General features: G+C 69.1%; 57 protein-coding genes and 1 tRNA gene (2 of these 58 cut by a window edge). 35 read left to right on the top strand and 23 right to left on the bottom strand.

Features of this window, described 5'->3' with window-relative positions; translation table 11 throughout:
• The 5 genes in view from RSP45_RS08250 to RSP45_RS08230 are tightly spaced (at most 2 nt apart) and all read right to left on the bottom strand, a layout consistent with a single transcriptional unit that may run on beyond the window.
• Positions 1-787: the 5' end (the start) of an acyl-CoA carboxylase subunit beta gene (locus tag RSP45_RS08250; RefSeq protein WP_415391532.1), read on the bottom strand. The gene continues 821 nt to the left of window position 1, outside the view; only the first 787 of its 1608 coding nucleotides appear in the window; its start codon is at positions 785-787; its stop codon lies beyond the left edge, outside the window.
• The gene (locus tag RSP45_RS08245; RefSeq protein WP_415391531.1) at positions 780-1283 is read right to left on the bottom strand and encodes an acetyl-CoA carboxylase biotin carboxyl carrier protein subunit; all 504 of its coding nucleotides are present in this window, start codon (positions 1281-1283) and stop codon (positions 780-782) included. Before RSP45_RS08245 ends, RSP45_RS08250 begins: the two co-directional genes overlap by 8 nt.
• A 1-nt stretch (position 1284) precedes the next feature.
• Positions 1285-2778: an acetyl/propionyl/methylcrotonyl-CoA carboxylase subunit alpha gene (locus RSP45_RS08240; protein WP_415391530.1), complete on the bottom strand. Its 1494-nt coding sequence runs from the start codon at positions 2776-2778 to the stop codon at positions 1285-1287.
• Positions 2768-4594: an acyclic terpene utilization AtuA family protein gene (locus RSP45_RS08235; RefSeq protein ID WP_415393964.1), complete on the bottom strand. Its 1827-nt coding sequence runs from the start codon at positions 4592-4594 to the stop codon at positions 2768-2770. Before RSP45_RS08235 ends, RSP45_RS08240 begins: the two co-directional genes overlap by 11 nt.
• Before the next feature lie 2 nt (positions 4595-4596).
• On the bottom strand, positions 4597-5379 hold the full coding sequence (locus tag RSP45_RS08230) for an enoyl-CoA hydratase-related protein (protein ID WP_415393963.1): 783 nt from the start codon (positions 5377-5379) through the stop codon (positions 4597-4599).
• A gap of 169 nt (positions 5380-5548) precedes the next feature.
• Between RSP45_RS08230 and RSP45_RS08225 the strand changes: the two genes are divergently transcribed.
• The gene (locus tag RSP45_RS08225) at positions 5549-6745 is read left to right on the top strand and encodes an acyl-CoA dehydrogenase family protein (RefSeq protein WP_415393962.1); all 1197 of its coding nucleotides are present in this window, start codon (positions 5549-5551) and stop codon (positions 6743-6745) included.
• A gap of 4 nt (positions 6746-6749) precedes the next feature.
• Positions 6750-7604, top strand: coding sequence for an SDR family NAD(P)-dependent oxidoreductase (locus tag RSP45_RS08220; protein WP_415393961.1), 855 nt, complete (start codon positions 6750-6752; stop codon positions 7602-7604).
• 158 nt (positions 7605-7762) lie between these two features.
• Here the strand turns inward: RSP45_RS08220 and RSP45_RS08215 are convergent, their stop codons facing one another.
• Positions 7763-8785, bottom strand: a complete 1023-nt coding sequence (locus RSP45_RS08215; protein ID WP_415393960.1) for an Ldh family oxidoreductase — start codon at positions 8783-8785, stop codon at positions 7763-7765.
• A 95-nt stretch (positions 8786-8880) separates the two neighbouring features.
• Here RSP45_RS08215 and RSP45_RS08210 point away from each other — a divergent pair, with 95 nt between their 5' ends.
• From RSP45_RS08210 to RSP45_RS08160, 11 genes are all read left to right on the top strand, one after another.
• Positions 8881-10404: an aldehyde dehydrogenase (NADP(+)) gene (locus RSP45_RS08210; protein WP_415393959.1), complete on the top strand. Its 1524-nt coding sequence runs from the start codon at positions 8881-8883 to the stop codon at positions 10402-10404.
• Positions 10405-10694: 290 nt separating this feature from the next.
• Positions 10695-11504, top strand: coding sequence for a transporter substrate-binding domain-containing protein (locus tag RSP45_RS08205; protein WP_415393958.1), 810 nt, complete (start codon positions 10695-10697; stop codon positions 11502-11504).
• Between the two features lie 69 nt (positions 11505-11573).
• Positions 11574-12239 (top strand): amino acid ABC transporter permease, encoded by a 666-nt coding sequence (locus RSP45_RS08200; protein ID WP_073061735.1) that lies wholly within the window; start codon positions 11574-11576, stop codon positions 12237-12239.
• Between the two features lie 12 nt (positions 12240-12251).
• On the top strand, positions 12252-12905 hold the full coding sequence (locus tag RSP45_RS08195) for an amino acid ABC transporter permease (protein ID WP_073061732.1): 654 nt from the start codon (positions 12252-12254) through the stop codon (positions 12903-12905).
• Positions 12898-13620 (top strand): amino acid ABC transporter ATP-binding protein, encoded by a 723-nt coding sequence (locus RSP45_RS08190; protein ID WP_324331651.1) that lies wholly within the window; start codon positions 12898-12900, stop codon positions 13618-13620. The genes RSP45_RS08195 and RSP45_RS08190 overlap by 8 nt, the downstream gene beginning before the upstream one ends.
• A 1-nt stretch (position 13621) precedes the next feature.
• On the top strand, positions 13622-14851 hold the full coding sequence (locus tag RSP45_RS08185) for an NAD(P)/FAD-dependent oxidoreductase (RefSeq protein ID WP_415393957.1): 1230 nt from the start codon (positions 13622-13624) through the stop codon (positions 14849-14851).
• A 2-nt stretch (positions 14852-14853) separates the two neighbouring features.
• Positions 14854-15855: a 4-hydroxyproline epimerase gene (locus RSP45_RS08180; RefSeq protein WP_415393956.1), complete on the top strand. Its 1002-nt coding sequence runs from the start codon at positions 14854-14856 to the stop codon at positions 15853-15855.
• Positions 15852-17582 carry an aconitase X gene (locus tag RSP45_RS08175; protein ID WP_415393955.1) on the top strand — a complete coding sequence of 577 codons (1731 nt, stop codon included), beginning with the start codon at positions 15852-15854 and terminating at the stop codon, positions 17580-17582. The genes RSP45_RS08180 and RSP45_RS08175 overlap by 4 nt, the downstream gene beginning before the upstream one ends.
• A gap of 4 nt (positions 17583-17586) precedes the next feature.
• Positions 17587-18615 carry a trans-3-hydroxy-L-proline dehydratase gene (locus RSP45_RS08170; RefSeq protein ID WP_415393954.1) on the top strand — a complete coding sequence of 343 codons (1029 nt, stop codon included), beginning with the start codon at positions 17587-17589 and terminating at the stop codon, positions 18613-18615.
• A gap of 8 nt (positions 18616-18623) precedes the next feature.
• Positions 18624-19325, top strand: a complete 702-nt coding sequence (locus RSP45_RS08165; protein ID WP_415393953.1) for a GntR family transcriptional regulator — start codon at positions 18624-18626, stop codon at positions 19323-19325.
• 116 nt (positions 19326-19441) lie between these two features.
• Positions 19442-20380, top strand: a complete 939-nt coding sequence (locus tag RSP45_RS08160; RefSeq protein WP_415393952.1) for a dihydrodipicolinate synthase family protein — start codon at positions 19442-19444, stop codon at positions 20378-20380.
• A 176-nt stretch (positions 20381-20556) separates the two neighbouring features.
• Here RSP45_RS08160 and dapD read toward each other — a convergent pair whose 3' ends face one another.
• Positions 20557-21381 carry a 2,3,4,5-tetrahydropyridine-2,6-dicarboxylate N-succinyltransferase gene (gene dapD, locus RSP45_RS08155; RefSeq protein ID WP_415393951.1) on the bottom strand — a complete coding sequence of 275 codons (825 nt, stop codon included), beginning with the start codon at positions 21379-21381 and terminating at the stop codon, positions 20557-20559.
• A gap of 98 nt (positions 21382-21479) precedes the next feature.
• On the opposite strand from dapD, the gene RSP45_RS08150 reads away from it, so the two are divergent.
• Positions 21480-22307 (top strand): LOG family protein, encoded by an 828-nt coding sequence (locus RSP45_RS08150; protein ID WP_415393950.1) that lies wholly within the window; start codon positions 21480-21482, stop codon positions 22305-22307.
• 7 nt (positions 22308-22314) lie between these two features.
• Here the strand turns inward: RSP45_RS08150 and rlmH are convergent, their stop codons facing one another.
• The gene (rlmH, locus tag RSP45_RS08145; protein ID WP_415393949.1) at positions 22315-22791 is read right to left on the bottom strand and encodes a 23S rRNA (pseudouridine(1915)-N(3))-methyltransferase RlmH; all 477 of its coding nucleotides are present in this window, start codon (positions 22789-22791) and stop codon (positions 22315-22317) included.
• A 10-nt stretch (positions 22792-22801) separates the two neighbouring features.
• Entirely contained in the window at positions 22802-23236 is a 435-nt protein-coding gene (gene rsfS, locus RSP45_RS08140; RefSeq protein ID WP_415394023.1) for a ribosome silencing factor, read from the bottom strand.
• Between the two features lie 387 nt (positions 23237-23623).
• Here rsfS and leuC point away from each other — a divergent pair, with 387 nt between their 5' ends.
• The 4 genes from leuC to RSP45_RS08120 all read left to right on the top strand — a co-directional run bounded on the left by leuC (position 23624) and on the right by RSP45_RS08120 (position 27407).
• Positions 23624-25069 (top strand): 3-isopropylmalate dehydratase large subunit, encoded by a 1446-nt coding sequence (leuC, locus tag RSP45_RS08135; RefSeq protein WP_415393948.1) that lies wholly within the window; start codon positions 23624-23626, stop codon positions 25067-25069.
• A gap of 61 nt (positions 25070-25130) precedes the next feature.
• Positions 25131-25655, top strand: a complete 525-nt coding sequence (locus RSP45_RS08130) for an HdeD family acid-resistance protein (RefSeq protein ID WP_303731506.1) — start codon at positions 25131-25133, stop codon at positions 25653-25655.
• Positions 25656-25749: 94 nt separating this feature from the next.
• Positions 25750-26355 (top strand): 3-isopropylmalate dehydratase small subunit, encoded by a 606-nt coding sequence (gene leuD / locus RSP45_RS08125; protein ID WP_415393947.1) that lies wholly within the window; start codon positions 25750-25752, stop codon positions 26353-26355.
• Positions 26356-26357: 2 nt separating this feature from the next.
• The gene (locus RSP45_RS08120) at positions 26358-27407 is read left to right on the top strand and encodes an endonuclease/exonuclease/phosphatase family protein (RefSeq protein WP_415393946.1); all 1050 of its coding nucleotides are present in this window, start codon (positions 26358-26360) and stop codon (positions 27405-27407) included.
• Between the two features lie 69 nt (positions 27408-27476).
• Here the strand turns inward: RSP45_RS08120 and RSP45_RS08115 are convergent, their stop codons facing one another.
• The gene (locus RSP45_RS08115; protein WP_415393945.1) at positions 27477-27884 is read right to left on the bottom strand and encodes a hypothetical protein; all 408 of its coding nucleotides are present in this window, start codon (positions 27882-27884) and stop codon (positions 27477-27479) included.
• A gap of 157 nt (positions 27885-28041) precedes the next feature.
• Here RSP45_RS08115 and leuB point away from each other — a divergent pair, with 157 nt between their 5' ends.
• From leuB to RSP45_RS08085, 6 genes are all read left to right on the top strand, one after another.
• Positions 28042-29145: a 3-isopropylmalate dehydrogenase gene (leuB, locus tag RSP45_RS08110; RefSeq protein ID WP_415393944.1), complete on the top strand. Its 1104-nt coding sequence runs from the start codon at positions 28042-28044 to the stop codon at positions 29143-29145.
• Positions 29146-29251: 106 nt separating this feature from the next.
• Positions 29252-29328: transfer RNA gene (locus tag RSP45_RS08105), tRNA-Pro, on the top strand.
• A 114-nt stretch (positions 29329-29442) separates the two neighbouring features.
• Positions 29443-29718: a hypothetical protein gene (locus tag RSP45_RS08100; protein ID WP_415393943.1), complete on the top strand. Its 276-nt coding sequence runs from the start codon at positions 29443-29445 to the stop codon at positions 29716-29718.
• A 67-nt stretch (positions 29719-29785) separates the two neighbouring features.
• Positions 29786-30673 carry a pyridoxal kinase gene (pdxY, locus tag RSP45_RS08095; protein ID WP_415393942.1) on the top strand — a complete coding sequence of 296 codons (888 nt, stop codon included), beginning with the start codon at positions 29786-29788 and terminating at the stop codon, positions 30671-30673.
• Positions 30674-30755: 82 nt separating this feature from the next.
• Complete coding sequence (locus RSP45_RS08090; RefSeq protein ID WP_415393941.1) at positions 30756-30989, top strand: hexameric tyrosine-coordinated heme protein; 234 nt, start codon at positions 30756-30758, stop codon at positions 30987-30989.
• A complete protein-coding gene (locus RSP45_RS08085) occupies positions 30986-31243 on the top strand; it encodes a DUF6522 family protein (protein ID WP_415393940.1) in 258 nt (85 codons plus the stop codon). Before RSP45_RS08090 ends, RSP45_RS08085 begins: the two co-directional genes overlap by 4 nt.
• A gap of 14 nt (positions 31244-31257) precedes the next feature.
• Here RSP45_RS08085 and RSP45_RS08080 read toward each other — a convergent pair whose 3' ends face one another.
• Entirely contained in the window at positions 31258-33084 is a 1827-nt protein-coding gene (locus RSP45_RS08080; RefSeq protein ID WP_415393939.1) for a hypothetical protein, read from the bottom strand.
• Between the two features lie 252 nt (positions 33085-33336).
• On the opposite strand from RSP45_RS08080, the gene RSP45_RS08075 reads away from it, so the two are divergent.
• Positions 33337-34404 (top strand): YeeE/YedE family protein, encoded by a 1068-nt coding sequence (locus RSP45_RS08075; protein WP_415393938.1) that lies wholly within the window; start codon positions 33337-33339, stop codon positions 34402-34404.
• A 91-nt stretch (positions 34405-34495) separates the two neighbouring features.
• Here RSP45_RS08075 and RSP45_RS08070 read toward each other — a convergent pair whose 3' ends face one another.
• The 10 genes from RSP45_RS08070 to RSP45_RS08025 form a co-directional block, all read right to left on the bottom strand.
• Positions 34496-35410 carry an MBL fold metallo-hydrolase gene (locus tag RSP45_RS08070; protein ID WP_415393937.1) on the bottom strand — a complete coding sequence of 305 codons (915 nt, stop codon included), beginning with the start codon at positions 35408-35410 and terminating at the stop codon, positions 34496-34498.
• 16 nt (positions 35411-35426) lie between these two features.
• Positions 35427-36722, bottom strand: coding sequence for an FCSD flavin-binding domain-containing protein (locus RSP45_RS08065; protein ID WP_415393936.1), 1296 nt, complete (start codon positions 36720-36722; stop codon positions 35427-35429).
• Between the two features lie 2 nt (positions 36723-36724).
• Positions 36725-37420, bottom strand: a complete 696-nt coding sequence (locus RSP45_RS08060) for a c-type cytochrome (protein ID WP_415393935.1) — start codon at positions 37418-37420, stop codon at positions 36725-36727.
• A complete protein-coding gene (soxC, locus tag RSP45_RS08055) occupies positions 37404-38684 on the bottom strand; it encodes a sulfite dehydrogenase (RefSeq protein ID WP_415393934.1) in 1281 nt (426 codons plus the stop codon). Before soxC ends, RSP45_RS08060 begins: the two co-directional genes overlap by 17 nt.
• Before the next feature lie 17 nt (positions 38685-38701).
• The gene (soxB, locus tag RSP45_RS08050; protein ID WP_415393933.1) at positions 38702-40390 is read right to left on the bottom strand and encodes a thiosulfohydrolase SoxB; all 1689 of its coding nucleotides are present in this window, start codon (positions 40388-40390) and stop codon (positions 38702-38704) included.
• A 120-nt stretch (positions 40391-40510) separates the two neighbouring features.
• Positions 40511-41377 carry a sulfur oxidation c-type cytochrome SoxA gene (gene soxA, locus RSP45_RS08045; protein ID WP_415393932.1) on the bottom strand — a complete coding sequence of 289 codons (867 nt, stop codon included), beginning with the start codon at positions 41375-41377 and terminating at the stop codon, positions 40511-40513.
• 30 nt (positions 41378-41407) lie between these two features.
• Positions 41408-41737 (bottom strand): thiosulfate oxidation carrier complex protein SoxZ, encoded by a 330-nt coding sequence (soxZ, locus tag RSP45_RS08040; RefSeq protein WP_073061559.1) that lies wholly within the window; start codon positions 41735-41737, stop codon positions 41408-41410.
• Positions 41738-41753: 16 nt separating this feature from the next.
• The gene (gene soxY, locus RSP45_RS08035; protein WP_415393931.1) at positions 41754-42173 is read right to left on the bottom strand and encodes a thiosulfate oxidation carrier protein SoxY; all 420 of its coding nucleotides are present in this window, start codon (positions 42171-42173) and stop codon (positions 41754-41756) included.
• A 23-nt stretch (positions 42174-42196) separates the two neighbouring features.
• Entirely contained in the window at positions 42197-42673 is a 477-nt protein-coding gene (gene soxX, locus RSP45_RS08030; RefSeq protein WP_415393930.1) for a sulfur oxidation c-type cytochrome SoxX, read from the bottom strand.
• Between the two features lie 254 nt (positions 42674-42927).
• Positions 42928-43665, bottom strand: a complete 738-nt coding sequence (locus RSP45_RS08025) for a cytochrome c biogenesis CcdA family protein (protein WP_415393929.1) — start codon at positions 43663-43665, stop codon at positions 42928-42930.
• A 117-nt stretch (positions 43666-43782) separates the two neighbouring features.
• Between RSP45_RS08025 and RSP45_RS08020 the strand changes: the two genes are divergently transcribed.
• The 9 genes from RSP45_RS08020 (at position 43783) to RSP45_RS07980 (ending at position 52357) form a co-directional block, all read left to right on the top strand.
• Positions 43783-44193: a thioredoxin family protein gene (locus RSP45_RS08020; RefSeq protein WP_415393928.1), complete on the top strand. Its 411-nt coding sequence runs from the start codon at positions 43783-43785 to the stop codon at positions 44191-44193.
• Between the two features lie 59 nt (positions 44194-44252).
• Complete coding sequence (locus RSP45_RS08015) at positions 44253-44618, top strand: ArsR/SmtB family transcription factor (RefSeq protein WP_415393927.1); 366 nt, start codon at positions 44253-44255, stop codon at positions 44616-44618.
• On the top strand, positions 44615-45673 hold the full coding sequence (locus RSP45_RS08010) for a YeeE/YedE family protein (RefSeq protein WP_415393926.1): 1059 nt from the start codon (positions 44615-44617) through the stop codon (positions 45671-45673). Before RSP45_RS08015 ends, RSP45_RS08010 begins: the two co-directional genes overlap by 4 nt.
• Positions 45674-45922: 249 nt before the next feature.
• The gene (locus RSP45_RS08005) at positions 45923-47164 is read left to right on the top strand and encodes a quaternary amine ABC transporter ATP-binding protein (RefSeq protein ID WP_415393925.1); all 1242 of its coding nucleotides are present in this window, start codon (positions 45923-45925) and stop codon (positions 47162-47164) included.
• Entirely contained in the window at positions 47148-48080 is a 933-nt protein-coding gene (locus tag RSP45_RS08000; protein WP_303731454.1) for an ABC transporter permease, read from the top strand. Before RSP45_RS08005 ends, RSP45_RS08000 begins: the two co-directional genes overlap by 17 nt.
• Before the next feature lie 81 nt (positions 48081-48161).
• Positions 48162-49184, top strand: a complete 1023-nt coding sequence (gene proX, locus RSP45_RS07995) for a glycine betaine/L-proline ABC transporter substrate-binding protein ProX (protein ID WP_415393924.1) — start codon at positions 48162-48164, stop codon at positions 49182-49184.
• Positions 49185-49431: 247 nt separating this feature from the next.
• The gene (gene proX / locus RSP45_RS07990) at positions 49432-50460 is read left to right on the top strand and encodes a glycine betaine/L-proline ABC transporter substrate-binding protein ProX (protein WP_415393923.1); all 1029 of its coding nucleotides are present in this window, start codon (positions 49432-49434) and stop codon (positions 50458-50460) included.
• Between the two features lie 197 nt (positions 50461-50657).
• Positions 50658-51221: a phosphonate metabolism protein/1,5-bisphosphokinase (PRPP-forming) PhnN gene (locus tag RSP45_RS07985; RefSeq protein WP_415393922.1), complete on the top strand. Its 564-nt coding sequence runs from the start codon at positions 50658-50660 to the stop codon at positions 51219-51221.
• Positions 51218-52357, top strand: a complete 1140-nt coding sequence (locus RSP45_RS07980; protein ID WP_415393921.1) for an alpha-D-ribose 1-methylphosphonate 5-triphosphate diphosphatase — start codon at positions 51218-51220, stop codon at positions 52355-52357. Before RSP45_RS07985 ends, RSP45_RS07980 begins: the two co-directional genes overlap by 4 nt.
• Positions 52358-52622: 265 nt before the next feature.
• Here the strand turns inward: RSP45_RS07980 and RSP45_RS07975 are convergent, their stop codons facing one another.
• Both RSP45_RS07975 and RSP45_RS07970 read right to left on the bottom strand, forming a co-directional pair.
• Positions 52623-54131 (bottom strand): catalase, encoded by a 1509-nt coding sequence (locus RSP45_RS07975; protein WP_415393920.1) that lies wholly within the window; start codon positions 54129-54131, stop codon positions 52623-52625.
• A gap of 36 nt (positions 54132-54167) precedes the next feature.
• Complete coding sequence (locus RSP45_RS07970; RefSeq protein WP_415393919.1) at positions 54168-54746, bottom strand: TetR/AcrR family transcriptional regulator; 579 nt, start codon at positions 54744-54746, stop codon at positions 54168-54170.
• Between the two features lie 223 nt (positions 54747-54969).
• Here RSP45_RS07970 and RSP45_RS07965 point away from each other — a divergent pair, with 223 nt between their 5' ends.
• Positions 54970-55257, top strand: partial view of a FadR/GntR family transcriptional regulator gene (locus RSP45_RS07965; RefSeq protein WP_415393918.1) — the beginning only. 414 nt of this gene lie beyond the right edge of the window; 288 of the gene's 702 nt are visible here — the first part of the coding sequence; its start codon is at positions 54970-54972; its stop codon lies off the right edge, out of view.

Raw genomic sequence — 55257 nt, 5'->3', positions numbered from 1 at the left:
CGATTTCGCGGCCGATGCGGATGGCGTCCAGCTCGTCATTGGCGGGATAGTCGCAGGTGCCGGAGACCGAGGTGTGCATCTCGGCCCCGCCCAGATCCTCGACGCTGACCTCTTCCCCTGTCGCTGCCTTGACCAGCGGCGGGCCGCCCAGGAACACCGCGCCTGTGCCGCGCACGATCACGGAATAGTCGGACAGCGCCGGGATATAGGCGCCGCCCGCCGTGCAATGGCCGAACACCAGCGCCAGCTGCTTGACGCCCAGTTTCGACAGCAGCGATTGGTTGCGGAAGATACGACCGGCCATGTGCCTGTCGGGAAACAGCTCGGACTGCAGCTGCAGGTTGCCGCCGGCGGAATCGCACAGGTGGATCATCGGCAGGCGGTTTTCCAGCGCGATATCCATGGCGCGGACGATCTTCTTCACCGTCAGCGGATACCAGGCGCCGCCCTTGACGCTGGGGTCGTCGGCGCGGATCAGCACCTCGCGCCCCGACACCACCCCGATGCCGACGATCGAGCTGGCCGAGGGGCTTTCCCCGCCATAGGCGCGGTTCGCCGCCAGCGAGGACAGTTCCAGAAACGGGGTACCGGGGTCCAGCAGCCGCTCGATCCGCTGCCGGGGCAGCATCTTCCCCTGCCGTTCCAGCCGGTCGAGATCGCGCTGCGGGCGGGCATGGCGCGCCTGTTCCTGGCGCTCGCGGAACGCCTGCACCAGCGCGCGGTTATGGGCAGCGTTGTGGCGGAACTCGGGGCCCGAGGTGTTCAGGCGGGACTGGATCTTACGCATCGCTTTCGTCCTCGGGGGTCAGCCGGGCAAGGATCTGGTCCTTGCCGAAGGTTTCGTCCTGCGCCACGGCGATTTCCGCCACGGTGCCGTCGCGCGGCGCGCTCAGCACGGTTTGCAGCTTCATGCTTTCGATGGTCAGCAGCGGATCGCCGCGGGCGACGCGCTGGCCGGGGGCGGCGTGGATCTCGATTACCGCGCCGGGCATGGGGGCGCGCAGCTCGGACAGGCCGCCATCGGCGCCCGCCCCGCCGCCGTCGTCGGCCAGTTGCACGATGTGGGTGCGGCCGTCGCAGCGCACATCCTGCACGCCGTCGCCCGCCGCGCGCAGGGCGGTGATGCGGCGGCCGTCGACGGTCAGCGCCAGTTCGCCGTCGCCCTCGGGACCGGGGTCCTGCACGATATGGTCGCGCCCGTCGATTCGCAGCAGCAGATGCGGGCGGCGGCGGATGATCTGGATTTCGTGGCGCGTGCCGTTCAGCAGCAGGGCAAAGGACATCTCAGTTCCTCCATGGGCCGATGGCGGCGTGCAGCTCCGGCACGTCGAACACCGCCTGCCGGAACTCGCGGAACCCCAGCGCGGCGGCGACCAGCACCGGGGCCAGCGCGTCATCCGTCATGGGGGCCGGGGCCAGCGCCTGCGCGTGCTGCGCGACAAAGCCGGTGTGCAGATCGCCTGCGCGGAAGGCCGGGCTGTCGATCACCCGCGCCAGATAGTCGATGTTCGTCGTCACCCCCACCAGGGTCAGCCCGCGCAGCGCCTCCAGAGTGCGCTCGATCGCCTGTTCGCGGCTGGCGCCGTGCACCACCAGCTTGGCCAGCATCGGGTCGAAGTCGCTGGTCACCGCCTCGGCCTCGGTCAGGCCGGATTCAAAGCGCAGCCACGGCGCCTGCGGCACCCGCAACAGGCGGATGCGGCCGGTTTCGGGCATGAAGTCGCGTTCCGGGTCCTCGGCGCAGATGCGGCATTCGATGGCGTGGCCGTCGCGGCGCAGCTGGTCCTGCCGGATCGGCAGGCCGCGGCCGGCGGCGATGTTGACCTGCGCCGCGACCAGATCCAGCCCGGAAATCATTTCCGTGACCGGGTGTTCCACCTGTAGCCGCGTGTTCATTTCCAGGAAATAGAACCGCCCGTCGGGGGCAAGGATGAACTCGACCGTGCCGGCGTTGCGATAGCTGGCGGCTTGGGCCAGCCGCACCGCGGCGGCGCAGATCTCGGCCGCCAGTTCCGGGGGCAGCCCGGCCGAGGGCGCCTCTTCCACGATCTTCTGGAAGCGGCGCTGGATCGAGCATTCGCGTTCATGCAGGTGGATGGCGCCGTTTTCGCCGTCGCCGAGGATCTGCACCTCGATATGGCGCGGGCGCTCGACGTAAAGCTCGGCGTAGATGCGGCCGTCGTTGAAATAGCGCTGCGCCTCGCTGGCGGCCAGCCGGGCGGCGGGGATCAGCCCCTCGGCGTCGCGCACGATGCTCATCCCCTTGCCGCCGCCGCCGGCCGAGGCCTTGATCAGCAGCGGAAACCCGATCTGCGCGGCCTGGGCGGCGAACTCGTCCAGGTCGTCGGTCGGCATCACCGAGGGCGCGACCGGCACCCCATGCGCCTGCGCGAAATTGCGCGAGGAGATCTTGTCGCCCATCAGCGCGATGCTGTCGGCCGAGGGGCCGATGAAGATCAGCCCCGCATCCACGACCGCGCGGGCGAAATCGGCGTTTTCCGACAGGAAGCCGTAGCCGGGGTGGATGGCGTCGGCGCCGGTGGTCGTTGCTGCGGCAATGATCTGGGCGGCGTCCAGATGGGCGGCGACGGGGGTGTCGCCGAACAGCTCGACCGCCTGGTCGGCCATGCGGACATGCAGCGCGCCGGCCTCGGCCGCGTGGTGGACGGCGACCGAGCCCAGCCCCATCGCCCGCAGGCTGCGGATGACGCGGCAGGCGATCTCGCCCCGGTTGGCGATCAGCACCTTGCGGATGGGGAAGTCGGGATCAACGATCATGGGGTCTGCCTTCGGTCGCGAAATCTTCCAGCCTGCCGCCGGGCGCGGTCCAGTCGGCGGGAACCGGCACCGGCAGGTCCAGCAGGATCTGCGCCAGCGCCTTGCCCTGCGCGTCATGGCGCAGCGAGGCGGTGCCGCCGCCCGCCAGCGCCCGGTCCAGCACGAAGTTGAAGCCGTCGAGCCCCGGCCAGTCGTAGCGCCGCACCTCGCCCTGCACGAAATGCGCAAGCCATTGGCGCACGGCGTCGGGCGTCACCGCCGCGGCGATCCACGGCAGGAACGCGGGGTCGCGGGACAGCACCCCGATATTGGCGCGGTCGCCCTTGTCGCCGCTGCGGGCGCGGGCCAGCGCGATCAGCGGCACGGTGCGCAGCGGGCCGTCATGCATCGGCGCCGGGGGGCGGGCTTCGGGGCGGGCAGGGGGCCGCGCACCGGGTTCGGCATGGGGCAGATCGTGGCTGCGCCCCTCGAAGGACACGCGCATCGGCACCAGCGCCTTGGGGACCAGGCAGGAAAACAGCCGCACCACCGGCTGCGGCGCCGGGCGGCCGCCGGCGAACCCGGTCAGCCCCTGCGCCATGGCGGTGGCGGCGTGGTAGAGCTCGCGGCCGAAGATTTCCAGCGCGGCGCGGTCGCGGTGGCTGGCGGCAAGCTTCAGCACCACCTCGCGCGTGGACTGCGCGCGGGCCTGCGCGCCGTAATTGCTTTCCGCGCCCAAGAGCTCGATCAGCGTGTCGGTAAAGGGGGCGAGCCCGTCCCGCGCCAGCAGCCGCGCGACGCGGGCCAGGATCGCCTGACCGGTGGCCTGCGCCTTGGCGGCGGCCTCGCGCCCGGCGACCATCATCGTGGCGGCGATGCGCCAGCCGTCGGCCCAGGTGGCGCTGACCTTGAGGCTGCCGGTCGGCGCATGGCCGCGCGCGCCGGTCACGCGCACAAGGTCGGGGCCAAGCTGTTCCAGCCGCACCTGCGACCAGTCGCAGGTCACGTCGGGCAGCAGATAGGCGGCGGGGTCGCCGACCTCGTAGCACAGCTGCTCGGAGACCGTTGCGGTTGAAATCAGCCCGCCGGTGCCCTCGGGCTTGGTGATCTCGAAACTGCCGTCGGGGTGGCAGATGGCGATGGGAAAGCCCATGTCGTCCCAGCCGGCGACGGTTTCGCGCCAATCGGTGAAGATGCCGCCGGTCACCTGCGTGCCGCATTCCAGCAGATGCCCGGCCAGGCTGCCGGCAGACAGCAGGTCGTGGTCGCCCTCGAACCAGCCGAATTCGTGGATCAGCGGTCCCAGCACCAGCGCGGAATCGACCACGCGCCCGGTCAGCACCACATCCGCCCCCATCCCCAGCGCCCGGGCGATGCCGAAAGCGCCCAGATAGGCGTTGATGCTGAGCAGGCGTTCCGGCATCGGCGCGCCGGTGAACATCTCGGCGGTGCCGCTGGCGCGCAGATCATCCGCGATCGGGGACAGGTCGTCGCCCTCGACCACCGCCACCCGCAGGGACAGCCCCTGTTCGGCAAACAGCGCCTGCAGCGCGTCGCGGCAGGCGTCGAGGTTCACCCCGCCCGCGTTCACCACCACCCGGATGCGCCGCTGTGCGATCTCGGGGGCCAGCGGGCGCATCACCTGGGTGATGAAATCGCTGGCAAAGCCCGCGTCGGGGGCGCGCGCCTTCATCCGCGACAGGATCGCCATGGTGACCTCGGCCAGATAGTCCATCACCAGGTAATCGACGTTACCCTGCCGGACGATCTGGGCCGCGCCCTCGGGGCTGTCGCCCCAGAAGGCGCCGCCACAGCCGATGCGGATCGCCTCGCGCATGTTCAGCGCCCCGTCCAGTTCGGCGGGCGCTTTTCGGCGAATGCGGCAAAGCCTTCGCGGGCGTCCTCGGTCCGGGCCATGTTGGCCAGCATGAAGGGGGCGTATTCCAGCGCCGCGTCCAGCGACATCTCGCGGATCTTGGCCAGCCCCTGCTTGCCCAGCCGGATGCCGGTGGGGGTCTTGTCGGTGATGCGCCCCAGCAGCCAGCCCAGTTTCGTGTCCAAATCCGCCGCGGGCACGGCATGGTTGACGATGCCATGCGCCTTTGCCTCGGCCGCGGTGATCGGCTCGCCGGTCAGGCACATCTCCATCAGCACGCGGTTGGGGGTGTTGCGCAGCAGGAAGGGCAGGATCATCATCGGGAACAGCCCGACCTTGACCTCGGTCACGCCCAAGAGCGCATCCTCGCGCGCCACCACCAGATCGCAGGCGCAGACGAGGCCGAAGCCCCCGGCCAGCGCGTGCCCGTTCACCCGCGCGATCAGGGGCAGGCGGCAGTCGTTCATCCGGCGCAGCAGTGCGGCGACGTAGTGGCGGGGGTCGGCCGCGTCGATGCTGAACGGCGCGCCGTCCGCCGCCGGCTGCAGGTCGCCGCCCGCGCAAAAGGCGCGGTCGCCGGCGCCGGTCAGCACCACGGCGCGGATGCTGCCGTCCGATTCGGCGCGGTCCAGCGCCGCCATGATCGCCGCCGCCACATCGGCATTCAGCGCATTGCGCCGCGATTCGCGCGCGATGGTAATCGTCAGCGTCGCGTCGTCGCGGGTGATCGTGACCGGATCGGACATGGCGCTGATCCTCCTTCAGCCTGTGTTCCGTAATTAATGAGGCTGCTTCATCGACTGTGTCAATCATGATCTTTGGGTGAATCAAAACTCTTGACCCGTTCAGCGGAAGTAGTGATGAATATTGTTCATCAACAGGCGCGACGCGCCCCCGGCCAAGGAGCTGTGCCCGATGACCTCCAACCACCCGGACCTGTTCGAGCTGGACCCCGACCGTGCCGCGGTCCTCGACCACGCCGACCGTTTCGCGCGCGGCGAGCTTTACCCGCTGTCCGAGCGGATGGATGCCGAGGAATGGTGGCCCGAGAACGGGATGCGCCTGGTGGGCGAGGCCGGTTTCCTGGGCGCCACCATCCCCGAGGAATACGGCGGCGCCGGCATGGACCTGCTGTCGGCCGGGCTGGTGATGCAGGCGTTTTCGCGCTGGAACCACGCCATGGCGCTGGCGGTGGTGGCGCATGACAACCTGTGCGCCAACAATATCTGGCGCAACGGCAACGACGCGCAGCGCCGCAAATACCTGCCCGACCTGTGCTCGGGCAAAAAGATCGGGGCGCTGGGGCTGACCGAGCCGGGGGCGGGGTCCGACGCGCTGGGGTCGATGCGCACCACCGCGCGGCGCGAGGGCGATCACTACGTGCTGAACGGGTCCAAGATCTTCATCACCAACGGGCCGGTGGCCGATGTGGTGCTGGTCTATGCCAAGACCGCGCCCGACCAGGGCACCCGCGGCATTTCCGCCTTCATCGTGGAAACCGACACCCCCGGCTTCAAGGTGGCGCAGAAGCTGGTCAAGATGGGCTATCGCGGCAGCCAGACGGCCGAGCTGGTGTTCGACGACTGCCTTGTGCCGGCCGAAAACCTGGTGGGCGCGGAAAACCGCGGCGTCGGCATCGTGATGAGCGGGCTTGACCTGGAACGCGCCATGGTGGCGCCGCTGTGCCTGGGCATCGCGGAACGGGCGCTCGATCTGTCGCTGGACTATGCCAAGACCCGCCGCCAGTTCGGCAAGCCCATCGGCAGCTTCCAGATGGTGCAGTCGATGCTGGCCGACATGTATGTCCAGACCGAGGCGATGCGCACACTGGTCTGGCGGGTGCTGGCCGCGGCCTCGCATGTCGAGGCGGGCGAGGGCGGGCGCGGCGACATCCACCGGCTGACCGCGGCCTCGGTGATGTTCGCGGCCAATACGGTGAACAAGGTGCTGGACCTTGCGGTGCAGATCCACGGCGGCTCGGGCTATATCTGGGAATCGGAAATCAACCGGCTGTATCGTTCCACCAAGCTGCTGGAAATCGGCGCCGGCACCACCGAGGTGCGCAAGCTGATCATCGCCGGCGACCTGCTCAAGGACATGCCCTGTGACTGATGCCGTGACTGACGAAGCGACCACCTTTGGTCTGACCGACGCCCAGCTGGCCACGCAGCCTACGGTGTTCGCGCCGGATGCGCTGGCGGGGCAGGTGGCGGTGGTCTCGGGCGGCGCGGGCGGGATCGGGCGGGCGGTGGCCTGGCTTTACGCGCGCATGGGGGCCGAGGTCATCGTCACCGGCCGCAAGCAGGACAAGATCGACGCGCTGGTCGCGGCGCTGCGCGACGCCGGTCATCGTGCCAGCGGCGACGTGCTGAACGTGCGCGACCGCGAATCGGTCGATGCGTTCTGGAACCGGGTCTGGGCCGGGCGCCCGGTGGATATTCTGGTCAACAGCGCCGGCGGCCAGTTCCCGCAGGCGGCGATCGACATCAGCCCCGGCGGCTGGAACGCGGTGATCGACACCAACCTGAACGGCAGCTGGCACATGATGCAGGCGGCGGCGCAGAAATGGCGCGACGCCGGCCGCCCGGGCAACATCATCAACATCGTGGTGGTGACCACGGGCGGGCTGCACGGTATCGCCCATTCCATCGCCGCGCGGTCCGGGGTGATCGGGCTGACCCGCGCGGTGGCGGTGGAATGGGCGCAATACGGGCTGCGGGTGAACTGCATAGCCCCCGGCGCGGTCGAAACCGACGGCTGGAACGTCTACACCCCCGAGGTCCGCGCCACCTATGCCCGCTCGAACCCGATGATGCGGGTCGGCACCGCCTGGGACATCGCCGAGGCCTGCGCCTATCTGGGCGGCCCCTCGGGCAACTTCGTCACCGGCGAGGTGCTGACCGTGGACGGCGGCGGCCAGCACTGGGGCGAGACCTGGACCACCGGCAAGCCGGATTACTTCAAGGGCTGAAGCCTGTACCGCCCGGATCGGCTCCATCCCCTTCGGGCGGTTGATAAATATCCCGGGGCTTGTGAGCGCCCGGAAAACAGTCCGGTGGACTGTTTTCAGCGAACAAGGCCGCGGCAGCGGCCCGGGGGCAGAGCCCCGGTCCCACAGTGCAATGGGGCTCAGCCCGCCAGCCCCACCCGCTCGCGCATCCGCGCCAGCATCTGCATCTGCTCGGGGCTGAGTTCGATGCCCTCGGCCTCGGCCTGCGCGCGGGCGGCAAAGCGGCGCTGCGAGGGCAGGCGGGCGCCCTGGCCGACGATGGCCTCCAGCAGCGTCTCGGCCCGGGCGAAGGGATCGGCGCGGCCGGCGGCGAAACGCTCGGGGCAGAAGGCCAGCAGCAGCTCGCCATGTTTCGGCGCCAGGGTGGTGGTGCCCAGATAGTCCAGTGCCTCGGCACTGGTCATGTCGCCGATCATCGCCCCCGCCAGCAGCTCGATCATCGTCGAGATGGCCGAGCCCTTGTGCCCGCCAAAGGGCAGCATCGCGCCGTCCAGCGCTGCCTGCGGGTCGGTGGTAGGGTTGCCGTCGCGGTCCACGGCGCAGCCCTCGGGCAGGGGTTTTCCCGCGATGCGGTGCAGTTCCACGTCGCCCCGCGCCATGAACGAAGTCGCGAAATCGAACACATAGGGCCGCCCGCCGGGGCGCGGCCAGCCGAAGGCAAGCGGGTTGGTGCCCAGCAGCGGCTTGGATCCGCCCGCGGGCGCCACCGTGGCATAGCTGGGGCACATGGCGATGCCCGCCAGCCCCATCGCGGTGATCTGCTCGACCTCGGGCCACAGCGCCGAGAAATGCGTGCAGTCGTTGATGACCAGCGCCGCCAGCCCCAGCTGGCGCGCGCGTTCGGCCAGCGCCGGCAGCCCGACCGCCAGCCCGGCCACCGAATAGGCGCCGTTCGCGCGCACCCGGATGACGGCGCTGCCGTCGTCGTCCAGCTCCGGCGTGGCGGTCACGTCGACCTTGCCGGCCTCGATGGTGCGCAGGCAGCCCTCGATCCGGTAGATCCCGTGCGAGGCGCAGCCGTCGCGCTCGCCCGCGACGATCACCTCGGCCACGGTGCGCGCCTGCAGATCGGACGCGCCCGCGGCCCGAAAGATCCGCTCGACCTCGGCGGTCAGCTGGTCGATGGTCATGGTGCCGGTCATCTTGTTCCCCAGGTTGGCTGCATCTGTCGTTGTACCGAATGCATACATTATGTATGCAATGCCGACAACGCGCATGACCAGGAGACCCCGCCCGAATGTCCCCGAACCCGCATTTCACCCCGCATGGAAAACACCTGATCGCCGGCGAATGGATCGGCGCCGAGCCGCGCTTCCGTTCGGACCCGGCGCATGGGCCGGCGCATGAGTTCAGCAGCGGCAACCCCGATCTGGTGGATCGCGCCTGCCAGGCGGCCGAGGCGGCGTTCTGGGACTATGGCTATTCCTCGCGCGAGGACCGCGCCCGCTTCCTTGACGCCATCGCCGAGGAAATCGAGGCCCGCGCCGACGCGATCACCGAAATCGCCACGCAGGAATCCGGCCTGCCCGAGGCGCGGCTGCAGGGCGAGCGCGGCCGCACCACCGGCCAGCTGCGGCTGTTCGCCGAGCATATCCGCAAGGGCGATTACCTGGACCGCCGCCACGACCCGGCGCTGCCCGACCGCCAGCCGCTGCCGCGCCCCGACATCCGCCTGATGCAGCGCCCGATCGGGCCGGTGGCGGTGTTCGGGGCCTCGAACTTTCCGCTGGCGTTCTCGGTCGCGGGCGGCGACACCGCGGCGGCGCTGGCCGCGGGCTGCCCGGTGGTGGTCAAGGGCCACCCCGCCCACCCCGGCACCAGCGAGATCGTGGCCGAGGCGGTGGACGCCGCCCGCCAGCGGCTGGGGTTGCACCCGGGCGTGTTCAGCATGGTCCACGATGGCGGGCTCGAAGTCGGGCGGGCGCTGGTCCAGCACCCGCTGATCCGTGCCGTGGGCTTCACCGGCAGCCTCGCCGGGGGCCGGGCGCTGTTCGACCTGTGTGCGCAGCGCCCCGACCCGATCCCGTTCTTCGGCGAGCTGGGCAGCGTGAACCCGATGTTCCTGCTGCCGCAGGCAGTGGCCGCGCGCGGCGACGAGATCGCCCGCGGCTGGGCCGGCAGCCTGACCATGGGCGCGGGGCAGTTCTGCACCAACCCCGGCATCGCCGTGGTGCTGCAGGATCAGGCCGACGCCATCCTTGCCCCGATGCGCGAGGCGCTGGCCCAGGTCGGCGCGCAGGTGATGCTGACCCAGGGCATCGCCGCCGCCTATCGCCGCGGCCGCGAACGCATCGCCGCCAGCCAGGGCGTGCGCGAGGCGCTGACCTCGATGTGCGACCAGCGCAACGCCACCCCGAACCTGTTCGTGGTCTCGGGCGAGGACTGGCTGGGCAATCACGACCTGGGCGAAGAGGTGTTCGGCCCGCTGGGCCTGCTGGTCACCGCCCGGGACGAGGACGAGATGCTGCGCATCGCCCGCAGCCTGAACGGGCAGCTGACCGCGACGCTGCACATGGACGCAGGCGACGCCGGGCTGGCGCGGCAGCTGCTGCCGGTGCTGGAGCGCAAGGCCGGGCGGGTGCTGGCCAACGGGTTCCCGACCGGGGTCGAGGTCTGCGACGCCATGGTCCACGGCGGCCCCTATCCGGCCTCGACCAACTTCGGCGCAACCTCGGTCGGCACCATGTCGATCCGCCGCTTCCTGCGCCCGGTCAGCTACCAGAACCTGCCCGAGGCGATCCTGCCCGAAGACCTGGCCTGAGCCACGCTGCGCCCGTTTCTGCGGCCGCGACCCTGCGTCGCGGCCGCATGGGTATTTGGACCAGAAAGAAACCCCCGCGCCGGTTCGGGGCGAAGGGGCTTCTTTCTGGCGGAAATACCCATGCGACGCTGCCGCAGCCGCGGCGCTGCCCATGGGGGCGCTGGCAGCGACCCTGCGACGGTTTTGCATACAGCGTGTATTTATCATTGATTTGTGGCGGGCGAGGGGCAATAAAAACCCATGGATTCGGCCGATGGAGAACCGGATCTGGTAAGGGAGTGGAGAACGACATGAAATTCGCCTCGATCATTGCGGCCGCGGTCGCCACCGTCTCGATGGCCGCGCCGGCGCTGGCCGACAAGCTCGACGACATCATCGCCTCGGGCAAGCTGCGCTGCGCGGTGGTGCTGGACTTCCCGCCGATGGGGTCGCGCGACGCCAACAACCAGCCGATCGGCTTCGACGTGGACTACTGCAATGACCTGGCCGCGGCGCTGGGGGTCCAGGCCGAGATCGTCGAGACCACCTTCCCCGAGCGCATCCCCGCGCTGGTGTCGGGGCAGGTGGACATCGGCGTCGCCTCGACCTCGGACACGCTCGAGCGGGCCAAGACCGTCGGCTTCTCGATCCCCTATTACGCCTTTGAAAACGCCGTGGTCGCCAACGACAAGGTCGAGATGGCCGACTGGGAAGGCATGAAGGGCAAGACCGTGGGCGCCACTGCCGGCACCTATGAGGCGATCTGGCTGGAAGGCCAGGTCAAGGAATGGGGCGAGGGCCAGTTCCGTCCCTACCAGAACCAGGCCGACGTGTTCCTGGCGCTGAGCCAGGGGCAGCTGGACGCCACCGTCTCGACCGTCGAGGTGGCCGAGGCCAACGTGAAATCCGGCAACTTCCCCGGCATCCGCATCGTGGACAAGGCGCCGATGGTGCCCGACTACGTGGCGCTGATCGCGCTGCGCAGCGAACACGGGCTGATTGACTATCTGAACCTGTTCATCAACCAGCAGGTCCGCACCGGCCGCTATGCCGAGCTTTACGCCAAGTGGGTGGGCGAGGGCGAACCGGCCGACCTGACCATCAAGGGCGTCTATCGCTGACGCGCCCCGCCTGATCCGGCGGCGCGGCTGGGGTCGCGCCGCCGAACCCTCATCCAAGGCAAGGCGGTCATGTTCAACTATACCTTCCAGTGGAAGCAGGCGCTGGCCCGGCTTCCGCAGATGCTCGACGGCGCGGTGGTCACCATGCAGGTGGCGCTGCTGTCGATGGCGATCGGGATCGCGCTGGCGGTGGTGCTGACGCTGTTCCGGCTGTCGGGCAGCCGCATCCTGTCGGGGATCGCCACAAGCTGGGTGGAAATCGCCCGCAACACCCCGGCGCTGTTCCAGATCTACATGGCGCATTTCGGCGTCGCGAGCTTCGGCATCCATTTCAGCCCCTGGACCTCGCTGCTGCTGGGGATCACCTTCAACAACGCGGGCTATCTGGCGGAAAACTTCCGCGGCGCGCTGAAGGCCATCCCGGACACGCAGGCGCGGGCCGGGCGCTCGCTGGGGCTGTCCGAGCTGCAGGCGTTCCGCTTTATCGTGATGCCGCAGATGCTGCGGATTTCCTTTCTGCCGATGACCAACCAGATGGTCTGGGCGATCCTGATGACCTCGCTGGGGGTCACGGTCGGCATGAACACCGATCTTTACGGGGTCACGCAGGACCTGAACGCGCTGACCTTCCGCACCTTCGAGCTGTTCGCCGTCGCCGCCGTGATCTTTTACCTGATCACCAAGGTCATCCAGCTTGGCGCGCGGCTGCTCGCGCGCCGCATGTTCCGTTACTGAGAGGGGGCAGGGATGTTCGATACCGCATTGTCGGCCAACGACCTGATCTTTCTCGCCAAGGGGGCGGGGATGACGATCTTCGTCACCCTGATCGCCGTGTTCTTCGGGACGGTGCTGGGGATCGTCTTTGGCATCTTCCGCTATCAGGTCGGGCCGGTGATCGCCGCGCCGCTGACCTTCGTGCTGGACGTGTTCCGCTCGATCCCGCTGCTGATCCAGCTGGTGCTGGCCAACGCCTTTCTGGGGATGGTGCTGCGGCTGGGGCTGTCGGGGCTGACCGTCGCCTGCATCGTGCTGACGCTGTATACCTCGGCCTATTGCGCGGAAATCGTGCGGGGCGCCATCGAATCGGTGCCGCAGCCGGTGCGCCGCGCCGCGCGCTCGCTGGGGCTGAGCTGGCGGCAGGACATGACCAACATCGTGCTGCCGCTGGCGATCCGGGTGGGGCTGCCGTCCTGGATCGGCCTGTCGCTGGGGGTGATGAAGGATTCGGCGCTGGTCTATGTCGTGCAGGTGACCGAGCTGCTGAAATCCACGCAGATCCTGATCACAAGGCTGCAGGAACCGCTGCTGCTGCTGATGATCTGCGGCGCCTTCTATTTCCTTATCAGCTTCCCCGTCGCGCGGCTGGGCGGATACCTTGAAAAACGGTGGACCCATGATTGAGATCCAGAATGTCCGCAAATCCTTCGGCGCGCTCGAGGTGCTCAAGGGGATCGACCTGACCGTGCAGAACGGCGAGGTGCTGACCATCATCGGCGGCTCGGGGTCGGGCAAATCCACGCTGCTGACCTGCATCAACGGGCTGGAGCCGATAGATTCCGGCCGCATCCTGGTGGACGGGACCGAGGTTCACGCCCGCAGCACCGACCTGAACAAGCTGCGCCAGAAGATCGGCATCGTGTTTCAGCAATGGAACGCGTTTCCGCATCTGACGGTGCTGGAAAACGTCATGCTCGCCCCCCGCAAGGTCAAGGGGATGAGCAAGCCCGAGGCCGAGGCGATGGCCGTCAAGCAGCTGGAACACGTGGGCTTGGGCGACAAGCTGTCGGTCTATCCCTCGCGGCTGTCAGGCGGCCAGCAGCAGCGCATGGCGATCGCCCGGGCGCTGGCGATGTCGCCCAAATACATGCTGTTCGACGAGGTAACCTCGGCGCTGGACCCGATGCTGGTGGGCGAGGTGCTGGACACGCTGCGGCTGCTCGCCTCGGAAGGGATGACGATGATCTGCGTCACGCACGAGATGAAGTTCGCGCGCGAGGTGTCGGACCGGGTGGCGTTCTTCCATCAGGGGGTGATGGCGGAAATCGCCCCGCCGGCCGAGCTGTTCGGCGCCCCGAAAAGCCCGGACCTGCAGAAGTTCCTGGCGGCGACGGCATAAGATGGCGCAGCCGGATGTGATCGTCGTCGGTGCCGGCGTCGTGGGGCTGTCCGCAGCGCTGGCCATGCAGATGCGGGGGCTGGACGTGGTGGTGCTGGACCGCGAGGGGCCGGCGGCGGGCGCATCGGCCGGCAATGCCGGGGCGTTCGCGTTCACCGACATCCTGCCGCTGGCCTCGCCCGGAATCCTGCGGAAAGCGCCGCGCTGGCTCCTGGACCCGCTGGGGCCGCTGACCGTAAAGCCGGCCTATGCGCTGAAGATCGCGCCGTGGATGTTCCGCTTCTGGCGGGCCTGTTCGCCGGCGCGGGTCGAGGGCTCGACCGTGGCGCAGACGGCGCTGATGGACCTGTCCAAGGCCGAGCTGGAGCCGTTCCTTGCGGCCACCGGCACAATGCCCATGCTGCGCCGCGACGGCAACTTGCAGGTGTATGAATCCGAGGCCGAGTTCCGCGCCTCGCTGCCCGGCTGGGAGGCCCGCACCCGCCACGGCATCGCCTTTCGCCACATGGACGCGGAAGAGATGGCCGAGCTGCAACCGGGCTTGTCGCCGCGTTTCGTCAAGGGCACTTTTACCCCCGAGTGGTATTCGATCAGCGACCCCCGCGACTATGTGCTGGCGCTGGCAGAACGTTTCCGCGCCGGCGGCGGAAGGATCGAGCGGGCCGAGGTCACGGCGCTGTCCCCCGCTGCCGATGGCGTCGCGTTGGACCATGGCTGGCGCGCGGGCCATGTGGTGCTGGCGGCGGGCGCCCATTCCCACCGCATCGCGCGGTCCCTGGGTGAGAAAATCCCGCTGGAAACTGAGCGCGGCTATAACACCACGCTGCCGCTGGGGGCGTTCGACCTGCGCACGCAGGTGACCTTTGGCGGCCATGGCTTCGTGGTGTCGCGCCTGTCCAGCGGCATCCGCGTCGGCGGCGCCGTCGAGCTGGGCGGGTTGGAACTGGCGCCCAATTTCCGCCGGGCCGAGGCGATGCTGAAAAAGGCGCAGGCCTTCCTGCCCGGGCTGGACCCGCAGGGCGGCGTGCAATGGATGGGCTTCCGCCCCTCGCTGCCCGACAGCCTGCCGGTGATCGGCCCCTCGCGCGCCAGTCCGCGCGTCACCTATGCCTTTGGCCACGGCCATCTGGGGCTGACGCAATCGCCCGGCACCGCGCGGCTGGTCGCCGATCTGGTGACCGGCGCCGCCCCGCCGATCCCGCTGGCCCCGTTTTCCTCGACAAGGTTCTGACCATGGCAAACCACACGTTTTCCTGCATCGACGGGCACACCTGCGGCAATCCGGTGCGGCTGGTTTCCGGCGGCGGGCCGCGGCTGATCGGCGTGGACATGCTGGAAAAGCGGGCGCATTTCCTGCGCGAGTTCGACTGGATCCGCACTGGGCTGATGTATGAGCCGCGCGGGCACGACATGATGTCGGGCTCCATCCTCTACCCGCCGACGCGGCCCGATTGCGACGTGGCGGTGCTGTTCATCGAGACCTCGGGCTGCCTGCCGATGTGCGGCCACGGCACCATCGGCACGATTACGATGGGGATCGAGAACGGGTTGATCACCCCGCGCGAGCCCGGGCGGCTGTCGATCGAGACCCCCGCCGGCAAGGTCGACATCACCTATCGCCAGGAGGGCCGCTTCGTCGAGGAGGTGCGGCTGACCAACGTCCCCGGTTTCCTCCATGCCGAGGGGCTGACGGCCGAGGTCCCGGGCCTGGGCGAGATCGTGGTGGACGTGGCCTATGGCGGCAATTTCTATGCCATCGTCGACCCGCAGAAGAACTTCCGCGACATCGCCGACCATACCGCAGGCCAACTGGTCGGCTGGTCGCCGTTGCTGCGCGCGGCGCTGAACGCGAAATACGAGTTCATCCACCCCGAGGATGCCCGCATCAACGGGCTGTCGCATATCCTGTGGACCGGCGCGCCGACGCAACCCGGGGCGCACGCCCGCAACGCGGTGTTCTATGGCGAAAAGGCCATCGACCGCTCGCCCTGCGGCACCGGCACCTCGGCCCGCATGGCGCAATGGGCGGCCAAGGGCAAATTGGCGGTCGGGGACGAGTTCTGGCACGAATCCATCATCGGCTCGATCTTCAAGGGCCGGGTCGAGGCGGCAGCCGAGGTCGCCGGGCGGCCGGCGATCATCCCCTCGATCGGGGGCTGGGCGCGGCAGACCGGCATCAACACCATCTTTATCGACGACCGCGATCCTTATGCGCATGGGTTCGTGGTGAAATGACCGCGACCCGCATCCTGCCGGGGCTGGCCGAAGGGCCGGTGCTGGCCATGGACCAGGGGCTCAGCTTCTGGGGCGGGGTCGATCCGGCCACCGCGCGCGTGATCGACGCGCATCACCCGGCGCATGGGGCGGATCTGGCGGGGGCGGTGGTGCTGATGCCGACCAGCCGGGGGTCGTGTTCGGGCTCCGGAGTGATGCTGGACCTGATGCTGAACGGGCGCGCCCCGGCGGCGCTGATCTTTTCGGAGCCCGAGGACATCCTGACCCTTGGCGCGCTGATCGGGGCCGAGATGTTTGGCCGCGCGCTGCCGGTGCTGCGGGTCTCGGCTGCCGACTTCGCCCGCCTCGCCGCTCAGCCTCGCCTGCGGATCGGGGACGACGCGATCACCGGCGAGGGCCTGCGCATCCCCATCGTGGACCCGCCCGAGCACGCGCTGGCGCTGACCGAGGACGACCGCGCCATGCTTGCCGGGCGCGACGGCGCGGCGGCGGCGCTGGCGATGCGGATCATCTGCGCCATGGCCCGGCAGCAGGGGGCGGCGGCGCTGACCGACATCAGCCGCGGCCATATCGACGGCTGCATCCTCGCTCACCCGGCGAACCTGATCTTTGCCGAAAAGATGGCGGACCTCGGCGCGCAGGTGCGGGTGCCGACCACCATCAACGCGATTTCCGTGGACCGCGAGCACTGGCAAGCGCAGGGGGTGGACCCGGATTTCGGCGCCCGCGCCTCGCGCCTCGCGGACGCCTATGTGCGCATGGGCTGCCGGCCCAGCTTCACCTGCGCGCCCTATCTGCTGACCGACCGCCCGCAGGCCGGCGAGGACATCGCCTGGGCGGAATCGAACGCGGTGGTCTATGCCAATTCGGTGCTGGGGGCGCGGACCCCGAAACACCCCGATTATCTGGATTTGTGCATGGCGGTGACCGGCCGCGCGCCGCTGGCCGGGGTCTATCTGGACGACTCCCGCCGCCCGGAACTGGTGCTGGAGGTCGAGCCACCTGCGGACCCCGACGATTCCTTCTGGCCGCTGCTGGGCCATGTCGCGGGCTCGGCCGCGCCCGCCGCGATCCCGCTGATCCGGGGCGTCGGGGGGCTGAACCCGTCGCCCGACGACCTCAAGGCGCTTTGCGCCGCCTTCGGCACCACCTCGGCCGCACCCATGCTGCATGTCGAGGGCGTGACCCCCGAGGCCACGCGCCCGCCGCTGCCCCAGGCGACCCGCCGTCGCATCACCACCGCCGAGCTTGCCGCCGCATGGGACGAACTCAACCAGCAATTTCTTCATCATGAAAATATCCCGGAGCCCGAGGCAGAGCCTCGGTCCCGCGCCACCACCGGCACCCCGGTCGATCTGGTCGCCATCGGCAGCCCGCATATCTCGCCCGTCGAGAGCCGCAAGCTGGCGGCATTGCTCGACAACCGCCCCGTCGCCATCCCGCTGATCGTCACCGCCGGGCGGGCGGTGATCGCGGAACTCGACCGCGACGGCACTCTGGCGCGGCTCAAGGAAAGCGGGGTGCAGGTGATCCCCGATCTCTGCTGGTGCTCGATCACCGAGCCGGTGTTCCCGCCGCAGGCGACCGCGGTGATGACCAATTCCGGCAAATACGCCCATTACGGCCCCGGACTGTCCGGCCGCCCGCTGCGTTTCGGCAGCATGGCCGATTGCGTCGCCGCGGCGCTGACCGGGCACCCCCCCGGCAGACCCCATTGGCTAGGATAGACCCATGCGCAGCACCCGCACCATCCACGTGATTTCCGCCCATGCCGAGGGCGAGGTCGGCGATGTCATCGTCGGCGGGGTGCTGCCGCCCCCCGGTGACACGATCTGGGACCAGTCCCGCTGGATCGCCCGCGACGGCAGCTTGCGCAACTTCGTCCTGAACGAGCCCCGCGGCGGGGTGTTTCGGCACGTCAACCTGCTGGTGCCGCCCAAACACCCCGACGCCGACGCCGCCTTCATCATCATGGAGCCCGAGGACACGCCGCCGATGTCGGGGTCGAACTCGATCTGCGTGGCGACGGTGCTGCTGGACGGCGGGCTGGTGGAGATGCAGGAACCCGAAACCCGGCTGGTGCTGGAGGCGCCCGGCGGCCTCGTCCGGGTCCGCGCCGAGTGTCGCGACGGCAAGGCCGAACGCATTTTCGTGCAGAACCTGCCCAGTTTCGCGGCCGAGCTGGACCGCAGCCTCGAGGTCGAAGGGCTGGGCACGCTGACCGTCGATACCGCATTCGGCGGCGACAGTTTCGTGGTAGTGGACGCCGCCGCCATGGGCCTGCGGCTGGACGCGTCCGAGGCCCATGACATTGCGCGGCTGGGCGTGCGCATCACCAACGCCGCCAATGCGGCGCTGCAGTTCCGCCACCCGACGCTGCCCGACTGGCGGCATTTCTCCTTCTGCCTGTTCGCCGGGGCGGTCACCCGCGACGAAAACGGGCTGCGCGCCGGGGCGGCGGTGGCGATCCAGCCGGGCAAGGTGGACCGCTCGCCCACCGGCACGGCGCTGTCGGCGCGCATGGCGCTGCTGCACGCGCGCGGGCAGATGGGGCTGGAGGAGCGGCTGACCACGGTGTCGCTGATCGGCTCGACCTTCACCGGGCGGATCCTCGGCACCACCGATCTGGCCGGGACCCCGGCGATCCTGCCCGAGATTTCCGGACGCGGCTGGATCACCGGCATCCACCAGCACATGCTGGACCCTTCGGACCCGTGGCCGCAAGGGTATCGGCTGACCGACAGCTGGGGCGCAAGATAGGCGGCAAGATGGCAAAGGACACCACAGTGAGGACCGAGCGCAAACGCGGCGAAGGCGTGCAGTTCGTCTATCAGGTGCTGCGCGACGACATCCTCAACCTGGCGCTGCCGCCCGGCAGCCCGATCGACGAGAACCAGCTGGCCGAGCGGCTGTCGATGTCGCGCACCCCCATCCGCGAGGCGCTGGTGCGGCTGGCGGGCGAGGGGCTGGTGACGACGCTGCCCAACCGCTCGACTGTGGTATCCAACATCGACTTTCTGGACCTGCCCAGCTATTTCGACGCGCTGACGCTGATGTACCGGGTGACCACGCGGCTGGCGGCGGAAAACCGCACCCCGCAGGACCTGGCCCGGATCCGCGCGCTGCAGGACGATTTCGCCCGCGCGGTGGCGGCGCAGGATGCGGCGGCGATGATCTCGGTCAACCGCGACTTCCATGCCGCCATCGCCGCGGCCGGGCGCAACAGCTATTACACCGGCATGTTCAGCCGCCTGCTGGACGAAGGGCGGCGGCTGCTGCGCATCTATTATTCCTCGTTCAACGACCAGCTGCCGCGCCGCTATGTCGAGGAGCATGAGGACATCATCGCCGCCGTTGAGGCGCGCGACATCGCCCGCGCCGACCAGCTGGCGACGCAGCACGCCGACCAGATCGTGCAGAAGCTGCAGCGGCTGATCGCGCAGGACCGGCGCCGGCATATCGAACTGTAGGGGCGCGCTGTAGGCTCGGCCGGATTCTGTCGACAAATAAAATACAAACTGTATAACCAAGGCCAACGTCCAGCGATTCGCGCCCCGTCCCCACCCGTCCAGCCCAGGAGTCCACGATGAACGCCCAGATCTTCGCAGGTTGCATCCCCGCGCTGATGACCCCCTGCACCAGCGACCGCACCCCCGATTACGATGCGCTGGTGCGCACCGGGCGGCGGCTGATCGACGCCGGCATGTCGGCGGTGGTCTATTGCGGCTCGATGGGCGACTGGCCGCTGCTGACCGACGCCCAGCGGATGGAGGGCGTGGCCCGGCTGGTCGCGGCCGGGGTGCCGGTCGTGGTCGGCACCGGCGCGGTGAACACCGCCACCGCGGTGGCCCACGCCGCCCATGCGCAGAAAGTGGGGGCGCACGGGCTGATGGTGATCCCGCGGCTGCTGTCGCGCAGCACCGCGGTCGACGCGCAGCGCAACCATTTCAAGGCGATCCTCGCGGCCGCGCCGGATCTGCCGGCGGTGATCTACAACAGCCCGTGGTACGGCTATTCGACCGGGGCCGAGCTGTTCTTTGCGCTGCGCCGCGAACACCCGAACCTGGTCGGCTTCAAGGAATTCGGCGGGGCGGCGGCGATGGATTACGCCGCCGAGCACATCACCAGCCGCGACGACGACGCCATGCTGGTGGTGGGTGTCGATACCTGCACCTTCCACGGCTTCCTCCGCTGCGGGGCGGCGGGCGCGATCACCGGCATCGGCTGCGTCCTGCCCGAGGCTTCGCTGCATCTGGTGCGGCTGTGCAAGCAGGCCGCCGCCGGCGACGTGGTGGCCCGCCGCCGCGCGCAGGAACTGGACGAGGCGATGAAGGTGCTGTCGCGCTTTGACGAGGGCGCCGATCTGGTGCTGTTCTACAAATATCTGATGGTGCTCAAGGGCCACCCCGAGTTCGAGCTGCATTTCAACGAAACCGACGCGCTGTCCGACAGCCAGAAGGGCTTCGCCAAGGCGCAGCTGGAGCTGTTCGAGAAATGGTATGAGGGCTGGTCGCGCGAGGCGTGAGTTCTCTGCCCCCGCAAACCGGAACGCGCCGCGCAAGGGTCCCTTGCGCGGCGCGTTGTTTTTGGTCGGTGCGCAGGCGGTGATGCGCGTGGCTGAGATCGCCCGGCGCGGCGGGTCGGGCGGGCAGGGCCGCCCGCGCTGAAGGGGCCGGAACGGCCCGCCGTCCGTCCCTCGGATCAGTCGCGCAGCAGCTCGTTGATCGAGGTTTTCGAGCGGGTCTTGGCGTCCACCCGCTTGACGATCACCGCGCAATACAGATGCACGCCGTTCTTCGACGGCATCGAGCCGGCGACGACGACGGAGCCGGCCGGCACCTCGCCATACATCACCTCTCCGGTCTCGCGGTCGAGGATCTTGGTGGACTGCCCGATGAACACGCCCATGCCCAGCACCGAACCCTCGCGCACGATCACCCCCTCGACCACCTCGGACCGGGCGCCGATGAAGCAGTCGTCCTCGATGATGGTGGGGCCGGCCTGCATCGGCTCCAGCACCCCGCCGATGCCGACACCGCCCGACAGATGCACGCGCTTGCCGATCTGCGCGCAGGACCCGACGGTGGCCCAGGTGTCGACCATCGTGCCCTCGTCCACATAGGCGCCGAGGTTCACGAAGGACGGCATCAGCACCACGCCGCGCCCGATATGGGCCGAGCGGCGCACCACGCAGTTCGGCACTGCCCGGAAACCGGCCTGAGCCCAGCGGGCAGCGTCCCAGCCGGCGAACTTGCTGTCCACCTTGTCCCACCAGCCGCCGCCCTGCGGGCCGCCGGAATGGAACTCCATGTCCTTGAGCCGAAAGCCCAGCAGCACCGCCTTTTTCGCCCATTGGTTCACGTGCCAGTCGGCGCCGCGCTTTTCGGCCACCCGCAGCTCGCCCCGGTCCAGCGCCTCCAGCGTGCCCTCGATCGCGTCGCGGGTCTCGCCGGTGGTGGCGGGGGAAATCGAATCGCGCGCGTCCCAGGCGGCCTCGATGGCGGTCTCTAATGCTGCATAGGACATGGCGGCTCCTTCATCCCTCGGGTGGAAACTGTCAGCTTCGGGCTATAAGCGGGGGGGCAAGGGGGCGCAATCTTGACGCGCCGGGTGATGAGGGTCCGATGACGCCAGAAGACGATCGCAGCCACGCGTTCCGCGACAGCTACCAGGACGTGCGGGTCACGCGCCGCACCCCGGACACGCCGCAGACCCGCGCGCCCGCCTATCGGCTGGCGTTCACCGATACCGAGTTCCTGCTGCGCGAGGAACTGCGCCCGGTGCGGCTGCAGCTGGAACTGCTCAAGCCGCAGATGGTGCTGGACGAGCGGGGCGTGCAATCGACGGTGGTGATGTTCGGCGGCGCCCGCATCCCGGCCCCCGAACAGGCCGAGACTGCTGCCACGCCGCGGCTGGGCGCGCTGTCGTGCTATTACACCGAGGCCGAGCGTTTCGCCGGCCTGATGACCCAGCGCAGCCTGGCCACCTATGGGCGGGAATGGGTGATCTGCACCGGCGGCGGCCCCGGCGTGATGGAGGCCGGCAACAAGGGCGCGCACGAGGCGGGCGGCCATTCCATCGGCCTGTCCATCGTGCTGCCACACGAACAGGCGCCGAACAGCTTCGTGACGCCGGACCTGTGCTTCAACTTCCACTATTTCGCCATCCGCAAGATGCATTTCCTGATGCGGGCCAAGGTGATCACCGTTTTCCCCGGCGGCTTCGGCACGATGGACGAGATGTTCGAGGCGCTGACCCTGATCCAGACCGGGCGGATGCGGCGGGTGCCGTTCCTGCTGTTCGGCGGCGCGTTCTGGCAAGAAATCATCAACTGGCAGGCGCTGGCCGCGGCCGGGACCATCAGCCCCGAGGACCTGGAGTTGATCCATTTCGTCGAAACCGCCGACGAGGCGGTCGAGATCATCGACGGGTTCGATTTTTCCGAGTGCTGAACGCGCGTCAGGCGCGGTGATAGGGAGCGCCGGCGAGGATGGTGGCGGCGCGGTAAAGCTGTTCGGCCAGCATCACCCGCACCAGCATATGCGGCCAGACCATTGCGCCGAAAGACAGGCTGTGCGCGGCGCGCTCGCGCAGGCTGGCGTCCAGACCGTCGGCGCCGCCGATCAGGAACACCGCGTCCGACTGTCCGTCGTCGCGCAGCCGCGCCAGCAGGGCGGCGAACTCCGGCGAGGTGAACTGCCGGCCGCGTTCGTCCAGTGCGATCACCGCCGCGCCCGTGGGGATCTGGCGGGACAGCAGCGCGGCCTCGGCGGCCTTGCCGCCACCGCGCCGGTCCTCGACCTCGGCGATGTCGGCCGGGCCCAGCCCCAGCGGGCGGCCGGTTTGCGCAAAACGGGTCAGGTAATCCGCGATCAGCGGCGATTCGGGGGCGCGGGCCGGCAGCCGGCCCACCGCAGCGATACGGACCCGCAGCATCCCGCGGGGCTTACTGCGCCAGCGTGTGGCCCGCCCCGTCGCGGGCTGCGTCGTCGCGCAGGCTGGCCAGCGCATCGGCCGGCATCCACATCTTTTCCAGCTGGTAGAACTCGCGCACTTCGGGGCGGAACACGTGGACGATCACGTCGTCGGTGTCGATCAGCACCCAGTCGCCGGTGTCCTTGCCCTCGATCCGGGCGCCGTGGCCGGTCTGGGCCTTCAGCCGCTCGACCAGCTTGTCGGCGATGGATGCCACCTGCCGCGAGCTGCGCCCCGAGGCGATGACCATATGGTCCGCCATTGCGGAACGCCCGCGCAGGTCGATGGTGACGATATCCTCGGCCTTGTCGTCCTCAAGCGAGGCGAGAATGCGGGCAAGCAGCTGGTCGCTGCCGTCCGAGGCGGTCGCGGCCGGCGTGTCGGCCCGCGGGTGGGTGGTGGACAGGGGACTTCCTCCGGTCAGCGCGCCGCATGTCCCCGGCGCCGGGATGGGACAAAGATAGCACGGGAACGCCCGTTCTCAACCACCGCGACGCAGATTCCTGCGAGGGGCGGCGGAAATTGCCGGGCAGGGCGGGCTTGGCTGGCCCCGAGGGGCCCTGCGCAGGGGCCAACCCCTTGCAGGACGGGGCGTCAAGGGGGTATCTAGACGGAATGATCCGGTTTTTCGACATATCCGATCGCGCCCGCCTGCCCGGCCGGTTCTACGGCCTTTGCCGGACGGTGACCGCGCGACTGTGAACGGCCGTGCCTGCGCGCCGCCTGCTGCGGCGCCTCAAGACGTGTTTTCCGTGTTCCCGCGCCTTATGCCATCTTTCCGAAAGAGACAGCCATGACCGGCACCCCGACCCAAAGCGGCCCCCGCACGCTTTACGACAAGATCTTCGACGCCCATGTCGTCGACCGCCAGCCCGACGGCACCTGCCTGCTGTATATCGACCGCCACCTCGTGCACGAGGTCACCAGCCCGCAGGCGTTCGAGGGGCTGCGCATGACCGGCCGCAAGGTGCGCGCGCCGGAAAAGACCATCGCCGTCCCTGACCACAACGTGCCCACCACCGCCGACCGCGTGGACGGGATCGAGAACCCCGAGGGCCGCGCCCAGGTCGCCGAGCTGGACAAGAACGCCCGCGAGTTCGGGGTGAACTACTATCCGATGAACGACATCCGTCAGGGGATCGTCCATATCGTCGGCCCCGAACAGGGCTGGACCCTGCCCGGGATGACCGTGGTCTGCGGCGACAGCCACACCGCCACCCATGGCGCCTTTGGTGCGCTGGCGCATGGCATCGGCACGTCCGAGGTGGAGCACGTGCTGGCCACCCAGACGCTGATCCAGAAGAAGTCGAAAAACATGAAGGTGGAAATCACCGGGCGCCTGCGCCCCGGCGTGACCGCCAAGGACATTACGCTCGCCGTGATCGGCAAGACCGGCACCGCCGGCGGCACCGGCCATGTCATCGAATACTGCGGGCAGGCGATCCGCGAGCTGTCGATGGAAGGCCGCATGACCGTCTGCAACATGGCGATCGAGGGCGGCGCCCGCGCCGGGCTGATCGCGCCCGACGAAAAGACCTTTGAATACGTCAAGGGCCGCCCGCACGCGCCGAAAGGCGCCGCGTGGGAAGCGGCGCTGTCCTGGTGGAAGACCCTGTTTTCCGACGAAGGCGCGCATTGGGACAAGGTGGTCACTATCCGCGGCGAGGATATCGAGCCGGTGGTGACCTGGGGCACCTCGCCCGAGGACGTGCTGCCGATCGGCGGCACCGTTCCCGCCCCCGAGGATTTCGAGGGCGGCAAGGTCGAGGCCGCGCGCCGCAGCCTCGACTACATGGGGCTGACCCCGGGCATGAAGCTGACCGACATCAAGGTCGACGCGGTGTTCATCGGATCCTGCACCAACGGCCGCATCGAGGACCTGCGCGCCGCCGCCGAGCTGCTGCGCGGCAAGCATCTGGCGCCGGGCGTGCGCGGGATGGTGGTGCCCGGCTCGGGCCTGGTGCGGATGCAGGCCGAGGAAGAGGGGCTGGACCGCGTGTTCATCGACGCGGGCTTCGACTGGCGGCTGGCCGGTTGTTCGATGTGCCTGGGGATGAACCCCGACCAGCTGGCGCCGGGTGAACGCTGCGCCGCCACCTCGAACCGCAACTTCGAGGGCCGGATGGGCCGCGGCGGGCGCACGCATCTGATGTCGCCGGTCATGGCCGCCGCCGCGGGCATCGCCGGGCATCTGGTCGATGTGCGCGAGATTCTGGCCGAGGCTCCGGCCACCGCATAAGCCCTTGTCCCCGCCCGCGCGGCCACGGGGCCGCCGGGCCCCAACCCGAAAGGATGGCGCAATGAAAGGCAGCACGGCACTGATCATCGCGGGCGTCGTGGCCCTGATCGGGGGCATCATCGCCCTGGCATTCCCGCTGCCCGCCTCGCTGGCGGTGGCGATCTTCGTCGGCTGGGCCTTCGTGGTCAGCGGCGCGCTGGGGCTGTGGGCGGCGTTTTCCGACGGCACCCTGCCCAACCGCGGCTGGTTCGGGCTGCTCAGCCTGCTGAACCTGGTGCTGGGGGTCTGGATGCTGGCCCGCCCGCTGGAGGGGATGATCTCGCTGACCATCGTGGTGGGGGCGCTGTTCCTCGTCTCGGGGGCGTCGCGGCTGTATCTGGCGGCGACCGAGTATCGCGGCAGCCAGATGATGTGGACCATGGTGCTGTCGGCGCTGATCTCGCTGGGGCTGGGGCTCTACATCCTGTTCCGCCTGCCCGAGGCCAGCGCGGTGGCGCTGGGGGTGCTGCTGGCGGTCGAGCTGATCGTGGTCGGCACCGCGCTGCTGATGGCGGGGATGGCGATGCGCCGCATCGGGCGACCCTGACGGCCGCCACAACCGAAACACCGGCCCGCGGCCCCGCCGCCGGCCAACCTGTCGCTGGGCAAGCCGCGGCAGTCGATTTTCCCGGAGCGAAGACATGGACAAGTTCACCACCCTGACCGGCATCGCGGCGCCCATGCCGCTGGTCAACATCGACACCGACATGATCATTCCCAAGCAGTTCCTGAAGACGATCCATCGTTCCGGGCTGGGGAAGAACCTGTTCGACGAGATGCGCTATTTCCCCGACGGCACCGAGAACCCCGATTTCGTGCTGAACAAGCCGGCGTGGCGCGACTCGCAGATCATCGTCGCCGGCGACAACTTCGGCTGCGGCTCGTCGCGCGAACATGCGCCCTGGGCGCTGCTGGACTACGGGATCCGGGCGGTGATCTCGACCAGCTTCGCGGACATCTTCTATAACAACTGCTTCAAGAACGGCATCCTGCCCATCGTGCTGCCGGCCGAGGCGGTCGAGGCGCTGATGAAGGACGCGGAAAACGGTGCCAATGCGCGGCTGACCGTGGATCTGGAATCGCAGACCGTGACCGGCGCCGACGGCACCGCCTATCGCTTCGACATCGACCCGCACCGCAAGCACTGTCTGCTGAACGGGCTGGACGATATCGGGCTGACCATGGAGAAAGCCCCCGCGATCGAGGCCTACGAGACCCGCATTGCGCAATCGCAGCCCTGGGTCTAGGCTTGCGCCTTGGGGCTGCGCTGGCCCTGTGGCTGGCGCTGGCCACCGGGCCGGCGCTGGCCGAGCGGCTGCGGATCGCGACGTTTTCCCCCGACCTCTCGCGCGAGGGGCCGGGGCTTTTGTTGCGCGACATCACCTCGGGCAAGGATGCGCAGGTCGCCGCCGCGGTGCAGGTGATCGCCGCGGTCGCGCCCGATGTGCTGCTGCTGACCGGTTTCGACTGGGACCATGAGGGCGCGGCGCTGTCCGGTTTTGCCGCGCTGCTGGCGGATGCGGGGGTGGACTATCCCCACCGCCACGCCAGCCGCCCCAACCGCGGCATGGCGACCGGGCTCGACCTGGACGGCGACGGCCGGCTGGGCAGTCCCGACGATGCGCAGGGTTTCGGGCAGTTTTCCGGGCAGAAGGGCATGGCGCTGCTGTCGCGGCTGCCTCTGGGTGAGGTCACGGACCATTCGGTGCTGCTGTGGCGCGACCTGCCGGGCAACCTGATGCCTCCGGCCCCGGCAGAGGTCGCGGCGGCGCAGCGCCTGTCCACCACCGCGCATTGGCAGCTGCCGGTGCTGGCGGGGGAGCGGCCGCTGACGCTGCTGGCCTGGGCGGCGACGCCGCCGGTGTTCGGCCGCGGCGACCGCAACGCCCGGCGCAACCACGACGAGGCCGCGTTCTGGCTGGACCACCTGCCAAAGGGGCGCTTCGTGCTGATCGGGAATACCAACTTGGACCCCGTGGACGGCGAGGGGCGGCGTCAGGCGATGGCGGCGCTGCTGACCCGCGTGCAGGACCCGCGCCCCGCCAGCGAGGGCGGGCGGCTGGCGCCCCAGACCGGCGCCAATGCCACGCAGCGGGGCGACCCGGCGCTGGACACCGCCGAATGGGGCGACGAGCCGGGCCGGCCGGGCAACATGCGGGTGGATGTGGTGCTGCCCTCGCCCGATCTCACCGTGCTGGATGCCGGGGTGTTCTGGCCTGCGCCGGGGGACCCCATGGCCGAGGTCGCCCGCGCCGCGTCCCGTCATCGGCTGGTGTGGGTCGATCTGGCGGTTGAGTGAACGGCTGCGGCTGGCATCGCCATGGCGCGAGCGGTCGCAGTGACGACGCCCGGATTGCCGGACCGCCGGTTACTGCGGGTGATCGGTCGGCGTGGTGCCGCCGCCCATCTGCTTCAGCCGCGCGATCAGCGGCCTCGCGGTCGGGCCGATGCGGTCGCAGGCGCCGGGATCGTCCAGCAGCTGGAAGGCCGGGCCGTAATATTCGCGGTCGTAGTCCTGCGCGCTCAGCCCCAGCTGCGCGGCCAGCTGGTCGCCGGTGGCGGTGATCAGCGTCCATTCCGCGTCCGAGATCGCATGGTCGGGGCAGTTCGAGGTGATCACGTTCACCTGCGCCAGCTCGGCAATCAGCGCGCGCGCCTGCGCCTGCGACAGGCTGGATGTGTCGGGCAGCGGCACCGTCATTCCCCGTTCGGCCAGTCCGGCCCCCGCGGCGGCGATCCAGACGGCTGCGGCAGCCATGGCCAGCATGGGTTTCATCGTCCGACTCCTTCATTCCTGCGCTCCGCTGCGGGCGGCGGGACCAACCCACCGGAGCGGCGGCCGGACTGCAAGCCAAATGCCCGTGAACTTGACGCCTCGGCAGGGCAGGGCTACGCGGAAACCATCCGCGAAACCCGAAACGCAAAGGCGCAAGATGACCGACAGCTATTCCCTTCTGATCCTGCCGGGCGACGGCATCGGCCCCGAAGTCATGGCCGAGGTCCGCAAGGTCATCGACTGGTTCCAGGCCAACCGCGGCATGCGTTTCGACGTGTCCGAAGGGCTGGTCGGCGGCTGCGCCTATGACGCCCACGGCACGCCGCTGTCGGACGAGACCATGGCGCAGGCGCAGGCGGTGGATGCGGTGCTGCTGGGCGCGGTCGGCGGCCCGAAATACGACAACCTCGATTTCAGCGTGAAGCCGGAACGGGGCCTGCTGCGCCTGCGCAAGGAAATGGACCTGTTCGCCAACCTGCGCCCGGCGCAGTGCTTCGACGCGCTGGCGGATTTTTCCAGCCTCAAGCGCGAGGTGGTCGCGGGCCTCGACATCCTGATCGTGCGCGAGCTGACCTCGGGCGTCTATTTCGGCGAGCCGCGCGGCATCTTCACCGAAGGCAACGAGCGCGTGGGCATCAACACCCAGCGCTATACGGAATCGGAAATCGCCCGCGTCGCCCGCGCGGCGTTTGAACTCGCGCGCAAACGGCAGGGTCGCCTGTGCTCGATGGAAAAGGCCAATGTGATGGAATCGGGGATCCTGTGGCGCGAGGTCGTCCAGAAGGTCCACGACGAGGAATACCCCGACGTCGAGCTGTCGCATATGTATGCCGACAATGGCGCCATGCAGCTGGTGCGCAACCCGCGCCAGTTCGACGTGATCGTGACCGACAACCTGTTCGGCGACATCCTGTCGGACGCGGCGGCGATGCTGACGGGCAGCCTCGGGATGCTGCCCTCGGCGTCGCTGGGCGCCCCGGCCGCCAACGGCCGCCCCAAGGCGCTGTATGAACCTGTGCACGGCTCGGCCCCCGACATCGCGGGGCAGGGCAAGGCCAACCCGATCGCCTGCATCCTCAGCTTTGCCATGGCGCTGCGCTATTCCTTTGGCGAGGGCCAGGCCGCCGACGATCTGGAGGCCGCGGTGGAAAAGGTGCTGGCCGAGGGCGCCCGCACCGCGGATCTGATGGGCCCGGAGGGCGGCACCCCGATCTCGACCTCGGCCATGGGCGACCGCATCGTCGCCGCGCTGGTCGGCTGAGCCCCTTGGCGCGGCCGCCCCTGGGCTGGCCGCGCCGCAACCGCAAGTTTGCGCGCCATCCCCCCTTGCATTCGCCCGCGCCACAGGATACCTGCCCCGTCACGGTCGGAGCGTAGCGCAGCCTGGTAGCGCACCTGCTTCGGGAGCAGGGGGTCGGAGGTTCGAATCCTCTCGCTCCGACCAGTTGCAGTGCAGTCGCTTGTTCCCGCACCGCTTTCCCCTTCCCCCACATCCACGCGACATTCCCGGCAACGTGTGCTACAATCGCCCTTGCGTTGTCCGGCACGGGGGCCTGCCATGCGATCCATTCTGATCCTGTCCGCGCTGGCGCTGCTGGCGGGGTGCGCCGGGCAGACGGCCCCCGCCGCGGATGATCTGCGCGCGCGGCAAGAGGCCGCCTGCACCGCCACCATCGCTGCCCATATCCGCCAGCCTGCGGCGGTGGTCGCCTCGCGCTGGCTGTCCGAAACCGGCGGGGTGGCCAGGGTCGAGGCGGTCGACGGCAATCGCCGGCATCTCTGCGATGTCGATGGCCGCGGGCGGGTGCTGGGCTATTCGCACCCCGACGCCTGAGGGCGGCGGTTTGACCGCGGCGCTGCAGGGCGTATGACGGGCCGGAACCCCTTGCCCGGACCGTCCCATGACCCTGATCCCGCCCGACCCGTTACCCGAACTGCCGCTTGTCGTTTCCGTCCAAAGCCAGGTGGCCTTTGGCCATGTCGGCAACTCCGCCGCCGCCTTTCCGATGCGCGCCAGCGGCGTCGAGGTGGTCGAGGTGCCGACGGCGCTGCTGTCCAACCACCCGCATTATCCCACCATGCACGGCACGCTGCTGGACCCGGAACTGGTCGGCGGGCTGCTGACCGGGATCGCGGAACGCGGGGTGGCGGCGCGGGCCTCGGTGCTGCTGTCGGGGTTTCTGGGGCGGGCCGGGACGGCCTCGGCGCTGGCGGCGTTCCTGGTGCGGGCCAAGGCGGACAACCCGGGGCTGGTCTATCTGTGCGATCCGGTGATGGGCGACGCCGACCTGGGGCATTTCGCCGATGCCGAGCTGCGCCGCGCCTTTGCGGCAAAGCTGGTGCCGCTGGCCGACGTGATCCTGCCCAATGCCTTCGAGCTGGAAAATCTTTCCGGCATCGCCATCGCCGGCCCTGATGACGTGGTGCGGGCGCGCGAGGCTTTGGGCGGCCCGGCGGTGGTCGCGACCTCGGTGCCGGTGCCCGGGCGGCCGGGGCTGCTGGCGACGGTGGTGGCGACGGGCGAGACCTGCCGCAGCTTCGAGGTTCCGCGGCTGCCGGTGCGCCCGGCCGGGACCGGCGATCTGCTGGCCGGGCTGACCGCGGCGCGCTTGGCGCAGGGGCTGGCGCTGCCCGATGCGGTGGGCCGCGCGGTGGCCGGGGTGGCGCAGGCGCTGCGGCGCACCGCAAGCACGCCCTGGGCCGAGATGCCCATCGCCGCCGTCATCGACTCGATCCTGACGGCCGAGTGGAACGGGGCCGCGGCAGAAGCCCTTACCAAGCCCCGCTGAACTGCTAAGCTGCCCCGGCGCGGCGACAGGTCCGGCAGGGGCCGGGCCGCGGGCGCGCGGGCTTGATGCGAAAGGACAGACGATGGCCGAGTGGCTGCCCACCCTGATCACCCTGACCCCCGAGCAAGGTTTCGAGCTTGCGATCAAGATGTCGCGCATGGCGGTCAAGGCGACCCAGCCCGACGCGGCGGTGCGCGACCGCCTGCGCGGCGTCTATGCCGAGGATGCCGATGCGCTGATCGCGGTCAGCCAGGTGGCGGCGCAGTGGTTCGCCACCATCGCGGCGGCCAACGATTACTGGCGATCGGCCTCATGACCGGGATCGAGCGCGCGGGCCCGGATTTTTCCGTCGATGCCGCGCTGCTGGCCGAGGCCTTCGGGGTCACCCAGGCGCAGGTCCAGCAGGAGATGCGCGCCGGCAGCATCACCTCGCGTTGCGAGGCGGGGGTGGAGGAGGACGCGGGGCGCTGGCGGCTGACCTTTCACCGCGGCGACCGGGCGGTGCGCTTCATCGTCGACGACGCGGGGCAGGTGCTGACCCGCGCCAGCTTCCCGATCCGCACCGGCTGAGCCGCAGGCGTCCCTCAGGCCGAGCCGCTGCGGCGCGGCACGCGGTCGGCGACGGCGACCAACCGGATGGTGGCGTCGCTGACCCGGTCGGAGTCGCAGCCCTGGGTCTCGAGCTCCGCCAGATCGTCGGCCAGCGACAGGCAGCGCGCGGACAGCGCCGGGCGCGGCGCGGCGCCCTCGGGGCGCTCGCTGCGGCCCTCGCCGCGTTCCAGCGCCTCGCGCCCGGTCAGGGCGCCGGGGGCACCGACGGGGCGCAAGCCCATGGCGGTCCCGAACCCGCCCAGGGCCTCGGCCAGCTTGGGGATGGTAATGCGGCCCCGCAACTGCCGGTGGGCGTCGAAGCCGCGTGCCCCGGCGGCATAGGAATAGCGCGTGACCAGCGCCTCGCCGGCCTCGGCCCCGTAGTCGGACAGCTGGTCGATCACCTCGGGCGGCATGTCCAGGTTCATGCCGCCTTCGGTCGCGTCGTCCAGCCGCACCGTCACCACCCGCTCGGCATAGCCGGGCAGCATCCCCTGCAAGGTGTCCTGCCAGTCCTTGGCGGTGTTCAGGATCGCCATCAGGAAACCGCTCAGCCGGGTGATCGGCTGCACCGGCAGGTTCGAGCTGACGGGGTTGCGCCGCGGCAGATGCACGCGGTCCTCCCGATGGCGGGCGGGGTCCCAGCTGGCCAGCGCGATGCCGAAGGTCGGGCGCGAGGGCAGCAGCGAATCGAAGAAATGGATCGGGAAGTTCGACGAAATCCCGCCGTCCGAGAACAGGCAGCGCGCCAGCCGCCCCACCGTCCTGCCCTCGGGACCCGGCAGGCGGATCTGTTCGTCATGGCGCCACAGCGGGATCGCCTCGATCAGCCCGGGAAAGCTCAGCGACATGCGGGCGACCAGCAGCACCGGGAAATCGTCGGCGACCGGCAGCTGGTAAAGATCGGCGGGGGCGTGGTCCTGCCCATGCGCCAGCGGGGTGCGCCCGGCGATCAGCGCCTCGAGGAAGGGCGCGGGGAACAGGTGGCGCCATTCGGCAAGGCTGAAATAATGGATCCTGGTGGACAGGGGCAGCTGATAGGGACGCTGGGTGGACAGGTCGGTTGTCATCGCGGCGATCTGGATGCCATGGTGCGCCAGATCGCCCGCCAGCAGCGGCGCCTCGGGCGGCTTGCCCGAGATCCGCTGAAGATGCGCGTGCATCCAGTCGGTCAGGCCGGGGCCGTCGTGGCCCGGCTGGGTCAGTCCCGGGCACAGGCCGAAATTCGCCGCCGGCAGGTCGCGGGTAACCAGCCGCAGCAGCGGCAGCGCGATCCACAGCACCAGCCCCAGCGGCACCGCCAGCAGCGCGGTGACCCCGGCCCAGAAATTACCCGCCAGCCACGCCCATTCCAGCAGCAGCACCAGCAGCGCTGCCGCCACTACCATCGGCACCCGCCAGATGCGCCGCACCGCGCCCCAAGCGTTGCCCGACACCGCCCCCATCAGCAGCGCGAACAGCGGCGCCAGCCGGGGGCGCGGCTGGAACAGGCTGCGCAGGTTTTCCGCCAGATCGGCGGACAGCGCCGAGACCTCGTGGAACCCCGCCATGTCGTCCCCCCCGCCCGACTGGCGCCGGTATTCTGCCGCGGCGGCGAAACAGGCAGCGATCGCGCCCGCGGACGAGCCGCCGATGCTGCGCAGCCGGTAATCCCGCGCGATGCGGACCACCGCCTGCGGATAGACCACCCCCGAGGTGATCCCGCCCTTCATGATCAGGTCGCATTCCTCGAGCGGAACCCGGGGCGGTGTCTCCAGAGGAATGGTGTCGGAAGGGGCAGCGGTCGGGGCGGTCGCGGTCGGGGGGGCGGGGTCCGGCATGGCTCCTCCTGCGGGGGCTGCGCGATTCTCCTTTTGATTGTATCACGAAACCTGTGGCTTGCATCAATCGCCCGGTGTCGCAGGCGGCAGGGCAGGGGCGCGGGCGCGCGCAGGAACGCCAGCCGGAACTGGGCGCTGTCCCGGCGCCGCTGCGCCAGTTTGCCGCAGCGGCGCGCGCGCTGCTGGCGGGATTCCCTGCGCCCCCGCCCCTATCTGTGCTAGGATGCCCCGTCAGGAGGGAGGAGCCCGGAAATGGATTTCATCACGCTGCTCGATACCGTCGGCGAGGGGCGGGTGGCCGCCCTGATGGGGCTGTTGTGCGGGGTGGTCTTCGGCGTGGCCGCGCAGCGCTCGGCCTTTTGCCTGCGGGCGGCGGCGGTGGAGTTCGGGCGCGGCGCCATGGGGCCGCGGGTGGCGGTGTGGCTTTTGTGCTTTTCCACCGCGATGGTCTGGGTGCAATCCGCGCAGCTGCTGGGGCTGTTCCACGGCAGCGAGGCGCGGATGATGGCGGTGCCCGGCTCGTGGTCGGGGGCGATCATCGGCGGGCTGATGTTCGGCGCCGGCATGGTGCTGGCGCGCGGCTGTTCGGGGCGGATGCTGGTGCTGGCGGCGACCGGCAACCTGCGCTCGGTCATGGCGGGGCTGATCTTTGCGGTGGTGGCGCAGATGTCGCTGCACGGCTGGCTGGCGCCGCTGCGCCAGAACCTTGCCGCGCTGTGGGTGACGCCGGGCGGGGCCAATGTGGACCTGCTGGAAAACCTGCGGCTGCCGGACTGGACCGGGCTGGCGCTGGGGCTGGGCTTTGCCGCCACCGCGCTGGTGGTCGCCCGGCGCAACCGGATCAGCGCCCGCAAGCTGGTGTTTGCCTCGGGCGTGGGGTTCGCGGTGGCGATGGGCTGGGTGCTGACCGCCCAGATCTCCCGCGTCGCGTTCGAGCCGGTGTCGGTCACCTCGATGACATTTTCCGGCCCCTCGGCCACCACGCTGATGTTCTTTCTGGAACCGGCGCCCGCGCTGGGGTTCGATGTGGGGCTGGTGCCGGGGGTGTTCCTGGGCGCGTTTCTGGCCGCCGCCTGGGCCCGAGAGTTCAGGTTCCAGGGGTTCGAGGGTGAACGCCAGATGCGGCGGTCGATGCTGGGGGCGGCGCTGATGGGGTTCGGCGCCATGCTGGCGGGGGGCTGCGCCATCGGGGCGGGGGTCACCGGCACCTCGATCTTTGTCGGCACCGCATGGCTGGCGCTGCTGTGCATGTGGATCGGGGCGATGCTGACCGATTTCCTGGTCGACCGGAATCCGCGCCCGGCGCTGGCCGCGGCCTGAACCGGGCCGCCGTCGCGCCCTGAAAGCAGTCACGCCATGAAAAAGGCCCGGCGCGGACGCCGGGCCTTTCCCGTTCGTCCGGGACGGGGGATCAGGCCGGAACGAAACGGAAGCCGTCACCATCGCGCTCGGCGCGGCCGATGCCGCCGTCCGACAGGTGGAAGCCGATCAGGGGCGTGCCGCTGTCGGCCAGTTCCGCCAGCAGCGCCTGCCGGGTTTCGGCGCCGAGCGGCGGATCCTCGTCCGAGGGGCTGTCCCAGCCGGGCCGCGCAAAGGCCACGTGCGAATTGGCGATGGCATCGCCCACCACCAGCACCCGCCGGCCGCCGGCGTCGATGGCAAAGGACATATGCCCAGCGGTATGGCCGGGTGTCAGCCGCGCGGTGACGCCGGGCAGGGGGGAATCGCCGTCCTCGATCAGCGCCAGCACGTCCCCCAGCGCCTCGATCCGGCGCGAGGCGCCGGCGACGAAGCTCTGCCGGTCCTCGCGGATGCTGCCCAGTGTGGCGGGGTCGGTCCAGTATTCGGCCTCGACCCGGCCCATCACATGGGCGGCGTTGGGAAACAGCGGCTCGTCGAACTCGTCCAGAACGCCCCACAGGTGATCGGGGTGGCCGTGGGTGAACAGCAGGTGGGTGACATCCTCGGGGGTCAGGTCCAGCGCCGCCAGCGCCTCGATCACCTTGCCGGCGGTGGGCATGAAATCCGGGCCGCTGCCGGCGTCGAACAGCACCGTGTTGGTGCCGTCGCGCAGCAGGGTGATGTTGCAGGGCGACTGGATCATGTCGCCGGACACCCCGGCCTGTTGCAGGATCGGGTCCAGCTGGTCGCGGGGCAGCCCGGCAAAGCTGAAATCGAAGGGCAGCTCCAGATGCCCGTCCGACAGCGTGTCCACCCGCACGCCCCCGCCCAGGTCGAGCGTGGTTCCCGCCCAGACGCGGAACGGCATTCCGGCCAGCACGGTGCCGGCGGCGGCGGACATCAGAAACAGGCGGCGCGAGATCATGGGGGCCTCCATCGGCTTATCCGAACATTTCGGCGGTGATCGTGTGATACCACGAGAACGCCTCGTCAAAGGTGGCGCGGCGGGTGGCGGCGTCCTCGGCGGGCTGGCTGATGCTGGTGGCGGTCTGTTCGATCCGCCCGCCTTGCGCCGCAAAGCTGGACGCGAGCTTCACGCTGTCGCCCTTGGCAAGGCAGGACCAGCAGGCGCTTTCATAGAGGGGCGGGTGCGGGGTGGTGCCGGCCAGATCGGCCAGGATCGCATCCACCGCCACATATGCCTGGGCATGGGCGGCGAAGGCGCCCTTGGGCATGGCGCCGGCGTCGGCCGCATCGCCCAGCACCCAGATCGCGGGATCTGCCTGCGCCCGCATGGACTCTGCCCGGACCGGCACCCAGCCGTCGGCATCGGTCAGCCCGGCAAGCTGCGCCAGCACGCCGGCCCGCTGTGCCGGGATGACGTTGCAGACATCGACGCGCTGCACCTCGCCCTCGACCAGCAGCTCCATGCGGTCGGGGCGAAGCTCGACGGCGGCGCCGCCGAACTCGGGGCCGATCCAGTCGATCATGCCGTCGGCATGGCGGCCCCAGCCTTCCTCGAACAGCACCTGCTTGGTGAAATGGTCCTTGGGGTCGAGGATCAGGATCTTGGCAGTCGAGTTCACCCGCCGCAGCGTCCGGGCGATCATCGCCGCGCGCTCATAGGGCGCGGGCGGGCAGCGATAGGGGGCGGGGGGCGCCACGATGGCGACGGTGCCGCCCTGCGGCATCGCCTGCACCTGCTGCATCAGCAGCGCCACCTGGTCGCCGCTCTTGTAGGAATGGGGCATCAGCGCGGCATCGGATTCGGACCAGCCGGGGACCGAGCCGGGGACGAAGTCGATGCCGGGCGACAGCACCAGCCGGTCGTAATCCAGCACCTCGCCGCCCGCCAGAACCACCCGCCGCGCATCGCGGTCGATGGCGGTGGCGCGGTCGTGGACCAGCCGCAGCCCCGGGGTGGCGGCCAGCCGGTCGTGGCCGTGGCGCAGATGCGCCAGCGGGACCAGCCCGCCCAGGTAGAGGTTGGAAAAGAAACAGGTGATGGTGTCGACATTCGCCTCGACCAGCGTCACCCGCGGCGCGCCCGCCGCCCGGGCCAGCGCCCGCGCCGCGGTCGCCCCACCGGGGCCGGCGCCGATCACCACCACATGCGGCAGCGCCCGCTGTGCCAGCGCGGGCGCCGCCAGCAGCGCGCCGCCTGCCGCAATCCCGCCCAGCACCGCCCGCCGCGACAGCGGCAGGGGGGCGGGGGCAGGGGCGGGCAGGCGGGTCATGGCTAGCCCGCGTCGGCTGCCGCGCTGATCACCGGCAGGGTGCCGGCCGGCGTGCCGTCCTCGTCCGTGGGGGTCACCTTCAGCTCGGCGGCGCGCTTGGTGATTTCCGGCGCGCCGGGGATGCAGTCGGTCATGCAGGGCTCGGCCGAGAACTGCACATATTCGGTTTCCGGGCGGTCGTCGGGATAGAACCCCTCGGCGTTCGGCATGGCGATGTCGGTGAAGTTCTCGTGCGTCAGCACGAAGTCGTCCTCGACCAGCCCGTTGGAATACAGCAGGAACGCGGTGATCGCATAGGTGTCGTCCACCGACAGCACCTGCGCATTGCCGAAGGGCATCGAGCGGTGCACGTAGTCGTAGACCGTCGACAGATAGGGCCAGTAGCTGCCGATGGTCTTGACCGGGCGCGGGTCGTTCAGCGACCCGGCACCCCCCGCCAGCGAGGGCCAGCTGTCCAGCCCCTCGGCAAAGTCGCCGTGGCAGGACGCGCAGTGTTCGGCGAACAGCTCGTCCCCGGTTTCCACATCGCCCGAGCCTTCGCGCAGCCCGGTACCGTCGGGCAGCACCGCCACGTCCCAGGCGGCGATTTCCTCGGGCAGGGCCTCGCGGCCGATGCCCAGCGGCTCGGCCAGCGCGGGGCCGGCGACCAGCCCGGCGGCCAGCAGCGCGGCGAATGCAGAGTTACGCGATTTCGACATTTTCCACCTCGCCGTCCGCTTTGACCCACCAGGTCTGGATGCCGTTGTTGTGATAGACGTTGTTCAGGCCGCGGATCTCGCGCAGCGCCTGCTTGGTCGGCTGGACATAGCCGGTCTCGTCGATGGCGCGGGACTGCAGGAACAGCTCGCTGCCGTCCCAGTCGATGTCCAGATGGAACCGGGTCAGCGCCTTGGGCTTGGCGTCGCCGGTGATGCGCGCCTGCTGCCAGTTGCGGCCGCCGTCCAGCGACACATCCACGCGGTCGATCTTGCCGTTCCCGGACCAGGCCAGCCCAGTGATCACCAGCGGCCCCTTGCCGTGGCGGATCGGCGCCTGCGGGCTGGGCGAGGTGATGACGGATTTCGCGTCCATCACCCAGGTCCATTTCCGCGCCCGCCCGTCCGGCATCAGGTCGGTGTATTTCGAGGTCTCCTCACGGCTTTCGACGGCCTGGTCGTAGACCCCGATCCGGCGCAGCCACTTGATCCACATGTTGCCTTCCCAGCCCGGCACTACCAGCCGGACGGGATAGCCGTGTTCCTTGCGCAGCGCCTCGCCGTTGGCGAAGAAGGCGACCATCACGTCGTCCATCGCCTTTTCCAGCGGGATCGAGCGCCCGTTCGAGCTGGCGTCGTGGCCCTCGACATAGATCCACTTGCCCTCGGGCTTGACTCCGGCCTCGGCCAGCAGATCGCGCAGCATCACCCCGGTGTATTCCATGTTGTGGATCATGCCCTGGGTGAACTGCACGCCCTCGAGCTGGGCGCCGCCCCACTCCATGCCGCCATTGGCCGCGCATTCGCAGAATGCGGTGGTCATGGCGCGGGGAAAGCGCAGCAGATCCTCGAAGGTGAAGACCAGCGGCCGGTCCACCAGCCCGTTGATCATCAGCCGGTAATCGGGCTTGGACAGCTCGATCGCGCCCGAGTGGTGGCGCTCGAAGGCGACGCCCTGCGGGGTGATCGTGCCTTCCAGCGCGTGGATCGGGGTGAAGTTGATCGACGAGGCGGTGCTTTCCGTCAGCCATTCCACGTTGCGGCGGACGACATGTTCCTCGAAGTGGATCGGCATCCCGTAGGGTGCGGCGTCCACGGGGTCGCCGAAGACGCTGGCCCAGTCCTGGACTTCGGTAATCAGCGGGTCGGGGGTGGCGGCGCGGGCAGCACCCGTGCCTGCGATCAGCCCGGCGCCCGCCATTGCGCTGCCTTGCAGAAAGCGCCTGCGGCTGGGGTTGCGGGTTTCGTCGTTGTTGTCGGTGCTCATGGGAACTCCGTTCGTCTTCAGATGCCGGTCACGGTGACCGAGGTGTTTTCGGGCAGGTTGACCGTGCCCAGCTTGCGGACATGCGCTTCCAGCACGTCCCAGATCTGCGGGCCTTCGGTCCCCTCGTTGACGCTGGCCCAGCCGCCGACCGTATAGCTGCGGGCGGGGTCGATCGCCTCGCCGCTGTCGGTCAGCACCATGTCGGTGATCCGCTGGCCGATGGGTTTCGACACGTCGATGGCGTAGCCAAGCCCGCCGACGCGGACCATGTCGCCGCCCTGCTGGTAGTAGGGATCGGGGTTGAAGATGTTGTCGGCGACGTCTTCCAGGATGGTCTTGAGCGTCTCGCCGGTCATTTCCGACCGATAGACCTGCCCGTAGGTCATCGAGGTGGCGTTGTGGATGTCCTCGCGCGTGATCGGGTCGCCCGGCAGCAGCGACGGTCCCCAGCGCACACCCGGCGACAGCGCGATCTGCACGTCGCGTTCCGAACGCACCGCGTCGCAGATCAGGTCGTCCCAGGTGCCGTTGAAATTGCCGCGGCGGTAAAGCACCATCTCGGTGGTGCCGATCTGTTCCTCAAGCTCGGCCTTGAATGGCTCGCGCTCGGCGTCGATCAGCGCGGCCATTTCCGGGTCGGGGGTGATCACGTCGGAAAAGATCGGGATCAGCTTGTGGCGGAATCCGGCCATGCGGCCGTTCTGCACGTCCAGATCGACGCGGCTGACGAACTTGCCGTTCGAGCCGGTGGCGATGATGATGGTGTCGCCGACCAGCACCGGTTCCGGGATCGCGTCATGGGTGTGGCCCGACAGGATCACGTCGATGCCCTTGACCCGGCTGGCCATCTTGTGGTCGACGTCGAAGCCGTTGTGCGACAGGCAGACCACCAGGTCCACGTTCTTGCCGCGCAGCTCGTCCACCATCGCCTGCATCCGTTCCTCGCGGATGCCGAAGCTGTATTCGGGGAACATCCAGGACGGGTTGGCGATCGGCATATAGGGGAAGGCCTGGCCGATCACCCCGATGGCGAGCCCGCCCTTTTCGTAGATGTGATAGGGCTCGAACGCCGGCTCGTCCCATTCCACGTCGAAGATGTTGGCGCCCAGGAACGGGAAGGGCAGGGACTCGACGATCTCGTTCACCCGCTCGGTGCCGTAGGTCCATTCCCAGTGGCTGGTCATGCCGTCCACGCCCAGCAGGTTCATCGCGTTGACCATGTCCTGCCCGCGGGTCTTCAGCGAGGTCATCGAGCCGTGCCAGGTGTCGCCGCCGTCCAGCAGGATGCTGTCGGGGCGCGCGGCGCGGATCGCCTTGACCACGGTTGCCATGCGGTCCAGCCCGCCCATGCGCCCGTAGGCCCGGCCCAGTGCGTCGAAGTCGGGATAGGTCAGCGCATAGGCCTCGGGCGATTTCGGCGCGATGCCGAACATCTGCTGGAACTCGGTGCCGGTGACATGGGGAATGCGGCCCTTGGCCTCGCCCACGCCGATGTTGATTTCCGGCTCGCGGAACCAGATCGGTTTCAGCTGCGCGTGGATGTCGGTGACGTGGATCAGCGTGACATTGCCGAAATCGTCGAATTGCAGCAGCTGGTCCTGGGTCAGCGCCTGCTGGGCGGCCAGCCGGGACCAGTTGCCCAGACCCGAGCCGACGATGGCCGAGGTGGCCATCGCGGCCTGCAGGAAATGGCGCCGGGTGATCATGGCATCTCCTTGGTGAATCAAGGCATCAGCCGGCCGGTCCGCCGGGACGGCGGGGCCAGTGGTGCCTGTCGATGGGTTCGTGGAATGCGGGGCCGGCGCCGGGCCGGCCCGCGTCTGTCGTCAGTGCCGGACCGACACGCCCTCGACGGCGAGCCCGTTCCCGCGCGAGGCGACGTAAAGCTCGATCGCCTTGAACTCGTCCGAGCCGGCGGCGAAGGTCTCGGCCCGCGTGTCGCGGACGCAGCCGACAAAGCGCTGCTGCGCCGACACCATCCCCGCGTCCTTGAGCCGGTAGGTCGGGAAGCCGTTGATCTGCCCCTGGCTCAGATGGTCCGCGCGGATCATCATGCCCTGGTTGTCCTCGTGGCAGTTGGCGCAGGCCATCTCGAGCTGGCCGAAGCGGGTGTAGTAGAGTTCCTTGCCCTTTTCCCAGAAGGGCTGGGCGGGGCCGTCGATGGCGACATTCACGATCTCGCCGCGCGACTGCATCGAGATCAGGGCCAGCATGTCCTTCATCTCGTCGCCGGTGACCTTCCAGGGCTCAAGCCCCATGCGCTCGGTCACGCAGGACTGGATGTAATCCTCCATGATCATCAGCTTGCCGGTCTTTTCATCGACCCGCGGCATGACGGCGCGCAGCCCCTTGAAGGTTTCCGGCCCCTGGTGGCACGAGGCGCAGGATTCGCCGTTGGCGCCGATCTCGGCATTCCAGCGGTCCAGCCCGCGGTCGGCGAACACCATGGCGGGGTTGTCGAAATCGTCGCGCTGCAGGTCGCGGGTCTCGTCCTCGCGGTAGTGCCAGCCCGACCAGATCGTGTCCATCACGTCCTTGAGATGGTCGGGCGCGGGGGCCGTGGTCACGATCTCGAGCTCGCCGTCGTCGGTGTCGATGACCAGCGTGTCTTCGACCGGGTCCGCCCACGCCGCCCCGGCAAGGATGAGGCCCAGTGCAGTTGCGGCCAGTTGAGTAGTGATCGTCCGGCGCATACCGGGTCTCCTCCCTTGCTCGGATCGTCTTCAGGCGATCTCGATGGACTGCGTGTCCTCGTAGACATCGCCATCGTCGTCATACCAGGTGAACTTGAACTCGCCCGCCGCGTCGACCTTGGCGTCGAACTCGAAATAGGGGTTGGTCGAGACCGCCGGGTCGATGGCCACGTCGACCACGTTCTGCCCGTTCAGGTCGCAGGTGAAGCGGTTGATGATCGAGCGCGGGATCAGGTTGCCGTCGGCATCCTTGCGCTGGCCCGATTCCATCTTGTGGCTGATCAGCGCCTTGATGGTGACGACCTCGCCGGCGCTGGCCGACTTGGGAACCTTGACCCGGGGTTTGGAGTCGCTTGCCATGTCTTCTGTATCCTTCTTAGCCGCCGCAGCCGCCGATGGTGACCTTGACGTTGTTGCTGGCCTGGCGGATCGAGCCGTCCGCCATCTTGGCGATCGCGATCACGTCCTGGGTCTGCGCCAGGCGGATGCGGGTGGCGCCGCGCTGGGCACCGGCCGCCGGGCCAAAGGTGAAAGTCGCGACCGCGGGTTCGGGGTTGCCGGACGCCAGCAGCATGACGGCCACGGCGCCGGGGGCGTTGAACTCGACCGGAACGGTGTTGCCGTTCTCGGCGATCTCGGGGGTGGTCAGGGTCAGCTCGCCCTCGGTGGCGGGGGTGCCGCCGGTGAACTCGGCCGTCAGCTCGTCGACCGTGGCGGCAAGGGTGGCGCCGGGCAGAAGCGTCGCCGCCACGCCGCCGAGGCCGATCAGCAGAGTGTCCCGTCTGCTCAGCATCATCGTTTCTCCTGTCGTCTTTGAATTCAGTCTTTGAGGGTCAGCAGATAGGCGACCACATCCTCGACCTGCTCTGCGGTGAGGATCGGGGGCGGGTCGCCCTCGGACGCCTTGCCGGTGTAGCCGTTGCCCGGGCGGATGAAGCCCGAGGTCTTGTACATTCCGGGCATGAAGCTATCGGGGAAGGTGTGCTTGGCGTCGATGACGATGCCGCGCAGCTGCGCTTCGGAATAGCGGTCGGCGGCGCCGTCCAGTGCCGGGGCGATGTCGCCCGGGAACTCGACCTCGGGCATCGCGGCGATCTGGTGGCAGGCCACGCAGTTGCCCAGCGCGTTGGTGGTCATCACCTTGGCGCCGGCGACCGGGTCGCCGGGGGTGCCGGTCAGCGATGCCTCGACGGCTCCGTCGGCGAAAACCACGTCGTTCGGCGCGGTTTCAGCAAGCGCCGGCGCGGCGGAAACAAGGGCGGCAGCCAAGGCAGGCAGCCATGCGCGTCGGGTCATGCGGTCTCTCCCTGATCTTGTTCCTTTGACCGTAGCAAGGCGGCATGATGTCGCGCAAGCCCTAATATAGCGACACATGAATATTCATATGTTCTGCATTGCAGCGTCGGGCGGTGGTCGGGGAGAATGCAATTTATCCTGTTGAAATTGCATGGAAACAATAATCGGCAGTTCGTTATTCCCGGCCAGATATAGCGAATGCATTCCGCCCCCGAATCACCCCGTTTCGGCCCGCGCCATTTCCTGCGGCAGGATCAGGTCAGCACCCGCGACCAGTCGAAATTGCGCAGCATCCAGTCGGCGATCAGGTTGACGCTGTTCGTCGCGATCAGCAGGCCGAACAGGATCAGCAGCGCCCCCATCGCGCGCTCGACATGCCGCATCAGCCCGCGGTTGCGCGTGATCCAGCGCAGGAACGGCCCGGCGAACAGCGCCGCCGCGACAAACGGCAGGGTCATCGCCAGCCCGTAGACCAGCAGCAGCAGCCCGCCGCGCCACGGCTCGCCCATCCCGCCCGCAATCATCAGGATCGCGGCCAGCGCCGGGCCGACGCAGGGCGTCCAGCCAAAGCCGAAGGCCAGCCCCATCACATAGGCCCCGGCGGCCGAAGCGGGGCGGCCGCCCGCCTGCACCCGTGCCTCGCGATACAGCAGCGGGATGCGCAGGACGCCTAGGAAATGCGCCCCGAACAGGATCAGCACGGCGGCGGCGATCCAGCCCAGCCACTGCCGCCACTCGGCCACCACCCGCCCCAGCGAGGTGGCGCCGAAGCCCAGCAGGACAAAGATCGTCGTCACCCCCAGCGCAAATGCGGCGGCGCGCAGCAGCAGCTGCCCCTGCACCCCCGGCGGCAGGGCGCCGTCCTCGCGCAGTTCGGTGACCGAGGTGCCGGCCATATAGGCCAGGTAGAACGGCACCATCGGCAGGATGCAGGGCGAAAAGAACGACAGAAGCCCCGCCAGCGCGGCGCCTCCGATCGACAGGTCCAGCATGGGGGTGGCTCCTTCCCGCCTGTGGGCTGCGGTATCCGGTCGCGGGATGATTGCCGGGATTGTGCAACCGGGCCGCGCATATTAGATTATTGCTATGTAAGATCACGAGGTGTCAACTTGGCGCGCATCGCGGAACGGCTGCTTGGGGGCTGCGCCCTTGCCCTGGGGCTTGCGGCCGCGGTTCCGGCCCCTGCGTCGGCGGCCGAGTTGTCGATGCTGATGGTCGAGCAGCCGGGCTGCCATTACTGCGCCCGCTTCGACGACGAGATCGCGCCGAAATGGCCCAAGACCGACGAAGGCCGCGCCGCCCCCCTGCAACGGATGCGCCTGGGGGCCGAGCCGCCCGCGGGCGTCACCCTGGATGCCCCGCCGCCGCTGACACCCACCTTTGTCGTGCTTGTCGACGGGACCGAGCACGGGCGATTGGTCGGCTATCCCGGAGAGGATTTCTTCTGGCCGATGATCGCGCAGCTGATCGAACGCGCCGGGACGGACCTGACCACCGATCAGACAGAAGCAACGCCATGAGCATTTTCGGGACCAGCGACGCGGCAGCGGGAACGGGGATTTTCGGACCGGCCGGAACCATGACAGGCGACACAGCGGAAGTATCGGCCCCCGAGCCTGCTGCGGCGATGCAGCCGCTGATCGAACAGACCGATTCCATCGCCTCGCTGTTCAAGGCGATGGGGCATGACGGGCGGCTGACGATCCTGTGCCACCTGCGCAGCGGTGAAAAGAACGTGTCCGAGCTCGAGGCGCTGCTGTCCTCGCGCCAGGCCATCGTCAGCCAGCAGCTGGCCCGCCTGCGGATGGAGGGGCTGGTGGTGGCGCGCCGCGAGGGGCAGACGATCCATTACCGGCTGGCCGATGCGCGGGTTCCCGCTATTCTGGACCTGCTGGCCCGCCATGCGCGGGCCGCGATGCAGGGGTCGGAGGGGGCTGGCGCTTGACGGAATTTCTTGCCGGGCATCTGTCCTGGGGCGCAGTCGCGGCACTGGTGGGGCTGATCGCCGGCACCGTGCTGGGGCTGGCCGCCCGGCTGGGTGATTTCTGCACGCTGGGCGCGCTGGAATCGGCGCTTTACGGCGGCGACCAGCGGCGGCTGCGGCTGTGGGGGGTGGTGCTGGCGGTGGCGATCCTGGCCACCCAGGCCGGCGCCGCGGCCGGCTGGATCGACCTGGGCGAGACCTACTATCACCGGGTGGCCTGGCTGCCGGTGGCCTCGATCGTCGGCGGTCTGACCTTTGGCTACGGTATGGCGCTGGCCGGCAACTGCGGTTTCGGGGCGCTGGTGCGGCTGGGCAGCGGCGACCTGCGCGCCATGGTCATCGTCATCATCCTGGCGATCAGCGGCTTCGTGGCGCTGTCGGGGCCGCTGGCGCCGATCCGCGACCGGCTGTTCCCGCAGGTCGACACCGACACCCCGCAAAGCTTCGAGGCCTCGTTCCAGCGGCTGGACCTGCCGTTTTCCGCATTCGTGGCGCTGGTCGTGGTGGGGCTGCTGGTCTGGGCGCTGTCGCACCCGGGGCTGCGCGCCAGCCGCCGCTCGGTCCTGTGGGGGGCGGCGGCGGGGCTCGCGGTGGCGTTTTCATTCGCCGGGACCAGCTGGGTCGCCCGTGAAAGCCTGGGCGCGGTGGTGGTCGAGGGGCCGTCCTTCGTCGCCGCGGTGGGCCGCGCGCTGCTGTGGCTGATGACCGCCAGCGGCGGGGGGCTGGGCTATACCGTCGGCGCGGTCTTCGGGATCACGCTGGGTTCGTTCATCGGCTCGGTCTGGCGCGGGCTGTTCCGCTGGGAAGCCTGCGAGGACCCGCGCGAGCTGGGCCGGCAGATCGGCGGCGCCGCGCTGATGGGAATCGGCGGGGTCGTCGCCATGGGCTGCTCGATCGGGCAGGGGGTCTCGGCGGTCGCTGCGCTGGCCTGGTCGGGGCCGGTGACGCTGGCCGCGATCGCCCTTGGCGCCTGGTTCGGGCTGCGGCAGCTGATCGAAAGTTTCCAGCCGGAATAGGCCGGAACCCCCTGCATCCGCCGGGTTTCGCCGCAGCGATTCCAGTGCGGTTCAGGGAATTGTGACCCCAAAGGTTGCTTTCCGGCGGTTTGTCGCCCATATTGTTCTGCATCCGATGACCCGTGACGCCCGCCCGGAGCGTCTTTTCGGCCCCTCTTTAGGGGGCCGTAGCTGCGCAATGCGCGGGGGTCTCCTTTTCACGCGATGTCGGCTCCTGTCGGCGTGCAGACCGGGCAAGCAAGGAGTCTCATGCGACCTAAACTCACGGTCCGGAACCTCTACAAGATTTTCGGCAAGAACACCCAGGCGGCGCTGGAACGGCTGCGCCAGGGCGAGGACAAGGCCGAAATCCTGGCGCAGACCGGCGCCACCGTCGGCGTCCAGGACGCCAGCTTCGACGTCGAGGAAGGCGAGATCTTCGTCGTCATGGGCCTGTCCGGCTCGGGCAAGTCCACGCTGGTGCGGACGCTGAACGGGCTGATCGAGCCCACCTCGGGGCAGATCCTGATCGACGGCGAGGATGTGGCGCGCGCCGATGCCGCCAGCCTGCGCCGCATCCGCCGCGACAAGATCGCCATGGTGTTCCAGCATTTCGCGCTGTTCCCGCACTGGACCATCGCGGAAAACGTGGCCTACGGGCTGAAGATCCGCGGCGTATCCAGGGACGCCCGGCGCGCACGCGCGCTGGAGGTGCTGGAACAGGTGGGACTGGCCCCCTGGGCCGACAGCCTGCCCGCCGACCTGTCGGGGGGGATGCAGCAGCGCGTCGGGCTGGCCCGCGGGCTGGCCGCCGACCCCGACATCTTGCTGATGGACGAACCCTTCGGCGCGCTGGACCCGCTGATCCGCCGCGACATGCAGGCGGAACTGCTGACCCTGCAGAAGACGCTGAAAAAGACCATCGTCTTCATCACCCACGACCTGAATGAGGCGCTGCTGCTGGGCAACCGCATCGCCATCATGAAGGACGGGCGCATCGTGCAGACCGGCACCGCGCAGGAAATCGTCACCACCCCGGCCGACGACTATGTGGCGGCCTTTGTCGCCGACATCGACCGCGGACGGGTGTTCACCGCCGATGACGTGGCCTCGGACGCGATCACCATCCAGCTGCGCGACACCCCCGTGCGCGAGGCGCTGCGCCTGATGGAGAAACACGGCAGTCACGCGCTTTACGTCATGGACGGCAAGCGGGTCGCGGGGGTCGTCACCTATCGCGACCTCGCGGCCTGCGAGATGGACACCTCCACCCCCAGCCCCACCATCCGCGGCACCATGATCACCGATTATCCCACCGCCGCCTGCGACACCCAGCTGCACGAGCTTTACGGCCCGGCCGGGCAGGGGCTGCCCATCGCGGTCACCGACGACGCCGACCGGCTGGTGGCGGTGATCGAGCCGGGCGACGTGCTGGCGCATCTGTCGGGCGATGCTACCGCCAACGGCGCCGACGCAAACGGAAAGGAGGCTGCCCATGTTCAGCCCGGCTGATATTGCGACCCTGCCGTTCGACGACTGGGTGAACGGGTTCGTGCGGGGCTGGCTGGTCCCGAACTTCCGTCCCGCCTTCCGCGCTGCGCAGGTGCCGATCAGCGCCGTGCTGGCCTGGACCGAGGCGTTCTTCCTGTTCGTGCCGATGCTGGTGACCACCGCCGCCTTTGCGCTGGCCAGCTGGCTGACCGCCGGGCGCGGCATGGCGATCTTTACGGTCGTGGGTTTCGCCTTCATCGACATGATCGGGCTGTGGCCGCAGACCATGACCACGCTGGCGATGATCGTCACCTCGGTGCTGTTCTGCGCGCTGGTGGGCATCCCCACCGGGATCCTCGCCGCGCGCTCGGACCGGGCCTGGGCGGTGATCCGCCCGGTGCTGGACGTGATGCAGACCATTCCCAGCTTTGTCTATCTGGTGCCCATCGTGATGCTGTTCGGCGTCGGCATGGCGCCGGGGATCATCGCCACCTTCATCTTTGCGCTGCCGCCGATCGTGCGGCTGACCAACCTGGGCATCCGCAACGTCCGCGCCGACCTGATCGAGGCGGCCGAGGCCTTCGGCTCGACCCGCTGGCAGATGCTGTGGGACGTGCAGCTGCCGCTGGCGATGCGCACGATCATGGCCGGGCTGAACCAGACGCTGATGCTGGCGCTGTCGATGGTGGTGATCGCGGCGCTGATCGGCGCCGGCGGGCTTGGCCTTGTGGTCAACACCGGGCTGGGCCGCATGGACGTGGGCGGCGCCACCGCCGGCGGCGTCGGCATCGTGATCCTGGCCATCGTGCTGGACCGGATCACCCAGGGGCTGGCTGAGCGTTCCGATGTCCGCGGCATCTCGCTGCGGCAGGCGCTGGCCAACCTGTTCCGGCTGCGGGGCACCGCCCCCGCGGCGGAAACCCAGCGGGCGGCCTGATACCGGCGGCCCCGTTCGCATGGCGGGCCCGCTGCGGGCCCGTCCATCTGGAGACTGAAAACGCAAAGGAGACTCGAACCCATGTTCCGTCTCGGAAAGACCCTGACCGCAATCGGCGCGCTGGCGCTGGCCCTTGCTGCGCCCGCCATGGCGCAGGACCGCCCCGGCGAGGGCGTCAAGATCACCATGGCCCAGCCCACCTGGGATACCGGCTGGTTCCAGACCGCCATCTACAGCCAGATGCTGCGCGAGCTTGGCTATGACGTGACCGAGCCGATGACGCTGGACAACCCGGCCTTCTACCAGGCGGTGGCTTATGGCGACGTGACCATGTGGGTGGACGGCTGGTTCCCCGGCCACAACACCTATCGCAGCACCTTTGAACAGGGGGCCGAGATCGTCGGCGCCATCGCCAAGGGCGGCGCGCTGCAGGGGTATCTGGTCGACAAGGCCTCGGCCGAGAAGTTCGACATCAAGACGCTGGACGATTTCAAGCGCCCCGAGGTCAAGGAAGCCTTCGACCGCAACGGCGATGGCAAGGCGGATCTGGTCGGCTGTCCCCCCGGCTGGGCGTGTGAGCAGAACATCGAGCATCACATGGATGCCTATAGCCTGCGCGACGATGTGAACCTGATCAGCGCCAACTATTCCGCTGCCATGGCCGACACCGTGGCCGCTTACGGCAATGGCGAGCCGGTGCTGTTCTACACCTGGACCCCGAACTGGACGGTGAACGAGCTGAAACTGGGCGAGGACGTGGTCTGGATCCAGGTCCCCTTCGTCGATCTGGTCGAGGCTGAGAAGGGGCTCGAGGACGCCGCCACCATGGCCGGTGTCGAAGGCTGCGTCGCCGACCCGTGCCAGCTGGGCTATATCGCCAACGACATCGTGCCGGTGGTCAACAGCGAGTTCTTGGCCGCCAATCCTGCGGTGAAGGCGCTGTTCGAGGCGGCCGAGATTCCGCTGCCCGACATCTACGCCCAGAATGCGCTGATGAACGCGGGCGACGAGGATGTCTCTGGCCACGCCGAGGCCTGGATCGCCGAAAACCGCGAGCAGGTGGACGGCTGGCTGGCCACCGCCCGCGAAGCAGCGGCCAACTGATCGGCGCTGTCTGAAATGGCTGCGCGCCTGTCCAGACCGGCGCGCAGTTGTGGTTCTGACCGGGGCGCCGGATCGGATAAGCCGGGAAACCGTCCGACGATCCGGCATCCCGCTGCGGCAGGGACGTTGTTCCCGCAGCAGAATCCCGGCAGGCGGCCCGGCGGCCGCCCATTCGCATGGCGGACCTCGTGCCCCCCGGACGGGCCCGTCCATCTGGAGACTGCAAAATCAAGGAAGACTCGAACCCATGTTCCGTCTTGCAAAGGCTCTGCCCGCTCTCGGTGCTGTGACGCTGGCGCTGGCCATTGCCGCCCCCGTCACCGCGCAGGACCGCCCCGGCGAGGGCGTCCAGATCACCATGGCCCAGCCCAACTGGGACACCGGCTGGTTCCAGACCGCCATCTACAGCCAGATGCTGGAAGAACTTGGTTATGACGTGTCCGAGCCGATGACGCTGGATAACGCGGCGTTCTTTCAGGCGGTGGCGCTTGGGGACGTCACGATGTGGATCGACGGCTGGTTCCCGCAGCACAATGCCTATCGCGACACTTTCGAAAGCGGGGCCGAGATCGTCGGCGCCGTCGCGCGGGGCGGTGCGTTGCAGGGCTATATGGTCGACAAGGCCTCGGCGGACAGGTTCGACATCAAGACGCTGGACGATTTCAAGCGCGACGAAGTCAAGGCGGCGTTCGATCGCGATGGCGACGGCAAGGCCGATCTGGTCAGCTGTCCCGTTGGCTGGGCCTGCGAAGAGATTATCCAGCACCATCTGGAGGCTTATGGGCTGGTCGACCATGTGAACAAGACCACCGCCAATTACGCGGCGGCAATGGCCGATGCGGTGGCGGCCCATGAAAACGGCGAGCCGATCCTGTTCTACGCATGGACTCCGAACTGGACCGCCGACGAACTGAAGCCGGGCGTTGATGCGGTGTGGATCGAGGTGCCGTTCATCTCGCTGTTCGGAAGTGACAAGGGGCTCGAGGAGTCCGCCGTCTGGCCCGGGGTCGAGGGCTGCGTGGCCGACCCGTGTCGACTGGGCTATATCGCCAACGACATCGTGCCGGTGGTGAACAGCGAGTTCCTGGCCGAAAACCCGGCCGTGCGGGCGCTGTTCGAGGCCGCCTCGGTGCCGCTGTCGGATGTGTTCGCGCAGAACGCGCGGATGAAGGATGGCGATAGCGATATCGCGGGCCACGCGGCCCAATGGATCGCCGAGCACCGCGAGCAGGTGGACGGCTGGCTGGCCACCGCCCGCGAAGCCGCCGCCGACTGATCCGGCGGCCGCCGCGCCGCCAGCACCTGCTGCCGTGCGCGGGAAAGGGACTGCTGCGCGCCCGACCCTTTGGGATGGGCGCGCAGATTTGCGTTCCGGCCGGCGCTTCGGACTCGCAGCTCCCCGGGGCGTGCCGCTGGACCCGCGGGCGCGGGTGTTCTAGCTGGGCCTTGGCGTCGTTGCGGCAGCGAGGGGACATGATCTTCACCATCGTCGGTCCTTCCGGGGCCGGAAAGGACACGCTGATTGCCCATGCACGGCGGCTGCGCCCGGGGCTGCGTTTCGTCCGCCGCGTCATCACCAAGCCGGCCGGCACCTCGGGCGAGGATTTCGAAAGCGTCACCCCGCAGGAGTTCAGCCGCCGCAAGGCGGCCGGAGAGTTCGCGCTGGACTGGCGGGCCTATGGCGTGGATTACGGCATCCCCCGCGCGCAAGTGCAGGATCTCGACGGCGACGTGATCTTCAACGGCAGCCGCGCGGCGCTACCCCGCGCGCTGCTGGTGTTTCCGGGGCTGCGAGTGATCCTGGTCACCGCTCCGCCCGAGCAGCTGGCCGCGCGCCTGTCCGCCCGCGGCCGCGAGCCCGCCTCCGAAATCGCGCAACGGCTGCTGCGGGCCGGCCATGGGTTGCCCCCGGGGGTGGAACCCTTGACCGTGATGAACGATTCGACCCCCGACGAGGGCGCGCGGCGGCTGCTGGCCGCGCTGGATCAGGGCCGCGCGCCGCGGCCGCACACCGGGATACAGGACGGCGGACGATGACCGAGACCATTCTTGCCAATGCCACGCTGGTGCTGCCGACCGAGGTCCTGCGCGGACAGATCCGGCTGCAGGGCGGGATCGTCGCCGACATCGCGGCGGGGGCGCAGCTGCCCGCGGGCGCCATCGACTGCGGCGGCGATCTGGTGCTGCCGGGGCTGATCGAGCTGCACACCGACAATCTGGAACGCCACCTGCAGCCGCGCCCGCGCGCCTATTGGCCGCATCAGGCCGCGATCATCGCCCATGACGCGGAACTGGCCGCGATGGGGATCACCACGGTGTTCGACGCGCTGCGGGTCGGGTCGATCGTGTCGGACCCCGAGGCGAATTACGGGGAATACGCGCGCGAGCTTGCCTCCGAGATCATGGGGCTGCGGGCGCAGGGGGCGCTGCGGATCAGCCATTTCCTGCATCTGCGCGCCGAGATCTGTTCGGAAACCCTGGTCGACGAGATGGCGCGTTTCGGTCCCGAGGACCGGGTCGGCATCGTCAGCCTGATGGACCACACGCCCGGAGAGCGGCAGTTCCGCGACCTGTCCAAGCTGCGCGACTATTACACCGGCCGCTTCGCGATGACCGACGCGATGTTCGAGACCCATGTCGCGCAGATGACCGCGCTGCGCGACCGGCTGGGCGAGCGACACGAACGGACCGCCGTGGCCGAGGCCCGCCGCTATGGGGCGACGCTTGCCAGCCACGACGACACCACCGCCGCGCAGGTGGCGGTCAGCGCCGCCCATGGCGTGCATTTCGCCGAGTTCCCTACCACCGAGGAAGCCGCCCGCGCCTGCCGCGACCACGGCATCCTGGTGATGATGGGGGCGCCCAACCTGGTGCGCGGCGGCTCGCACAGCGGCAATGTCGCGGCCGCGGCGCTGGCGGACGACGGGCTGCTGGACATCCTATCCTCGGACTACGTGCCCTCGTCGCTGCTGACCGGGGCGCTGATGCTGGGCGACCAGTGGGGCGATCTGGCCCGCGGCGTGGCGACCGTGACGCAGGCGCCGGCGCGGGCGACCGGGCTTGCCGACCGCGGGCGGCTGCAGGTTGGCGCGCGGGCCGACGTGATCCGCGTCGCGCGCATCGGCGCGGCGGCGGCGGTGCGCGGCACCTGGGTGCAGGGGCGGCGGGTCTGATGGCTGCCTGACGCGCAGACGGCCGCGCAGGGGACTGCGCGGCCGCTGCCGGGTAAACGATGCCTCGTTAAAATGCGCGGGCGGCTGAGAACCGCGCCGCTGGACCGGGGGCCAGCCCCCGGACCCCCGGGATATTTGGGCACCAAAGACGGGGTGCCCGTGTCGCGGGGGATGGGGATCAGGCCGCGCAAGCCGGTTGCGCGGTCTGGGAGTTTCGTATGGGGCCGAGCGGGAAGGTCCGGGCGGACCTTCCCGGTATCTGCGATCAGCCCTCGCCCATGCCCTGTGCGGGTTCCGAGGCGCTGCCGGTGCGGATTTTTTCCTCGATCCGGCGGCCGACATCGGCGTCGATGCTCTTCCAGTAGTCGAGGGCGCGGCCCAGCACCGGCTCGCGCACCCCGCCCAGCAGGCTGCCGGCGACCTGATCGACCAACGCCTGACGCTGCGCCTCGTCCATCACCTCGCGCACCAGCGTGCCGGGCTGGCTGAAATCGTCGTCGTCGGCGCGCAGCCGATAGGCCTGGCGCACCATGTCGCCGTCGGTTTCCCAGCCGTCCTCGACCGGGCCGGTGTCGTCCGCCCACGGCCGGCCGCCGCTGTTGGGGGCATGGACCGGGGCCGCGCCGGTGTGGTGATAGTTCATCGGGCCGTCGATCATGTAGGTGTTCACCGGCACCTTGGGCTGGTTCACCGGCAGCTGGTGGAAGTTCGCGCCGATGCGGTTGCGCTGCGCGTCGTTATAGGCGAACGCCCGGCCCAGCAGCATCTTGTCCGGCGACAGCCCGATCCCCGGCACCACGTTCCCGGGCGAGAACGCCGCCTGCTCGATCTGGGCGAAGAAGTTTTCCGGGTTGCGGTTCAGCGTCATCACGCCCACCCGGATCAGCGGATAATCCGCGTGCGGCCAGGTCTTGGTCAGGTCGAACGGGTTGATGCGATAGGTCTTGGCCTCTTCATAGGGCATGACCTGCACCGACAGCACCCATTTCGGATGGTCGCCGCGGGCGATCGCCTCGAACAGGTCGCGGCGATGGGCGTCGGCATCGGCGCCGGCCATGTTCGCGGCCTCGTCGTTGCTGTAGAACGCCATCCCCTGCTGGGTGTGGAAGTGGTATTTCACCCAGAACCGCTCTCCGGCCGCGTTGATCCACATATAGGTGTGCGAGCCATAGCCGTTCATGTTGCGCCAGCTGCGCGGCAGGCCGCGCTGGCCCATCAGATAGGTGACCTGATGCGCGGATTCCGGGTTCGAGGTCCAGAAATCCCACTGCATGTGGTTGTCGCGCAGGCCGCTGTCGGGCAGGCGCTTCTGGCTGCGGATGAAATGCGGGAACTTCATCGGGTCGCGCACGAAGAAGATGGGGGTGTTGTTCCCGACCAGGTCGTAGTTGCCCTCGGTGGTGTAGAACTTGAGGCTGAAGCCGCGCACGTCGCGCCAGGTGTCGGGGCTGCCCTGCTCGCCGGCGACGGTCGAGAACCGGGCCAGCATCTCGGTCCTGGCGCCCTGCTGGAACAGCGCCGCCTTGGTATAGCGCGACACGTCCTCGGTGGTCTCGAACTCGCCGAAGGCGCCGCCGCCCTTGGCGTGGGGCTGGCGCTCGATCACCTTCTCGCGGTTGAAATGCGCCATCTGTTCCAGGAAATGCACATCGTGCAGCAGGATCGGCCCGTCGGAGCCGATGGTCAGCGAGTTGCGGTCGCTGGGCGCGGGCGCGCCGGTGGTCATGGTCGAGCGTCCCATGGCGGAATAGTCGGGGCGGTTCCTGTCGGTCATGTTGTTTTCTCCGTTGATTTCGGTTGATCTCGTCGCTCAGCCCAGCGTGTCCAGCGCCACCGCTGCCGCGGCCTCCATCCGTTCGACGCTGCGGGTGCGGGCCATGATCTGCAGCCCGTGGTGCAGCGTGTTGAGAAACCGGGCGTGGCGGTCGGCATCCAGCGCCGGCGTGATCGAGCCGTCGGCCTGGCCGCGGCGGATCGCCTCGGCAAAGACGGCCTCCATCGCGTCGATGTCGCGGGCCACGACGCGCTGGACCTCGGCGTCGTGGGTCTCCATCTGCGCGGCCTCGTTGCAGCTGAGACAACCGAACGGGTGGTCCGCTTGCCGGGCCTGTTCGACGGTCAGCGCAAAGAACGCCGCGATCGCATCGCGGCCGGTCGCGCGGCTTTGCAGCAGTTCCTGCATCATCTGCGTCCGTTGGTCGCAGTAGCGGGACAATGCGGCCAGAAACAGGTCGCGCTTGCTGCCGAAGGTCTCGTACAGGCTGCTCTTGCTCAGCCCGGTCGCCGCCAGCAGATCGGCCATGGTGGTGGCGTCATAGCCCTTGGCCCAGAACACCCGCGTGGCCTGCACCAGCGCATCCTGCGTATCGAATTCCCTGGGCCGTCCCATGTGCTTCCCCCGTTTCCGGCATGTGTGTAGCAGTTATGGACTGCGCAGTCCAGAACGATGTCGCCGGTCCGACCGGTGGGGAACCGCCGGTCGCGGGCGACAATGTGGCGGATTTGGACCAATATGTCTGGAAGGGCGAATCGAAGTGTTCCGCATCGACCCGAACACTGATAACAGTGCGATAATGAAACTGTCGTCATTTGAAATCAGTGGTCTACACGTAATGTCCCGCAGAAGCCTTGCAGATGCCGTATTCGACCGCCTGGAAGTCGCCATCAAGCCCGGCGCCTATCAGGACGACGACAGGCTGCCGTCCGAACATGAGATGGCGGCCGAATTCGACGTGTCCCGCCCCGTGGTGCGCGAGGCGCTGCGGCGGCTGCGCGAAAAGGGGCTGATCTATTCGCGGCAGGGGGCGGGCAGTTTCGTGCGCACGCGCGGGGTGCGCAGCCCGCTGGGCTTCGCGCCGCTGGAAAACGTCGCGGATCTGATGGATTTCTACGAGTTCCGC

The sequence above is a fragment of the Paracoccus sp. SJTW-4 genome, assembly GCF_047716885.1.
In the GTDB taxonomy this organism is placed as follows: Bacteria; Pseudomonadota; Alphaproteobacteria; order Rhodobacterales; family Rhodobacteraceae; genus Paracoccus; species Paracoccus solventivorans.
Note: the sequence above shows the minus strand (reverse complement) of the source record. Positions and strands in the feature narration are given on the sequence as shown.

Bases quoted from the DNA above. Each gene is read 5' to 3' on its own strand.
- RSP45_RS08245 (WP_415391531.1), bottom strand. From the start codon at position 1,283: ATGTCCTTTGCCCTGCTGCTGAACGGCACGCGCCACGAAATCCAGATC.
- RSP45_RS08240 (WP_415391530.1), bottom strand. From the start codon at position 2,778: ATGATCGTTGATCCCGACTTCCCCATCCGCAAGGTGCTGATCGCCAAC.
- RSP45_RS08235 (WP_415393964.1), bottom strand. From the start codon at position 4,594: ATGCGCGAGGCGATCCGCATCGGCTGTGGCGGCGCCTTCTGGGGCGAC.
- RSP45_RS08230 (WP_415393963.1), bottom strand. From the start codon at position 5,379: ATGTCCGATCCGGTCACGATCACCCGCGACGACGCGACGCTGACGATT.
- RSP45_RS08225 (WP_415393962.1), top strand. From the start codon at position 5,549: ATGACCTCCAACCACCCGGACCTGTTCGAGCTGGACCCCGACCGTGCC.
- RSP45_RS08215 (WP_415393960.1), bottom strand. From the start codon at position 8,785: ATGACCGGCACCATGACCATCGACCAGCTGACCGCCGAGGTCGAGCGG.
- RSP45_RS08210 (WP_415393959.1), top strand. From the start codon at position 8,881: ATGTCCCCGAACCCGCATTTCACCCCGCATGGAAAACACCTGATCGCC.
- RSP45_RS08205 (WP_415393958.1), top strand. From the start codon at position 10,695: ATGAAATTCGCCTCGATCATTGCGGCCGCGGTCGCCACCGTCTCGATG.
- RSP45_RS08200 (WP_073061735.1), top strand. From the start codon at position 11,574: ATGTTCAACTATACCTTCCAGTGGAAGCAGGCGCTGGCCCGGCTTCCG.
- RSP45_RS08195 (WP_073061732.1), top strand. From the start codon at position 12,252: ATGTTCGATACCGCATTGTCGGCCAACGACCTGATCTTTCTCGCCAAG.
- RSP45_RS08190 (WP_324331651.1), top strand. From the start codon at position 12,898: ATGATTGAGATCCAGAATGTCCGCAAATCCTTCGGCGCGCTCGAGGTG.
- RSP45_RS08185 (WP_415393957.1), top strand. From the start codon at position 13,622: ATGGCGCAGCCGGATGTGATCGTCGTCGGTGCCGGCGTCGTGGGGCTG.
- RSP45_RS08180 (WP_415393956.1), top strand. From the start codon at position 14,854: ATGGCAAACCACACGTTTTCCTGCATCGACGGGCACACCTGCGGCAAT.
- RSP45_RS08175 (WP_415393955.1), top strand. From the start codon at position 15,852: ATGACCGCGACCCGCATCCTGCCGGGGCTGGCCGAAGGGCCGGTGCTG.
- RSP45_RS08170 (WP_415393954.1), top strand. From the start codon at position 17,587: ATGCGCAGCACCCGCACCATCCACGTGATTTCCGCCCATGCCGAGGGC.
- RSP45_RS08165 (WP_415393953.1), top strand. From the start codon at position 18,624: ATGGCAAAGGACACCACAGTGAGGACCGAGCGCAAACGCGGCGAAGGC.
- RSP45_RS08160 (WP_415393952.1), top strand. From the start codon at position 19,442: ATGAACGCCCAGATCTTCGCAGGTTGCATCCCCGCGCTGATGACCCCC.
- dapD (WP_415393951.1), bottom strand. From the start codon at position 21,381: ATGTCCTATGCAGCATTAGAGACCGCCATCGAGGCCGCCTGGGACGCG.
- RSP45_RS08150 (WP_415393950.1), top strand. From the start codon at position 21,480: ATGACGCCAGAAGACGATCGCAGCCACGCGTTCCGCGACAGCTACCAG.
- rlmH (WP_415393949.1), bottom strand. From the start codon at position 22,791: ATGCTGCGGGTCCGTATCGCTGCGGTGGGCCGGCTGCCGGCCCGCGCC.
- leuC (WP_415393948.1), top strand. From the start codon at position 23,624: ATGACCGGCACCCCGACCCAAAGCGGCCCCCGCACGCTTTACGACAAG.
- RSP45_RS08130 (WP_303731506.1), top strand. From the start codon at position 25,131: ATGAAAGGCAGCACGGCACTGATCATCGCGGGCGTCGTGGCCCTGATC.
- leuD (WP_415393947.1), top strand. From the start codon at position 25,750: ATGGACAAGTTCACCACCCTGACCGGCATCGCGGCGCCCATGCCGCTG.
- RSP45_RS08115 (WP_415393945.1), bottom strand. From the start codon at position 27,884: ATGAAACCCATGCTGGCCATGGCTGCCGCAGCCGTCTGGATCGCCGCC.
- leuB (WP_415393944.1), top strand. From the start codon at position 28,042: ATGACCGACAGCTATTCCCTTCTGATCCTGCCGGGCGACGGCATCGGC.
- RSP45_RS08100 (WP_415393943.1), top strand. From the start codon at position 29,443: ATGCGATCCATTCTGATCCTGTCCGCGCTGGCGCTGCTGGCGGGGTGC.
- pdxY (WP_415393942.1), top strand. From the start codon at position 29,786: ATGACCCTGATCCCGCCCGACCCGTTACCCGAACTGCCGCTTGTCGTT.
- RSP45_RS08090 (WP_415393941.1), top strand. From the start codon at position 30,756: ATGGCCGAGTGGCTGCCCACCCTGATCACCCTGACCCCCGAGCAAGGT.
- RSP45_RS08085 (WP_415393940.1), top strand. From the start codon at position 30,986: ATGACCGGGATCGAGCGCGCGGGCCCGGATTTTTCCGTCGATGCCGCG.
- RSP45_RS08080 (WP_415393939.1), bottom strand. From the start codon at position 33,084: ATGCCGGACCCCGCCCCCCCGACCGCGACCGCCCCGACCGCTGCCCCT.
- RSP45_RS08075 (WP_415393938.1), top strand. From the start codon at position 33,337: ATGGATTTCATCACGCTGCTCGATACCGTCGGCGAGGGGCGGGTGGCC.
- RSP45_RS08070 (WP_415393937.1), bottom strand. From the start codon at position 35,410: ATGATCTCGCGCCGCCTGTTTCTGATGTCCGCCGCCGCCGGCACCGTG.
- RSP45_RS08065 (WP_415393936.1), bottom strand. From the start codon at position 36,722: ATGACCCGCCTGCCCGCCCCTGCCCCCGCCCCCCTGCCGCTGTCGCGG.
- RSP45_RS08060 (WP_415393935.1), bottom strand. From the start codon at position 37,420: ATGTCGAAATCGCGTAACTCTGCATTCGCCGCGCTGCTGGCCGCCGGG.
- soxC (WP_415393934.1), bottom strand. From the start codon at position 38,684: ATGAGCACCGACAACAACGACGAAACCCGCAACCCCAGCCGCAGGCGC.
- soxB (WP_415393933.1), bottom strand. From the start codon at position 40,390: ATGATCACCCGGCGCCATTTCCTGCAGGCCGCGATGGCCACCTCGGCC.
- soxA (WP_415393932.1), bottom strand. From the start codon at position 41,377: ATGCGCCGGACGATCACTACTCAACTGGCCGCAACTGCACTGGGCCTC.
- soxZ (WP_073061559.1), bottom strand. From the start codon at position 41,737: ATGGCAAGCGACTCCAAACCCCGGGTCAAGGTTCCCAAGTCGGCCAGC.
- soxY (WP_415393931.1), bottom strand. From the start codon at position 42,173: ATGATGCTGAGCAGACGGGACACTCTGCTGATCGGCCTCGGCGGCGTG.
- soxX (WP_415393930.1), bottom strand. From the start codon at position 42,673: ATGACCCGACGCGCATGGCTGCCTGCCTTGGCTGCCGCCCTTGTTTCC.
- RSP45_RS08025 (WP_415393929.1), bottom strand. From the start codon at position 43,665: ATGCTGGACCTGTCGATCGGAGGCGCCGCGCTGGCGGGGCTTCTGTCG.
- RSP45_RS08015 (WP_415393927.1), top strand. From the start codon at position 44,253: ATGACAGGCGACACAGCGGAAGTATCGGCCCCCGAGCCTGCTGCGGCG.
- RSP45_RS08005 (WP_415393925.1), top strand. From the start codon at position 45,923: ATGCGACCTAAACTCACGGTCCGGAACCTCTACAAGATTTTCGGCAAG.
- RSP45_RS08000 (WP_303731454.1), top strand. From the start codon at position 47,148: ATGTTCAGCCCGGCTGATATTGCGACCCTGCCGTTCGACGACTGGGTG.
- proX (WP_415393924.1), top strand. From the start codon at position 48,162: ATGTTCCGTCTCGGAAAGACCCTGACCGCAATCGGCGCGCTGGCGCTG.
- proX (WP_415393923.1), top strand. From the start codon at position 49,432: ATGTTCCGTCTTGCAAAGGCTCTGCCCGCTCTCGGTGCTGTGACGCTG.
- RSP45_RS07985 (WP_415393922.1), top strand. From the start codon at position 50,658: ATGATCTTCACCATCGTCGGTCCTTCCGGGGCCGGAAAGGACACGCTG.
- RSP45_RS07980 (WP_415393921.1), top strand. From the start codon at position 51,218: ATGACCGAGACCATTCTTGCCAATGCCACGCTGGTGCTGCCGACCGAG.
- RSP45_RS07975 (WP_415393920.1), bottom strand. From the start codon at position 54,131: ATGACCGACAGGAACCGCCCCGACTATTCCGCCATGGGACGCTCGACC.
- RSP45_RS07970 (WP_415393919.1), bottom strand. From the start codon at position 54,746: ATGGGACGGCCCAGGGAATTCGATACGCAGGATGCGCTGGTGCAGGCC.